This window comes from Extensimonas soli (genome assembly GCF_029211265.1).
In the GTDB taxonomy this organism is placed as follows: domain Bacteria; phylum Pseudomonadota; class Gammaproteobacteria; order Burkholderiales; family Burkholderiaceae_C; genus Extensimonas; species Extensimonas soli.
In genome coordinates, this window is sequence record NZ_JARGEL010000031.1 from 1 (window position 1) to 56,811 (window position 56,811).

54 protein-coding genes and 2 pseudogenes (1 of these 56 only partly in view) are annotated in these 56,811 nt (G+C 61.3%); 11 read left to right on the top strand and 45 right to left on the bottom strand.

Annotated elements, in window-relative coordinates; genetic code table 11:
- Positions 1–102: 102 nt before the first annotated feature.
- From PYV55_RS14135 to PYV55_RS14165, 7 genes and pseudogenes are all read right to left on the bottom strand, one after another.
- Positions 103–381: pseudogene (locus tag PYV55_RS14135) on the bottom strand (hypothetical protein); the annotation flags it as partial.
- A complete protein-coding gene (locus PYV55_RS14140; RefSeq protein ID WP_275852428.1) occupies positions 378–878 on the bottom strand; it encodes a DUF6511 domain-containing protein in 501 nt (166 codons plus the stop codon). The gene PYV55_RS14140 and the pseudogene PYV55_RS14135, both read right to left, overlap by 4 nt.
- On the bottom strand, positions 875–1,729 hold the full coding sequence (locus PYV55_RS14145) for a P63C domain-containing protein (RefSeq protein ID WP_039731085.1): 855 nt from the start codon (positions 1,727–1,729) through the stop codon (positions 875–877). The genes PYV55_RS14140 and PYV55_RS14145 overlap by 4 nt, the downstream gene beginning before the upstream one ends.
- An 11-nt stretch (positions 1,730–1,740) precedes the next feature.
- Positions 1,741–2,364, bottom strand: coding sequence for a hypothetical protein (locus PYV55_RS14150; RefSeq protein ID WP_275852433.1), 624 nt, complete (start codon positions 2,362–2,364; stop codon positions 1,741–1,743).
- A 5-nt stretch (positions 2,365–2,369) separates the two neighbouring features.
- Positions 2,370–3,215: an ATP-binding protein gene (locus PYV55_RS14155; RefSeq protein ID WP_275852436.1), complete on the bottom strand. Its 846-nt coding sequence runs from the start codon at positions 3,213–3,215 to the stop codon at positions 2,370–2,372.
- Positions 3,212–3,694, bottom strand: a complete 483-nt coding sequence (locus PYV55_RS14160) for a hypothetical protein (RefSeq protein ID WP_275852439.1) — start codon at positions 3,692–3,694, stop codon at positions 3,212–3,214. The genes PYV55_RS14155 and PYV55_RS14160 overlap by 4 nt, the downstream gene beginning before the upstream one ends.
- An 11-nt stretch (positions 3,695–3,705) precedes the next feature.
- On the bottom strand, positions 3,706–3,969 hold the full coding sequence (locus tag PYV55_RS14165) for a helix-turn-helix transcriptional regulator (RefSeq protein WP_275852440.1): 264 nt from the start codon (positions 3,967–3,969) through the stop codon (positions 3,706–3,708).
- Between the two features lie 228 nt (positions 3,970–4,197).
- Here PYV55_RS14165 and PYV55_RS14170 point away from each other — a divergent pair, with 228 nt between their 5' ends.
- The 8 genes from PYV55_RS14170 to PYV55_RS14205 all read left to right on the top strand — a co-directional run bounded on the left by PYV55_RS14170 (position 4,198) and on the right by PYV55_RS14205 (position 10,468).
- Positions 4,198–4,659, top strand: coding sequence for a helix-turn-helix domain-containing protein (locus PYV55_RS14170; protein WP_189354847.1), 462 nt, complete (start codon positions 4,198–4,200; stop codon positions 4,657–4,659).
- Between the two features lie 4 nt (positions 4,660–4,663).
- Positions 4,664–5,236: a PIN domain-containing protein gene (locus PYV55_RS14175; protein ID WP_275852449.1), complete on the top strand. Its 573-nt coding sequence runs from the start codon at positions 4,664–4,666 to the stop codon at positions 5,234–5,236.
- A 19-nt stretch (positions 5,237–5,255) separates the two neighbouring features.
- Entirely contained in the window at positions 5,256–7,505 is a 2,250-nt protein-coding gene (locus tag PYV55_RS14180) for a hypothetical protein (protein WP_275852451.1), read from the top strand.
- A gap of 87 nt (positions 7,506–7,592) precedes the next feature.
- The gene (locus PYV55_RS14185; RefSeq protein WP_275852453.1) at positions 7,593–7,784 is read left to right on the top strand and encodes a hypothetical protein; all 192 of its coding nucleotides are present in this window, start codon (positions 7,593–7,595) and stop codon (positions 7,782–7,784) included.
- Positions 7,784–8,236 (top strand): DUF2924 domain-containing protein, encoded by a 453-nt coding sequence (locus tag PYV55_RS14190; protein ID WP_275852455.1) that lies wholly within the window; start codon positions 7,784–7,786, stop codon positions 8,234–8,236. The genes PYV55_RS14185 and PYV55_RS14190 overlap by 1 nt, the downstream gene beginning before the upstream one ends.
- Complete coding sequence (locus tag PYV55_RS14195) at positions 8,233–9,621, top strand: recombinase family protein (RefSeq protein ID WP_275852457.1); 1,389 nt, start codon at positions 8,233–8,235, stop codon at positions 9,619–9,621. Before PYV55_RS14190 ends, PYV55_RS14195 begins: the two co-directional genes overlap by 4 nt.
- A complete protein-coding gene (locus tag PYV55_RS14200; RefSeq protein WP_275852460.1) occupies positions 9,621–9,992 on the top strand; it encodes a site-specific recombinase resolvase in 372 nt (123 codons plus the stop codon). The genes PYV55_RS14195 and PYV55_RS14200 overlap by 1 nt, the downstream gene beginning before the upstream one ends.
- On the top strand, positions 9,989–10,468 hold the full coding sequence (locus PYV55_RS14205; protein ID WP_275852463.1) for a LacI family transcriptional regulator: 480 nt from the start codon (positions 9,989–9,991) through the stop codon (positions 10,466–10,468). The genes PYV55_RS14200 and PYV55_RS14205 overlap by 4 nt, the downstream gene beginning before the upstream one ends.
- A 403-nt stretch (positions 10,469–10,871) precedes the next feature.
- Here the strand turns inward: PYV55_RS14205 and PYV55_RS14210 are convergent, their stop codons facing one another.
- The 7 genes from PYV55_RS14210 to PYV55_RS14240 all read right to left on the bottom strand — a co-directional run bounded on the left by PYV55_RS14210 (position 10,872) and on the right by PYV55_RS14240 (position 20,853).
- Positions 10,872–11,396, bottom strand: a complete 525-nt coding sequence (locus PYV55_RS14210) for a hypothetical protein (protein ID WP_275852465.1) — start codon at positions 11,394–11,396, stop codon at positions 10,872–10,874.
- Between the two features lie 58 nt (positions 11,397–11,454).
- Complete coding sequence (locus tag PYV55_RS14215; protein ID WP_275852469.1) at positions 11,455–11,838, bottom strand: hypothetical protein; 384 nt, start codon at positions 11,836–11,838, stop codon at positions 11,455–11,457.
- Positions 11,839–11,887: 49 nt separating this feature from the next.
- Complete coding sequence (locus PYV55_RS14220) at positions 11,888–15,082, bottom strand: CusA/CzcA family heavy metal efflux RND transporter (RefSeq protein ID WP_275852471.1); 3,195 nt, start codon at positions 15,080–15,082, stop codon at positions 11,888–11,890.
- A gap of 16 nt (positions 15,083–15,098) precedes the next feature.
- Positions 15,099–16,691, bottom strand: coding sequence for an efflux RND transporter periplasmic adaptor subunit (locus PYV55_RS14225; protein ID WP_275852472.1), 1,593 nt, complete (start codon positions 16,689–16,691; stop codon positions 15,099–15,101).
- A 2-nt stretch (positions 16,692–16,693) separates the two neighbouring features.
- Positions 16,694–18,052, bottom strand: coding sequence for a TolC family protein (locus PYV55_RS14230; protein WP_275852475.1), 1,359 nt, complete (start codon positions 18,050–18,052; stop codon positions 16,694–16,696).
- Positions 18,053–18,220: 168 nt separating this feature from the next.
- Positions 18,221–18,613: a hypothetical protein gene (locus PYV55_RS14235; RefSeq protein ID WP_275852478.1), complete on the bottom strand. Its 393-nt coding sequence runs from the start codon at positions 18,611–18,613 to the stop codon at positions 18,221–18,223.
- A gap of 5 nt (positions 18,614–18,618) precedes the next feature.
- Positions 18,619–20,853, bottom strand: coding sequence for a heavy metal translocating P-type ATPase (locus tag PYV55_RS14240; protein ID WP_275852480.1), 2,235 nt, complete (start codon positions 20,851–20,853; stop codon positions 18,619–18,621).
- Between the two features lie 105 nt (positions 20,854–20,958).
- Here PYV55_RS14240 and cadR point away from each other — a divergent pair, with 105 nt between their 5' ends.
- Complete coding sequence (gene cadR / locus PYV55_RS14245) at positions 20,959–21,423, top strand: Cd(II)/Pb(II)-responsive transcriptional regulator (protein WP_275852483.1); 465 nt, start codon at positions 20,959–20,961, stop codon at positions 21,421–21,423.
- Positions 21,424–21,572: 149 nt separating this feature from the next.
- Here the strand turns inward: cadR and PYV55_RS14250 are convergent.
- From PYV55_RS14250 to PYV55_RS14310, 13 genes and pseudogenes are all read right to left on the bottom strand, one after another.
- Positions 21,573–24,711, bottom strand: a pseudogene (locus PYV55_RS14250) (efflux RND transporter permease subunit).
- Positions 24,708–26,360: an efflux RND transporter periplasmic adaptor subunit gene (locus tag PYV55_RS14255; protein ID WP_275852485.1), complete on the bottom strand. Its 1,653-nt coding sequence runs from the start codon at positions 26,358–26,360 to the stop codon at positions 24,708–24,710. The pseudogene PYV55_RS14250 and the gene PYV55_RS14255 overlap by 4 nt, the downstream one beginning before the upstream one ends.
- A gap of 1 nt (position 26,361) precedes the next feature.
- Complete coding sequence (locus PYV55_RS14260) at positions 26,362–27,666, bottom strand: TolC family protein (protein WP_275852488.1); 1,305 nt, start codon at positions 27,664–27,666, stop codon at positions 26,362–26,364.
- A 462-nt stretch (positions 27,667–28,128) separates the two neighbouring features.
- Entirely contained in the window at positions 28,129–30,516 is a 2,388-nt protein-coding gene (locus PYV55_RS14265; RefSeq protein WP_407066813.1) for a heavy metal translocating P-type ATPase, read from the bottom strand.
- 71 nt (positions 30,517–30,587) lie between these two features.
- Positions 30,588–31,247, bottom strand: a complete 660-nt coding sequence (locus tag PYV55_RS14270; protein ID WP_275852491.1) for a methyltransferase family protein — start codon at positions 31,245–31,247, stop codon at positions 30,588–30,590.
- The gene (locus PYV55_RS14275) at positions 31,244–31,513 is read right to left on the bottom strand and encodes a DUF2933 domain-containing protein (RefSeq protein ID WP_275852494.1); all 270 of its coding nucleotides are present in this window, start codon (positions 31,511–31,513) and stop codon (positions 31,244–31,246) included. Before PYV55_RS14275 ends, PYV55_RS14270 begins: the two co-directional genes overlap by 4 nt.
- Before the next feature lie 25 nt (positions 31,514–31,538).
- A complete protein-coding gene (locus PYV55_RS14280; RefSeq protein WP_275852496.1) occupies positions 31,539–31,979 on the bottom strand; it encodes a hypothetical protein in 441 nt (146 codons plus the stop codon).
- A gap of 86 nt (positions 31,980–32,065) precedes the next feature.
- The gene (locus tag PYV55_RS14285) at positions 32,066–32,410 is read right to left on the bottom strand and encodes a copper-binding protein (RefSeq protein WP_275852498.1); all 345 of its coding nucleotides are present in this window, start codon (positions 32,408–32,410) and stop codon (positions 32,066–32,068) included.
- Positions 32,411–32,412: 2 nt separating this feature from the next.
- Complete coding sequence (locus PYV55_RS14290; RefSeq protein ID WP_407066814.1) at positions 32,413–32,901, bottom strand: DUF411 domain-containing protein; 489 nt, start codon at positions 32,899–32,901, stop codon at positions 32,413–32,415.
- A 26-nt stretch (positions 32,902–32,927) separates the two neighbouring features.
- A complete protein-coding gene (locus tag PYV55_RS14295) occupies positions 32,928–33,413 on the bottom strand; it encodes a cupredoxin domain-containing protein (RefSeq protein ID WP_275852821.1) in 486 nt (161 codons plus the stop codon).
- 40 nt (positions 33,414–33,453) lie between these two features.
- A complete protein-coding gene (locus PYV55_RS14300; protein WP_275852500.1) occupies positions 33,454–34,869 on the bottom strand; it encodes a multicopper oxidase family protein in 1,416 nt (471 codons plus the stop codon).
- 16 nt (positions 34,870–34,885) lie between these two features.
- Positions 34,886–36,319 carry a TolC family protein gene (locus tag PYV55_RS14305; protein WP_275852503.1) on the bottom strand — a complete coding sequence of 478 codons (1,434 nt, stop codon included), beginning with the start codon at positions 36,317–36,319 and terminating at the stop codon, positions 34,886–34,888.
- Positions 36,316–36,633, bottom strand: coding sequence for a hypothetical protein (locus PYV55_RS14310; RefSeq protein WP_275852823.1), 318 nt, complete (start codon positions 36,631–36,633; stop codon positions 36,316–36,318). The genes PYV55_RS14305 and PYV55_RS14310 overlap by 4 nt, the downstream gene beginning before the upstream one ends.
- Positions 36,634–36,787: 154 nt before the next feature.
- Here PYV55_RS14310 and PYV55_RS14315 point away from each other — a divergent pair, with 154 nt between their 5' ends.
- Entirely contained in the window at positions 36,788–37,474 is a 687-nt protein-coding gene (locus PYV55_RS14315; RefSeq protein ID WP_275852505.1) for a heavy metal response regulator transcription factor, read from the top strand.
- On the top strand, positions 37,475–38,875 hold the full coding sequence (locus tag PYV55_RS14320) for a heavy metal sensor histidine kinase (RefSeq protein WP_275852508.1): 1,401 nt from the start codon (positions 37,475–37,477) through the stop codon (positions 38,873–38,875).
- Positions 38,876–38,897: 22 nt separating this feature from the next.
- On the opposite strand, the gene PYV55_RS14325 is transcribed toward PYV55_RS14320, so the two are convergent.
- The 18 genes from PYV55_RS14325 to PYV55_RS14410 all read right to left on the bottom strand — a co-directional run.
- Positions 38,898–39,365, bottom strand: a complete 468-nt coding sequence (locus PYV55_RS14325; RefSeq protein ID WP_275852511.1) for a lysozyme — start codon at positions 39,363–39,365, stop codon at positions 38,898–38,900.
- A complete protein-coding gene (locus PYV55_RS14330; protein WP_275852514.1) occupies positions 39,362–39,838 on the bottom strand; it encodes a hypothetical protein in 477 nt (158 codons plus the stop codon). The genes PYV55_RS14325 and PYV55_RS14330 overlap by 4 nt, the downstream gene beginning before the upstream one ends.
- Complete coding sequence (locus PYV55_RS14335; RefSeq protein ID WP_275852516.1) at positions 39,835–40,125, bottom strand: DUF6127 family protein; 291 nt, start codon at positions 40,123–40,125, stop codon at positions 39,835–39,837. Before PYV55_RS14335 ends, PYV55_RS14330 begins: the two co-directional genes overlap by 4 nt.
- 76 nt (positions 40,126–40,201) lie before the next feature.
- Positions 40,202–40,423: a hypothetical protein gene (locus PYV55_RS14340; RefSeq protein ID WP_275852518.1), complete on the bottom strand. Its 222-nt coding sequence runs from the start codon at positions 40,421–40,423 to the stop codon at positions 40,202–40,204.
- Positions 40,416–42,434 (bottom strand): hypothetical protein, encoded by a 2,019-nt coding sequence (locus tag PYV55_RS14345; protein WP_275852520.1) that lies wholly within the window; start codon positions 42,432–42,434, stop codon positions 40,416–40,418. Before PYV55_RS14345 ends, PYV55_RS14340 begins: the two co-directional genes overlap by 8 nt.
- Positions 42,435–42,437: 3 nt before the next feature.
- A complete protein-coding gene (locus PYV55_RS14350) occupies positions 42,438–42,833 on the bottom strand; it encodes a hypothetical protein (protein WP_275852522.1) in 396 nt (131 codons plus the stop codon).
- On the bottom strand, positions 42,830–43,915 hold the full coding sequence (locus tag PYV55_RS14355; protein WP_275852524.1) for a hypothetical protein: 1,086 nt from the start codon (positions 43,913–43,915) through the stop codon (positions 42,830–42,832). The genes PYV55_RS14350 and PYV55_RS14355 overlap by 4 nt, the downstream gene beginning before the upstream one ends.
- Before the next feature lie 3 nt (positions 43,916–43,918).
- On the bottom strand, positions 43,919–45,184 hold the full coding sequence (locus tag PYV55_RS14360; protein ID WP_275852526.1) for a hypothetical protein: 1,266 nt from the start codon (positions 45,182–45,184) through the stop codon (positions 43,919–43,921).
- A gap of 23 nt (positions 45,185–45,207) precedes the next feature.
- Positions 45,208–48,771, bottom strand: a complete 3,564-nt coding sequence (locus PYV55_RS14365) for a hypothetical protein (RefSeq protein WP_275852528.1) — start codon at positions 48,769–48,771, stop codon at positions 45,208–45,210.
- 353 nt (positions 48,772–49,124) lie between these two features.
- Complete coding sequence (locus PYV55_RS14370; protein WP_275852533.1) at positions 49,125–53,168, bottom strand: tape measure protein; 4,044 nt, start codon at positions 53,166–53,168, stop codon at positions 49,125–49,127.
- Positions 53,169–53,185: 17 nt separating this feature from the next.
- Entirely contained in the window at positions 53,186–53,830 is a 645-nt protein-coding gene (locus PYV55_RS14375) for a DUF6441 family protein (protein WP_275852534.1), read from the bottom strand.
- Positions 53,831–53,835: 5 nt separating this feature from the next.
- Positions 53,836–53,985, bottom strand: coding sequence for a hypothetical protein (locus PYV55_RS14380; RefSeq protein WP_275852537.1), 150 nt, complete (start codon positions 53,983–53,985; stop codon positions 53,836–53,838).
- A gap of 50 nt (positions 53,986–54,035) precedes the next feature.
- A complete protein-coding gene (locus PYV55_RS14385) occupies positions 54,036–54,437 on the bottom strand; it encodes a hypothetical protein (protein WP_275852540.1) in 402 nt (133 codons plus the stop codon).
- Positions 54,438–54,449: 12 nt separating this feature from the next.
- A complete protein-coding gene (locus PYV55_RS14390; RefSeq protein WP_275852543.1) occupies positions 54,450–55,202 on the bottom strand; it encodes a phage tail tube protein in 753 nt (250 codons plus the stop codon).
- Entirely contained in the window at positions 55,199–55,393 is a 195-nt protein-coding gene (locus PYV55_RS14395) for a DUF7210 family protein (protein WP_275852546.1), read from the bottom strand. Before PYV55_RS14395 ends, PYV55_RS14390 begins: the two co-directional genes overlap by 4 nt.
- A 5-nt stretch (positions 55,394–55,398) precedes the next feature.
- Positions 55,399–55,845: a hypothetical protein gene (locus PYV55_RS14400; RefSeq protein ID WP_275852548.1), complete on the bottom strand. Its 447-nt coding sequence runs from the start codon at positions 55,843–55,845 to the stop codon at positions 55,399–55,401.
- Positions 55,846–55,849: 4 nt separating this feature from the next.
- On the bottom strand, positions 55,850–56,152 hold the full coding sequence (locus PYV55_RS14405; RefSeq protein WP_275852550.1) for a head-tail joining protein: 303 nt from the start codon (positions 56,150–56,152) through the stop codon (positions 55,850–55,852).
- Positions 56,149–56,811 carry the 3' portion of a major capsid protein gene (locus PYV55_RS14410; protein ID WP_058719286.1) on the bottom strand. 357 nt of this gene lie beyond the right edge of the window, so only the last 663 of its 1,020 coding nucleotides appear in the window; its start codon lies beyond the right edge, outside the window; the stop codon is at positions 56,149–56,151. Before PYV55_RS14410 ends, PYV55_RS14405 begins: the two co-directional genes overlap by 4 nt.

Consider the following 56,811-nt stretch of genomic DNA (forward strand, 5'->3'; position numbering starts at 1 on the left):
CTATGTCCCCTGCTCAAAAAATCAGCAGGATATGTGGATAACGTGGCTCAGTTTTGAAACGGAATCACCTCATAGGTGGCTCAGTTTTGGATTGGAATCAACACGCAGGTCGAAGCCCGCGTCGCGCAGCCACGCCACCATGCAGTCCTCCATGACGTGGCCGCGCTCGAAGATGCGCAACATCCTGCCCTGGGTGTCGCGCCCGTGATCGACCGGAGCCTTGGCGTACTCGAACTGCAAGGCACGCTCGCAGGCCGCGCCCAGACGCGACGCGCCGAGGTAGTCGCGTGCGGTCTGCTGCGCACGCACACGCTGCATGCCGATGTCGATCAACGCGGTGATCTGGCCGGAGACGCTGGCCGAGGAGTTGAAGTCCATCATGGCTTCCTCCCCTTCGGCTCGTCCCAAGGCAGGTCGTCCTCCAGATCGGCGAACGGATTGGCGGCGTCGGGTGCCAGCGGATCGGGCGTCGGCGGCAAGCCCCGCACGGGCGGGAACTTGGTGGCCTCGTGGTGCGCGACCATCGCGTCCGACCAGCAGGTGACGATGGCGTCGATCACCTGCAGGGCTTCCGCCTCGGAGTAGTCGCCCAGCGGCTTGGCAAACCCGATCTCGCCCGAAGCCTCGCCGAAGGCCTTGAGGCACTGGCGCATCGCGGCCAGTTCGACATCAGACGGATCGATCATGGCGACCTCCGTCTTGTCGATGCGGCCTTCCTTGGCGCGCTGCCAGTTGCCGTACAGCCCGTGAAACGCGTCCTGGCAGCGGCGCGAGCAGAACACCCAGTCGAGCACGTAGCGGCGCGGATCGGCGGTCTTGAAGCGACCGTCCGTGTGGCCGTAGCCGCGTGCTTGTCGTTTGCAGACCCAGCATTTCACGCCACCTCCGCGAGTTCTTCGGCCAGCAGGCCAAGTTGCAACGGCGTGCCCGCGAAAGCCGATTCGCAGCGGCGCTTGAAGTCGGCGTAGCTCATCGAGCTGCGCGCAATCGCCGTGACCGCGTGAATCTGCGATTCCAAATGCGCCAGCCCCTGCTCGGACAACCACTGGTGATGCTTCTGCGAGATGCCCTTGCGGTTGCGGATCTCGCCCAGCAAGTCCTCCGGCAGCACCGGCCCGTAGACCCAGCGCAAGGTGATCTGGCCGATGACGTGGGGCGGGTTCTGTTCGTGCCCCTGGTACCGCCAGTTGAAGAGGCGGTACAGCGCCCGGTAGTAGTCCGGGTGGAAACGCCGCTCCCACGACGCGCAGGACTGGCGCAGCAGCTTGGAGATCAGCTCCTGCAGCGCATCAGGCGCGCGGTGGTGCTGGTAGCCGGTGGCCTCGTCGATCAGCGCGACCTCGCCGGTGGTGGCGAGCGCGCGCATGATCTTCATGCAGTTGGGCACCAGCTTCCGGCGCGCACGGTGCAGCGTGTGGTCGAGCGCGGCATCAATCACGCCGGAGGCGATCTGGGTGATCACGCCCGCCGGGAAGAACTGCGCCCGCCGACCGCTGGGCAGCGAAATCGGTGATTCAAATTTGTCCAACTCCGACAATGACTTAGGCGAGAAGTCGGCCAGAATTTGGCGGAAACGGTGACCCGTGTTGTTCTCGTGGACGCCGAGCAGCTTGGCCACCTGCTTGCGGACGTAGCCGCGCTCGCCGGTGGTGAGCACGACCGCCTCGCAGTCGAGGTCGCCGAAATGCACGACGCCGCAGTGGCTGGCACTGAGGGTGGATGCGTTCATGGCAGCCTCCCTCACTGCGCCCACGACGGTTTGCCCGTCACGGGTGCGCGTTGTGGAGCCGATGTCTGATACGCGGGGGCTGCCTGCGCCGGAGCGCCGGACGTGCCGCCGCCCGAAGCCTTGGACGGCACGCCCATCAACTTGGCGTAGTCGGGGTGATCCGGTTCGACCGCCACCTTCACCACGTTGCGGTCTTGGCCCTTGCCGTCCTTCTCGATGTCGACGCGGGCCAGGAACTCCAGGCCATCCAGTTCGTGGAAGCCCTGGATGCGGCGCGCGGCGGCGGCCTGCGGGCCGTTGTCCTGCGGGTGGACGTTGCGGGCGCTGTTGAGCGCGGCGCGAATGAAGCTGCGCCCCATCTGGCCCCAGGTCGGGCCCTTCTTGGAGTGCAGGCCGATGTTCGACCACATCTTGCGTTTGGCATGGTCGCCAGCGGTGACCACGAATTCGGCGGCGAGGTAGATCGAGCCGGTTTCGAAGGACTCGGTGGCGTAGCCGCCGCCCCAGCCTTGCTCGGGATCGTCGTAGCCACCGGGCTTGATGGTCATGCGCACCGGGACAGTGGTGCCCTTGGGGATCAGATCGAAGCCGGATTGCTGGGCGTCAGCGTCGTTGAAGTCATTCCATGCGGTCATTGCGATTACTCCTGAGATTCGATGTGTGTGGGGGTGGCGGCGCTGGCGGGCGTGGCGGATGCGCCCGCGCACTTGGCGATCAGCGCGCCGAGATGCGGCGGCTCCAGCAGGTCGAGACGACCGCTGCGGTCTTTGGCCGGGAAGCCGTAGGGATTGACGGTGTGGGTGACGAAGGCGCGGTAGGCGCTGCCGTCCTCGGCCTTGATCTCGGCCAGCGTCACGACCTCGTCGACGATGCCGGGCAGCTCCAGGCTGGTCTTGCTGCCTTCGATCTGCGGCACGAACACCTTGCGGTTGTAGTCATCGAGGCGTTCGTCGAGGATGGCCACGAACACCACGTTCTTGCCGCGTGCGTGCTGCAGGTGGGTCAAGGCACTCACCATTTCCTGGCCCAGCAGGCCGTAGGCACCGCGCAGATCAGGCTTGCCGGAGCGGTCACTGGTTGCACCGGGCTGCGTCTTGCACCACGCGAAGCATTGGCGCGACAACTGCGTGATCGAGTCGAGGAAGAAGGTCTGGTAGCGGTCGAGCTGCGTCGCATCGCCGAACTTCTCGATGACGTGGTCGTAGTGCGCCTGCGAGAAGGCAGACTCCGGCGGCAGCGACTTATCCGCGCCCGCGAGGAACACGAAGAAGTCGCGGCTCTCGGGCCAGGACGCCGGGCGGATGGTGTCGCCCGGCCAGTCGGCCACCGCCAAGTCACCGGCCTCGATGTCGATGAACAGCGTGGTCTTCGGATCGAGGTCTTTGAGCCGGGTGGTCTTGCCGATGCCGGACTTGCCCAGCATCAGCAGCTTGACGCCCTTGCGCTCGGCCATGCGCTGCTTCGCGGAGATGATGGGAAGGCTCATGCCACACCCCCATCGAGCGTCAGGGTGATGGTCGGCTTGCCTTCCTCGACCGTGCGGGCGGCGGCGAACTGCTCCTGCAGCGCCGTGGGCCAGTTGGTGTAGCGGGACTCGGCCACCGACAACTTGATGTCGATGTAGTCCTCCACCTTGTCGCCCGAGGCGACGATGCGCTCGGCCATCTCCTTGAGGATGGTCTGGCTCCAGATCACCTTCTTGGGGAGTTCGTACTTGACGTGCAGCGCGCCGTCGTTGACGTGGGCGGTGCCGAAGTCGCGGCCGGAGTCACGCAGCGCGGCGCGCACCTGCACACCGAAACGCTGCACCTTGGCGGCTTCCAGCTTGATGCGAAGCTGCTTGAGGTAGGCGGACGCCTCGTCGACGTTGCGCTCGGCATCGACGAAGTCGGTGACCGGCAGCGCCGCCAGCTGGGCGATGCTCATGGCCGCGAGATCGGCGGGGAAGATGGTCAGATCGCTCATGGCCGTCCTCCTCACTGGTACACGCGAGTGAAGGTCGAGTGCCGCGAAACGCGACGCTCGAAGGCTTCAATCTCGGAGATCAGGTAGGTGACGCGGGCACCGAGCTTGCAGAAGACCGGGCCGAGCTGTTCCTGCCGCCAGCGGCGCAGGGTCTTGACGGAAAGCCCCCAGCGGATGGCCAGTTCGTTTTCGTCGAGGGCGATGCGCGTGGCACCGTCCGGGAGGTGCCGGGTGACGTTCCGGCCGGGTTGAACAGATGAGGCATGGTTTTGCATCGCAGGACTCCTTTCGTTTGGGAGTCCCTATTCAATTGCTCCATGCCTTGGGCGTGCGCGAGCACGTTTTGGGCGCTCACGAGCAGACCTTGATCACACGCCACCCCGCAAGACCGATCTAAGTTGTTGATCTGTATGGATGCGAGGCCGCCGTTTCGGTTATTGCGATTTCGCTTATTTCGTTTATAATGGCTTCAGATTGAACTTTGCCCCGACGAGGAGACCTCCATGAACGCTCCCGCTATCCCCAAGACACTGCCCTCCGAAGAGGACATCGCGCTTGCCCGTGAATCGGGCCGTGCGCTGTCGACCGTGCTCCAGACCCGTGCCGAAACCCAGCAGATCGACTTCCATGACGACAAGGGAGCGGTGCGTGCCGTGCGCATCCCGACCTCGGCGCTGCGTCTGCTGCTAGAAGTGCTGACCGAGATCGGCCAAGGCAACGCGGTCTCGATCATCCCGATTCACGCCGAACTGACGACCCAGGAGGCGGCCGACGTGCTCAACGTCTCCCGCCCCTTCCTTGTCCAGTTGCTGGAGAAAGGCGACATGCCGTTCCACAAGATCGGCACGCATCGTCGCGTGCGCTACCAGGACGTGATCGCCTACAAGAAGCGCATCGATGCCGAGCGTCGCAAAGCACTGGATGAGCTGGCCGCGCAGGCCCAGGAACTCGGTATGGGGTACTGACCGGATGAGTTCGCACTTCACCGTCGTCTATGACGCCTGCGTGCTCTATCCGGCACCGCTGCGCGACCTGCTGATGCATCTCGCGCTGTCGGATCTGTACAGGGCGCGATGGAGCGACATGATCCACGACGAGTGGACGCGCAATGTGTTGGCCAGCCGCCCCGACTTGACTCCAGACCAGCTGAACCGGACCCGCCAGCTGATGAACGCCCACGTCCGGGACAGTCTGGTCACAGGCTTCGAGTACCTGATTCCGTCGATCAATCTCCCCGACCCGGACGACCGCCACGTGGCGGCGGCCGCCATCCACTCCGGGGCCAGTTTGATCGTGACCTTCAACCTCAAGGACTTTCCGGCAGACGCGCTCAAGCCCTACAACCTCGCGGCCCAGCACCCGGACGACTTCATTGTCGATCTGCTGGATCTGCATCCCGCAGGCGTGCTGGAGGCCGCAGCCAGTCATCGGCGCTCACTGAAGAATCCCCCCAAGACGGCGGACGAATACCTCGACACCCTGCTGGCGCAGGGCCTCACTCAATCGGTGGCGGTCATGCGCCAATGGACTGTGGCCATGTGAACGGCCGAAGGGAGACTGCATGGGCAAAAAGACCCTGACCAACGCGCACTGCCTGCTTGATCTGATCGAGAAGGCCCCGGCTTCAGTCATCAAGGCCTTCAGCGGGCTGCCAGAGTGCCAGGCTCTTGCCCGTGGTTTCGACTGGTCACAGGATGCCGCTTCGCTCCCCTCCGCTCTGATTGAGCACGTCAGGCATCTCCGCAAGGATCAGCGTGACCCTGCCGAACGGGAGGCGCTACGCGTCCTGCGTCTGGCATCGCCGCGCGGCGCGCAAATCCTCACGACCGTCGCCGACCAGCTCAACGACAGTGCCCTGATCGCCACCTTCTTGGCCCAGGACGGCGGCGAGATCGGCCGCTCTGTTTGGATGCGCACCCATTCCGACGAGGCTGCACGTCTGTTCGATGTCGCCGAGTCGATCCTGAACACCGGCGACATCCGTGGCAACAAGCGCCTCTACGATGCCTTCGACGTGCCATGCGATGACGCGCCACCCTTCATCTGGAACGACTCCGTCAAGAAGGAGCTGGAAGCGCAACTCACCAGCGCGATGCGTCTGGGCGAGCCGTGCGAGGTGGTCTACGTACCGCTGGCCGACGAGAAGAAAAACGGTGACACGAAAACCACCCATTACCTCGTTGTCCGGTTTGCCGGGGATCAGGTGACGGCGGTGCAGGTCGTCAACCGCAATCGCAAGAGCTTCTGCTACTTCCCGGCGCGCGACGCCACGCTGGTCTACGCGCCGGACCGCAAGGTGGTCGAGGTCTATGCACATACCCTGTCGACGCGCGCTCCGCTGGCGAATGTGCTGTCCAAGCACGGCTTCAAGGCCCCGTTGTCGAATCGCCCACTGAACCGGTCACGATACGACCTGTCGCGGTTCGCACTGCCGTTGAAGGACGAAAAACCGCGTTTGGATGGCGCAAAGGTCGAGCGCCTTTACCTCACCGAAGCCAAGGCCCTGCTCGGACATTCGACGGATGCCGTTTCGCTGCACATCGACAGCGGCGTCGAACTGCATGACGTGATCAGCGGACGATGGGGTGATCATCCGTTCTCCCAACCGGGAGCCATCCTCGGCGTGACCTTGGTGGCCGATCTGGTGTTCGAGGATGAAACCACAGAAACGTCGCTGTCCATCGTGCTGGCGGAACCCGGTCGATGCAGCCTGCAAGGCGAGAAAGACCTCCGTCTGCGGCAGGCCGGAACGCAGTTGCTCGAAGCGTTGGGTGTGCTCAAGCCGCTGCACCCGGGCTCCGGGGTCGACGATCCCAATCTTGTCATTCAGGTGGCGCGGCTGCTCGAATGCGCAACCAGTCCGATGGACGGTTTCGCGCTGGCGCAACTGGGGATCGACATCGACCGCTTCGAGGATGAGGGCATCATCACTGAGGGCGACCGCATCACCGAGAAAGTGGTCGATCTGGCCGACGGCGAGCGGTTCAGCGTCCAATTGGAGCGCTGCGCCGATGCCAACCACGTGCGCTACCGCGACCCGCTGACGGGCACAGACGTGATCCTGCCCGCCAAGCATGCGCGGCGATGGAAGGTGCATCTGAACTGGCTGCGCGAGGAGATCATCACAGCACTGGGCACCGCACTGCAGGGTGTGCGTGGCAAGCACCTTGATGACGAGCCCGTTTTCCTGGGCGAAATCGACATCGATGGGCATGCCGTCGCGCTGTACTTCGCCGCGAAGCTGTCCAGCGAGCGCCAATACGCTCGCGTCGACACAGCCTTGCGACTACATCCTCGATCCACTCCCGGCATCGTCCTGACAACTGCATCCATTCCGTTCCCCTTCGCCGGGACGAATGTGGTGATCCCCATCGAGGACGTGGTGTCGGCCACCGGCGCGAAAACGGCCATCGACGCGGCCCGCCTCAAGGTCGCGTATCGGCATGGACAGTTGGCTGCCATGGGCGGTACTTCGGTGAACTTGCAGGTGTCCTCCGACGGGTATGCCGCCGTGTTGAACATTCCAGGCAAAGCTCCTTGGCGGGTCACCGGCAAAGGCAAGATCACCGTGCTGCAGCGTTTGGTCGATGCCTACTCGGCAGGCACACACGTGAACACCAAGAAGCTGATGGAGGACACGGGATGCCTTTCGCCTGCCAATCTGTTTTCCAAGACATCGCCCTGGAAAAACTACTTGGCCAAAGTCAAGGGCGCTCACGCTTGGCAGCTGAATCTGCCGATCCTGGACACCCCGGTCGACGATGACGATGAGGAAAAGGTCGTGGCGGAAGAGGCCATCCTGACGAACTGAAATTCGGGCGGCCATTACCCTGCGTTGCCATCCACTTCGGAGGATTGCGCACATCATCCATGACGGTTGCTATTCCTCGGAGCCGTCATGAAGAACCTCAAACTTGCATCTCCAGCAGAGATGTCTGCCAGCGCCCGTGCTGGCGAAATCGCCGCCATCCTTGCGGCAGCCATCGTCCGCACGCTCGTCGCGGACGAGCCAAAACAGAGAGAAGTTGGCCTTGGCTTCCTGCCCGACCAGCGCGTTCATCCAACCCCCTATCCACAGGAGAAGTTGTGATGAACGAGAAACAAGCCTCCGTCGCCGCGCAGATCGCGGCGCTGTCCAGTCTGCCCATCGCCGAGTTGTGGCCGGTGTGGGATCGGTATTTCAACAGCCGCCCCATCAACCCCAACCGCGCCTTCATCGAGTCGCGGATCGCCTACAAGATGCAGGAGGAGGTCTTCGGCGGTCTGGCGCACAACACCCGCCAGCGCCTGGAGGCCATCGGTGCCAAGCACTCCAAGATCAAGCTGCGGGCCCGTCCGCGCGACATCAACTTCGCGCCCGGCACCGTGCTGCTGCGCGAATGGGGCGACCGCGAGCACAAGGTGGCGGTCACCGCCGATGGCCTGTTCGAGTACGAAGGCAGCACCTTCAAGAGCCTGACGGCCGTGGCCCGGCAGATCACTGGCACGCACTGGTCGGGGCCGCTGTTCTTCGGCCTGAACGGCAAGGCAGGTGCGCAATGAGCGATGCCGCCCAAATCGCATCTCCCAAGGCGCGCAAGCGCTGCGCCGTCTACTGCCGGGTGTCGTCGGACGAACGCCTTGACCAGGAGTTCAACTCCATCGACGCGCAGAAGGAGGCTGGCCACGCCTACGTCGCCAGCCAGCGGGCCGAGGGCTGGATTCCGGTGGCCGACGACTACGACGACCCCGGGTTTTCCGGCGGCAACACGGATCGGCCCGGGCTGAAACGCCTGATGGCGGACATCGAGCGCGGCCAGATCGACATCGTGGTGGTCTACAAGATCGACCGCCTGACACGCAGCCTTGCCGACTTCTCCAAGATGGTCGAGGTGTTCGAACGCCACGGCGTCTCGTTCGTGTCGGTCACGCAGCAGTTCAACACCACCACCTCGATGGGGCGGCTGATGCTCAACGTGCTGCTGTCCTTCGCCCAGTTCGAGCGCGAGGTCACCGGCGAACGCATCCGCGACAAGATCGCCGCCAGCAAGCGCAAAGGCATGTGGATGGGCGGCGTCCCGCCGCTGGGCTACGACGTCGAGAACCGCCTGCTGGTCATCAACGAAACCGAGGCGGCGGCGGTGCGACGCATCTTCGAGGAGATGCTGACCATCGGCTCGCCCACCAAGATTGCCGCCAACCTGACACTGGATGGCATCACGACCAAGGCGTGGACGACACAGGACGGCCAGACGCGGGCGGGCACGCGCATCGACAAGAAGTACCTGCACAAGCTGCTGCGCAACCGCATCTACCTCGGGGAGTTGTCGCACAAGGGCAGTTGGTACCCGGGCGTGCATCAAGCCATCATCGATCCCGGGCTGTGGGGGCGGGTTCACGAGGTGCTGGCCAGGGACGGTCACACCCGGTCGGTGGAAACCAAGATCAGGTCGCGGACCGACGCCTTGCTGCGCGGCCTGCTGTACGCGCCCTCGGGCGAGCGGATGTACCCGACGTACTCGCGCAAGAACGGGCGCAAGTACCACTACTACGTGTCCAAGTCCGAAGCGCGGTTCGGCGCGCCGGGCAAGGGCTACGAGCGCCTGCCCGCACCGGAGATCGAAGGAGCGGTGGTCGCCCAGATCCGAACGGTGCTGACCAGCCCCGAGACCGTGGCGTCGGTGGTGCGGCACATCCAACGCAACGGGGCACAGATCGACGAGGCCACCACAGTGATGGCGATGGGACGCCTCAACAACGTGTGGGATCAACTGTTCCCGGTCGAGCGCCACCGCATCGCCAATCTGATGATCGAGCGCATCGACCTCGTCCACGCGGGCGAGGTGCAGGGCATCAAGGTGAAGTGGCGTGAGGTGGGCTGGAATGCGCTGATCGCGGAGTTCGCCCCGGACAGCATCGGTGCCGAACTGTTGGAGACCGAAGCCTGATGGACGAATCGATGGAAACCTTTGTGCCCCTGACATTCCGACGCCGGGGCGTCCAGCGCGTGGCCACCGATGAGCGCAGCGTCCACGATGTGACCCTGCTTGACGGTGTGGCACGCGCCTTCTACTGGCAGCACCTGCTGGACACCGGCGCAATGCAGAGTGGTTCCGCCATCGCCCGCGCCGAGAAACTGCATCACTCGGTGGTCAACGAACTGCTGCGCCTGACCCTGCTGGCCCCCGACATCATTGAGCAGTTCATGGCGGGCAAGCAGCCACGGCGACTGACGCTGATGTGGTTTCAGCGAAACCGCCTGATGGTCGACTGGCACGCCCAGCGCCAGCTCATGGCCAGTTTTGAGGAGGAGGCATGAGCAAGAAGCATCGCGGCCACGCCAAGGGCGACCCGGTGACCTACCAGACGCCGCTGCCCGCTGGCGGCGTGCAGATGGAAACCTTCCTGCCCTGGACGCTGGTGCGCCGTGGGTTCAAGAAGCAGGTCATCACGCCGCTCGACGCGCCGCAGGAGTTCCTGGACGAGGCCCGCCGCGAACGGCAGGTGCGCGAGATGGCGCAGGACACCCCTTTGATGCGGGCGCTCGGCCTCGCGCACCACTGGCAGCGACTGCTGGACGAAGGACGGTTCAGTTCGATGACCGAGATCGCGGCGGCCGAAGGCATCGACCTCGGCCAAGCCAGCAAGATGAGCCGACTGGCCCAGCTCGCCCCCGACCTGATCGAAGCCATCGCCCTGGGACGCCTCGATGTGGGCGTCAGCCAGTTGCTGCGCGGCAAGTTGTCGGCGTCCTGGCTGGCGCAACGTGAGACGCTGGTGGCAGGCTCGCGCTGACGTCCGTGCCGCACCGACACGCCGCCGCAAGGCGGCTTTTTTGTGTCTTTCGTTGTCTCGGTCGCGCCCGCTAGAGCAAGCGAAGAAGCAAACCGATGGCCCGCAAACCCGCGTCAACACACGACTTCAGGCCTTGAATGCTCAAGAGGGCAGCAGAGAACAGAGAGAGAAAAACGGCGGAAAGCGCGCCGGGAACGGCGACTTCCGGAGGGGCGTGCTCAAGAGGCAAGGACCGGAAACCGCGCCAACACAGGGGGAACGGGCAAAAAAAATCCCAACCGAATAAGGGTTGGGATTTCACATTATGGTGGTGGAACACGGAACCGAACCCGCGTCCGCTTTCAGAACCAAATGATAACATTTTGGCCTTGAGGGCGTGGATTTGACGATTTGGCCGAACTGGTCACAGAAGCGAAACGTCTTTGATCAAGCGAGATCGGCGTGCTTGCCGCTTGACTTGGTCATCAGAATCGTCAGCCCACGCATGGGAAGAACTTCCCCAAGACCAATCAGTACCAGTGACACCGAGAAGTTTTACGTCCCCCGCAGCCCCATTGATTATTCGGTCATAGGATTTCCCGGCCACCGCAAAGGAAATTCGATGGCTTCCCGGCTTTAGTCGCAACCGAATCATGGAATTTGGGACGGTTTCCATCAACGTCGCACCATCGATTAATACGTCCAAGGGATGGTGTCCGTCACCCCAGTAGCGAACAACATATACGGTGAGTGCGCTAGGATAAGAGGGAAACTGCTTTGCCTCCTCGTCTTTGCTAAGACTCGGTGCATTGTCCTTGGTGCAGTAAGCGTTTCTGCCACGGTCTGTGTGACAGTAGGGCTTCTCAGCATAGCGATCAACCGGCGTCGCACAGCCAGCCAAAGCAAGTATTGCTGCTGATAGAAAAATGCCTTTGATAAACGTTTTCATGGTCGCCTTTCAAGAGCGCAGCGAAGAAAGGCCGAGAAGACGGTTCTCGGCCCTAAATTCATTTCAGAACAAATCGTGCCGTCGTTGCCTTGCTTGCAAGGTTCACCTGCGCGACAACCTTCGTTCCAGGCGTGACCTTAAAACTGCCCTTGGCTTCAAGCCTGTCAGCCGATGGCTTCAGTTCCACCTCTTGTTTGTCGCTGCCTGAGAGCAATGTAATTTTTGCTGTTGCCTTGCTGACATCAACTGGTTTCCCGTGATCGCGCACGTACAACTGAAGCACATCGGGTTTAGCTACGAGTTCGTAATCGACATCCTTGATCTCCGTGACCAAGCCACCATGGAGAGGCTTGTCTTCATGACCATGGTCATGTTTGTCTGCGGCAAATACGCTGCCCGATGCCATAAACATCAAAGCGAAGGTGGTCGAAATCAATTTCATGAGTTTTCCTTTCAAAAGTACAGGTTAAGAATCAAATCAAATAAATGGTTTATGAATTCTGCGAAGCGGACGTAGCCTGTGGATGCAACGGTTCGGCGGTGACATCCTCCAATTCCTCATCTGGGCGATGGGCTAGTCGATACAAAATCGGGAGCACGAGCAGCGTGAGCAATGTGGAAGACAAGATGCCGCCAATCACCACGGTGGCCAAAGGACGCTGCACCTCCGCGCCGGTTCCCGTGGCGATGGCCATTGGAATGAAGCCCAATGACGCCACCAAGGCTGTCATCAATACAGGACGCAAACGAGTCAACGCACCCTCGCGGATGGCTGCGTCCAATTGGGTTCCCTCTTCTCGCAAACTGCGGATGTAGGAAATCATCACGAGTCCGTTGAGCACGGCCACACCTGATAAGGCGATGAAACCTACTGCTGCGGAAATCGACATCGGGATGTCGCGCAGCCACAAAGCCAGAATGCCGCCAGTCAAGGCAAACGGAATACCGGTAAAGACCAGCAAGCCGTCCTTGACATTGCCGAACATCGCAAACAGCAATACGAAGACCAAGAGCAGCGACACCGGGACGACGATTTGCAAACGCTGAGTGGCAGACTGCAGGTTCTCAAAAGTACCGCCCCAGCTCGTCCAGTAGCCTGCGGGAATTTTGACCTGCGCCAAAGCAGCTTCCGCGTCGGCCACAAAGGAACCGACATCACGGCCACGCACGTTTGCACTCACCACAATGCGACGCTTGCCGTTCTCGCGGCTAACCTGATTGGGCCCCGGTGCCAGCTCGAAGCTAGCCACTTCGGCCAGTTGGATGAAATTGGTTCGTCCTTCGACGCCGCCCGAACCGCGTGGCAAAGGAATCGGCAAACGCTTCATGCTCTCAAGGTCGTTGCGCAAGGATTCTGGCAAGCGCACCAAGATGTCGAATCGACGGTCACCTTCAAACAGCGTACCGGCCTCACGCCCGCCGATGGCCGTGGCCACAGTATCCTGAATATCAGCCACGTTTAATCCGTAGCGTGCGGCCTTCTGACGATCAATGTTGACCGTGAGCATTGGCAATCCTGTGGTTTGCTCCACCTTCACTTCTGACGCACCAGGGATTTTCTGCAACTTGGACGAGACTTCTTCGGCTGTCTTGTTCAAGACGTCCATGTCGTCCCCGAAGATCTTCACCGCCACGTCGCTTCGCACCCCCGAGATGAGTTCGTTGAATCGAAGTTGGATCGGCTGGGAGAACTCGTAGTTGTTACCCGGTATCTTGCCCACGACTTCCTGCACGGCGGCCAGCAACTCGTCGCGGGACTTGCGCGGCTCTGGCCATTCCGACATTGGCTTGAGCATGATGTAGCCGTCAGAAATGTTCGGTGGCATGGGGTCGGAGGCAATTTCCGCAGTTCCTGTGCGCGCGAAGACGCGGTCTATCTCGGGGAACTTGGCCTTCAGCGTTGCTTCAAGTTGCTGCTGCATCGCCACCGATTGCGACAAACTGGTGCCAGGAATGCGCAAGGCTTGAATGGCGAAGTCGCCTTCGTTCAAGCTGGGCACGAACTCACTGCCCATGCGGGTTGCGATCAACCCGCACAACACCACCGCCACTGCGGCGGTAGCCAACACCACAGCCTTGGCCGCCATCACGCGATCCAGCAAAGGGCCGTACCAGCGCTTGGCTTGCACCATCAAGAAGTTTTCCTTCTCGCTGACACGGTTGCCAATGAATAGCGCAACTGCGGCCGGAATGAAGGTCACTGAGAGGATCATGGCCCCCACGAGCGCTGCCACCACCGTGAACGCCATCGGATGAAACATCTTCCCTTCGACGCCGGTCAGGGCAAAGATTGGCAAGTACACCACCATGATGATCAACTGACCAAACAGCAGCGGGCGACGTGATTCCTTGGATGCAAGGAACACCTCGTGAAAACGTTCCGCCCGAGTCAATGGCCTGCCGTAGTGAGCTTGCGCATGGGCAAGACGGCGAACACAGTTTTCTACGATCACCACCGCGCCATCAATGATGATGCCGAAGTCCAGTGCCCCGAGGCTCATCAAATTGGCGCTGACCTTGTAGCTCACCATTCCTGTGAAGGTGAACAGCATCGATAAGGGAATCACTGTGGCCGTGATGATGGCGGCGCGGATGTTACCGAGGAACAGGAACAGGATCACGATCACCAGGATCGCGCCTTCCAACAAGTTCTTCTTGACCGTGTTGATGGCCTTATCCACCAGGACGGTGCGGTCGTAGACGGTCACCGCGTGTACGCCCTCGGGCAGGCTGCGGTTAATCTCGATCATCTTCTTGTCGACAGCTTGCGAAACCGTTCGACTGTTTTGGCCGATGAGCATGAAGACGGTGCCCAGCACCACTTCACGGCCATTGTCCGTAGCAGCACCGGTGCGAAGCTCACGTCCGATGCCGACCTCGGCCACATCACGAACCCGAATCGGCACACCACCCGCGCTGCTGAGGATGACATTGCCGATGTCCTCAAGTGTCTTGACCTGCCCGGGGGCTCGAATCAGGTACTGCTCACCGCGCTTTTCGATATAACCCGCGCCCACGTTGCCGTTGTTGCGATCCAGGGCCGTCACAATGTCCTGCAGGGTGACGCCCAGCGAGGCCAGTCGCTCGGGTATCGGTGAGATTTGGTATTCCTTGGCAAAACCACCAATCGAGTTGATTTCCGTCACGCCGGGCACATTGCGCAACTGCGGCTTGATGATCCAGTCCTGAATCTCGCGCAGATCGGTGGCCGTGTAGGGCTGGCCATCAGGTTTTTTCGCACCATCCTTGGCCTCGACTGTCCAGAGGTAAATCTCGCCTAGGCCTGTAGATATGGGGCCCATCGCAGGAGTGATTCCGGGAGGCAGTTTGTCGCGTGCCTCCTGGATGCGTTCATTGACCAACTGGCGCGCGAAGTAAATGTCGGTGCCATCCTTGAATATCACAGTCACTTGCGACAGCCCGTAGCGTGACAAGGAACGGGTCTGCTCCAGATTGGGAAGACCCGCCATCACGGTTTCAATCGGGTAAGTCACCCGCTGCTCGGTTTCCAGAGGGGAATATCCCGGCGCTTGGGTGTTAATCTGCACTTGGACATTGGTGATGTCCGGGACGGCATCGATAGGTAGCTTTTGGTAGTTGAACACGCCGATGGCAGCCATACCAAAGACCGCCAGCAACACCAACCATCGGTGCTCGATGGCTGCGCGAATGAGTTTTTCAAACATGTGCATCGCTCCGGTATCAATGGGTGTGTTCGGCAGAGGCTTTGCCAAGCTCTGACTTCACAACAAAGCTGCCCGTCGACGCATACGGTGCCCCGGCTTTGAGCCCTTGCAAAACCTCGACGCGCTTGCCATCGCTGCGGCCCAACTGCACGGGCTGAGCAATGAATCCCCCATTCACCTTTAGGAACACCACTGGCTTACCGCCGACGGTCTGAATGGCATCACTGGCCACTGTCACGGGCACGTCAGCCTCAGAGGAGGTCACTTCCACGTTGACGAACAGCCCAGGACGCCAAGCACCTTTCGGGTTGGCCAAGACCACTCGGGCTTTGGCCATACGGGTTTGTTCGCCAATCAGCGACCCAACAAAGGTGATGACACCTGTAGCGCTGGCATCAAATGCAGTTGCCTTGATGGTCACTTTTTCTCCGATTCTGACCAACGGCAAGTCCTTGGCTGGTACGTTGATTTCAGCCCAAACTTGCCCCAGGTCCGATACGGTGAACACGGCAGCGTCTTCCTTGACGGCTTCACCGAGGCTGAGATGTTTTTCAATCACCAAGCCATCGAAGGGCGCACGCAATTCAAAGCGGTTAAGGCCCCCCTGCGAACCCGGGGCCAGCCCCAAAGCGGATAGCTTCTGTTGAGCGTTGGCCACAGCGACTTCCGCCTCGTGCAGCGCTTGCCCTGCTTGCAGATAGTCTTGCTCTGCGGAAATTTTCTGCTCCCAGAGTCGTTTTTCACGCTCGAACGTGGTCTTGGCCAAGGTCAGACGCTTTTGTGCGGTTTGCAGTTCACTGCGTTGCTCGGACGCGGCCGGGCTCGCAATGACAGCCAGAACCTGGCCTCGTCTGACCGCTTGCCCCAAGCTGGCCTGCACGCTCTCGACCACCCCCGCAATGCGTGGCACAACGTGCGACGTCCGGTCTTCGTTCAGGCGAATTTCCCCTGGCAATTGCAGGGCGGACTTGATTCGTGCCGCACCAGCCGTATCGATACCGATGGATGCCGCTTTGATTTGCGCATCACTGAGTTCGACCTTCCCCTCTTCTTGGTTGAGCACGAACATGAAGGGTTCGTTGTCGGTCTGGGCAACGATGCTTATCTCAAACGCGTGCGGCTCCGGCACGACCTCGCGGCTCAACAGGCTGTCCTTGTCACGTGCGAAATTTAGAGTCTGCTTCTCTCCGGTCAAGCGCGTGATGGTGGCGCTGACCTTGGCTGCACCGCTGGGTAGAGGCTTGTCCTTATCGAATAGCCAGATGCGCAAACGGGGTTCACCACTGTCCTCAGACAGCAAAGCCTCCAGCCCGAAATCCCCCTCCTTGAACAGCTTGCCGCCATGTGGGCCCTTGCTCGGGGCCTCGTGGTGCTCGCCGTCCGCATGACCCTTGTCGTGATCGTGTTTGTCTCCACTGGCCTTACCGTGATGCTCACCATCACTGTGTGCCTTGCCTTCGACGTGGCTGCCGTGACCGTCATCTTCGGCTGTCTTGGTTGCTGTGACGCCGAGAATGGCGCTGCCCAGTACAACGCCCGTCGCAACGATCACGGCGATGGCGATCAGATGCTTCTTGCTGACATTCAGTTTGTTGGTATCAATTTTCATGTTTATTCCTTATTCGCTGGCTGGGTAGCATTTGCGCCAGGTTCGCCGAGCACGCGGTCAATGTCCGCAGCCGTGCGATGCGCCTCAGCCAATGCTTTGAGGTATTGGGACTTGGCGGCAAAGTAGGTGCGCTGTGCGTCCAGCACTTCCAAGAAGTTGAACTTGCCGTTTTCAAATCCGACGGTGGCCGCGTCGTAGGCACTTTTGGCCCCAGGTAAAACATCCCGTTGCAAGACGTCGACTTCCCCACGAATGGATTCCAGCCGCTCGCGGGCTTGCAATACGTCCGTGCTGACTCGCATGTTCAAAGCTTGGAGTTCGTCCCGCGCCTTGTCTTCGCGCTTCAGCGCTTCCAACAAGTTCCCCTGATTGCGATCAAACAGCGGCAAGGGGACGGAAACACCGAACAGCAGTTGATCGCGCTGCAGTTCGTTGGGGCGTTTCACCCCTAGGCTGAAAGTGACGTCGGGTATCCGTTTGCTGCGCTCTACATCGACCAACGACCTGCGGCGCTCAACCTCCAGCTGCATACGGCGCAGCGTTGGCGAAGCGGACAGGCGCTGCTGGACGTTGTCGAACGAAGGGACAGCCGGAAGCTCTTCCACGTTGCCCGACACGAGAGTAAATCGCGGTGGGTTGGCCCCTAGCAAACTGGCCAAGCGTGCCCGAGCATTACGTTGCTCGCTCTGGGCCTGTGCCAATTCGACTCGCACACCTGCTTCGGCCACCCGTGCCTTGGTTTCTTCGACCGGAGAAACCTTGCCCGCTGCCACGCGTTTGGCAACAGCATCGGTAGCGCGTTTTGCCAGATCGACACTGGCTTGAGCCAATGCTGCGCGTTCCTGTGCCGCCAAAGTCTCGAAGAAGGCAGCGACCACGGCGGCACGAATTTCGACGCGGCGCAAGTTCAGTTCTTCGACCGCAATGTCGCGTCCTCGCTCTGCCGCCGTGATACGGGCCGCGCGCTTGCCACCCATTTCGACGGGCAGGTTGATCTGCACACTTTGTGTGCGGGTCGCTGCCCGCTGGTCTTCCAGCGAGTACGCCAGTTCGGGATTGGGGCGAGCTTGCCCCTGGATCACCTGACCTTGCGTTGCCTCGATTTCCCGCCTTGCGACAGCCAGGTCTAGATTGCTGTCCAGGGCTAAATCGATGGCCTTTTGCAGCGTCAGGATCGTTGCCGCTTCGCTCTGCAAGCCGCTTCTGACGGCTGAATGATTGTCTTGTGCTGCTGGCAACGCCTGGGCGAAAGCTGCCCCTGCAGTGAGCGCTACGAGCAAGCTCATAGCAGCCGCAACTCTTGATGTGCGGAGGACGGAGACTGACTTCCGTCTTTTGTGATTGTGATGACTTTTCAACATCCGATTCTCCAGTGATATTCAAATACACGAGGGAATCGGCGGAGAGCGATCCAAATGATCGCCTGCTCGTCGTCACGTCAGCCGAGCGAGGTCGGCTTGATACGGTCACGCGCTAGGCGTATCCGTGCATTGGTGATGACGAAGGGGAAGGAACGCGCTCCCCGCCGATCAGGCGAGGACACGCCACTGAGGGCGTTCAAGGCGTTCAAAAGGGGGCGACGTGAGACGAGCCCAGTAATCTGCTGTATCCAGAGATGAGTCGGCCAGCGATGCAATCGTGACTGCCCCAGGCAAGGCCGACAAACATCCCGCGTGACAGGATGCGCAATCGGGATCACCACCGATGGTCTTGGCTGGATCGGAAGATGCGTCTTTGCCATCCGCAGTCTTGTGCTGATGGTCATGGTGACCAAAGTGCTTGGCTGCGGCACCGGTTTCGTGTTGGCAATAGCTGGCTGCAGCCGCCCAGCCAAGCTGTAGCGGCATAAACACCAACAAAAGGATTGCCAACCATTTACGCATATGGGCAACAGTGTAGCAGCTATAGACTTCCCTGTACATCTTTTCTACTTGCTCTGTTGCCTTCCAAGCAACCGTAGCCCATTGAAAACCACCAGCAAGCTTGCCCCCATATCCGCAAACACTGCCATCCACATGGAGGCATTGTCGAAGATGGCCAGAAGTAAGAAGACCAGCTTGATGCCTAGCGCAAGACTGATGTTCTGCCAAAGCACGGCGTGGGTGCGCTTCGAGAGTCGTATCGTTTCTGGCAGACGCCGCAGGTCGTCGTTCATGACCACAACATCGGCGGCCTCCATCGCCGTATGGGTTCCAGCAGCACCCATGGCGAAGCCGATGTCGGCCTTGGCAAGTGCTGGCGCGTCATTGATGCCATCGCCTGTCATCGCCGTCATGCCCAGGCGCTGTTGAAGTTCCCAGATGGCCTGCAACTTGTCTTCGGGTAGCAGGTTGCCCCGCACCTCGGCAATGCCCGCCTGAGATCCGACGGTGCGCGCGGTCGCGATGTTATCTCCTGTCAGCATGACCGGTGTCACGCCGAGCGACTTCAGGTCGGCCACCGCTTGGGCAGAGGATGGCTTGATGGTGTCCGCCACCGCACAGATCGCCATCACACGTTCGCTGTTAGCGAGGAGTGTGACCGTGCGACCTGCCTCTTCATGAACTGCGAGGCGGGCTTCGAGTTCAGCCGAACATTGCCCACGCTCCTCGATCCAGCGGTGGTTGGCCAGCGCGTAGGAATGATTGCCGATGACGCCTTGCACTCCACGCCCTGCAACGGCTTGAAACTCTCCCACCTGTAGATCGGCGGTTGACAGCCCCTCTGCGATGGCTTTGGAAACCGGGTGATCCGACCGACCCGCGAGACTCTTTGCAAGTCCCTCCAGCACACGTTGATCAAGACCTGTGTCCACGGGCTCGAAGGCCACCAGTTTGGGCTTACCTTCCGTGATCGTGCCTGTCTTGTCCAGGGCCACAGCTTTGATCTTTCGCGCATCCTCCAAGTAAACGCCGCCTTTGATCAAAATTCCCCGTCTTGCCCCGGCCGCCAAGCCGCTGACGACTGTGACCGGCGTGGAAATAACCAAGGCACAAGGGCAAGCGATGACCAACAACACCAAGGCTTTATAGACAGCCTGTATCCAGGTTAAGTCCGCAAGCCACGGCGCTAACAACGCGACGGCGACAGCCAGGATGAAAACTGCAGGGGTGTAGATCGCGGCAAACCGATCTACAAAGCGCTGTGTTGGCGCACGCGACGACTGTGCTTGCTCGACTGCGTGGATGATGCGCGCCAAGGTACTGTCCGAAGCGGGCGCGGTGACACGGAATTCCAAGGCTGCAGATTGGTTAATGGTGCCTGCGTAGACTTCGTCGCCAGGAGCCTTGTCTATAGGCAGGCTTTCCCCAGTCACAGGGGACTGGTCGATGGCGCTCTGGCCCAGCGTCACGACGCCATCGAGCGGAACGCGCTCTCCTGGACGGATGCGCACTATCGCATCGACAACGACCGCTTTGACGCCAACGCGTGTCCAACTGCCGTCACTTTGACGCACCTCGGCTTGCTCCGGTGCAAGAGCCAGCAAGCTCTTGATGGCGCTGCGCGCCCGATCCACCGCTCGAGCCTCGATGGCCTCTGCTATCGCATACAAGGCCATCACCATGGCAGCTTCGGGCCACTGGCCTATCAAGAAGGCGCCCGTAACGGCCACCGTCATCAATGCGTTGATGTTCAAGCGGCCTTGCCGCAGTGCGGAAAGCCCTTTTCCGTAGACGGAGAAACCCGCCAGGGCGATGGCCACTCCGGCCAGCGCCATTCCAAGAGCTCTTGTTGGCCAACCGTCTGGAAAAGCGAATGCCAAGCCTTCAGCCGCCACGGCCAGCCCCAATGCAGCAATCAATTTGCCCCATGAGGCCCAGAAACCGATTGGCTGGGTCGCAGCAGCACCCTCAGATTTATCCTTTGTCCTGATAGGTTCCGGTTTGAAGCCCGCTTTGCGAATTGCATCCAGTGCCACCCGCAGAGCATGTTCCTCGGCAGCAATGGCCAATTCGCGGTCGCCCAAGTTGAACTGCAAACCACGAATGCCTGCCACGCCGTCCAGCGCTCGGCGAATTTCTGACTCTTCCGATGCGCAGTCCATGTTCGCGATCCGGAATCGCTGCGGCTCAACAGCCGTTGCATTAGACGCCATCGGCCCGCCCACAGCAGGCGATGTCGCGCAGCCACTCCCACAACCGCAGGCAGTGTCAACTTGTTGGCGTTGGTGAGTAGGGTTCATGATCTTCTCCTTGTTGGATGGATTAAAAACCCTGTAGCCACTACAATGTCAAGTGCTTACAATAAAACTGTGTGCAACCTTCCTGCCACCGCTCAAGGTGAAGATATGAAAATCGGTGAACTGGCCAAGGCCGCTCACACCCAGGTTGAGACGATCCGGTATTACGAACGCGAAGGATTGTTGCCAGAAACGCCTCGCACAGAAGGTAACTACCGGGTGTACGGCAGCGAACACGTTGACCGACTGTCCTTCATTCGGCACTGCCGAGGGTTGGACATGACGTTGGACGAAATCCGAGTGCTGCTGCGCTTCAAGGATTCGCCTCACGAGAACTGCGCACAAGTGAACGACCTGCTCGACGAGCACATAGGCCATGTAGCTGCCCGCATCAAAGAGTTGAAGGCGCAGGAACGACAGCTCAAGACTTTGCGGGAAAACTGTCGTGAATCTCAGCAGGCCAGCCAATGCGGCATTCTGACCGGATTGTCCACGGCATCGCTCCAAGATCACGGCTCAACGACCAGCATGGGCCATGTCCATGGGGCACACAGCCTCAAAGGAAAGCATTGAACGAACGGTGTCAGCCAAGTAGCCGTGCCTCAGCATCGCGTTGGGTTGAAATGGTGTGAGAGAAATAACGCTCGGTGGTATGGAGACATGCGTGCCCCTCACACGGAAGAATTCCAGCCGCATGAGGGGGATAAAAAGGAAGTTGCGATCTAAGGGTACCCCCGTGTCCTTTGGCGACGACGCATCAAGAAGTAAACCGCAGGCACCACAAACATCGACAGCAATGGCGCGGTAATCATTCCACCGACCATGGGCGCAGCAATGCGCTGCATCACCTCAGAGCCAGTTCCACTGCCCCACATGATCGGAAACAAGCCCGCCAAGATGACTGCCACCGTCATGGCCTTGGGACGCACGCGCAGCACCGCCCCTTCGCGGATCGCGTCCAGCAGGTCTTCTGTGCTGGCTTTACCCTGCGCGAGGCGCTCATCCCACGCATGTTTGAGGTACAGCAGCATGATGACCCCGAACTCTGCCGACACCCCGGCCAGCGCAATGAAGCCCACGGCCCCAGCCACCGACAGGTTGTAGCCCAGCAGATACAGTAGCCAGATGCCCCCCACCAGGGCGAAGGGCAGCGTTGCCATGATGAGCAGGGCTTCATCAAACCGCTTGAAGGTCAGGTACAGCAGCACAAAGATGATGAGCAGCGTGAACGGCACCACCACCTTGAGCTTGGCCGTGGCACGTTCCAGAAACTCGAACTGCCCCGACCAAGACACCGAATACCCGGCAGGCAGAGCCACCTTCTCGGCCACCGCCTTTTGCATGTCCTGCACCGCCGAACGCAAGTCACGCCCGCGAATGTCCACATACACCCAGCCTGAGAGTCGGGCGTTCTCGCTTCGCAGCATGGGTGGGCCGTCGGTGATGCGGATGTCGGCCACATCGGACAGCACCAGCCGTTGGCCGCTCTCCGAGACGATGGGCAGGACGCGCAGCTTCTCCAGCGAGTCACGGATTTCACGGGGATAGCGCATGTTGATGGGGAAGCGTTGCAGCCCCTCCACCGTCTCGCCGATGTTGTCGCCCCCCACGGCGGAGGTGATGACGGACTGCACATCCGCGATGTTCATCCCAAAGCGGGAGGCCGCATCGCGGTTGATGTTCACGTCCACATAACGCCCCCCCCGTCAGGCGTTCAGCCAAGGCGCTGCTGACGCCGGGCACGTCCTTCAGCGCTTTTTCGATCTCGCCGGTCAGGCGGTCGATGGTGGCCAGGTCGGTTCCGGCCACTTTGACCCCCACCGGGCTTTTGATGCCGGTGGCCAGCATGTCGATGCGGTTGCGGATCGGCGGCACCCAGATGTTGGCCAGGCCTGGCACTTTCACAATGCGGTCCAGCTCGTCCACCAACTTGTCCTGCGTCATGCCGGGCCGCCATTGGTCTTTAGGCTTGAACTGGATGGTGGTCTCGAACATTTCCATGGGGGCGGGGTCGGTGGCGGTTTCGGCACGGCCGGCCTTTCCGTATACGCTCAGCACCTCGGGCACCGTCTTGATAAGCCGGTCTGTCTGCTGCAGCAGCTCGCTGGCCTTGCCTGCGGACAAGCCCGGCAGCGCGGACGGCATGTAGAGCAAATCGCCTTCGTCCAGGCGCGGCATGAATTCACCGCCAATGTGCTGCAAAGGCCAGAAGCTCAGGCCCAGCAACAGCGCAGCCACTGCCAGCGTGGCCTTGGGCCAGTCCAGCACCGCGTTCAGCAGTGGGCGGTAGATCGCAATCAGGAAGCGATTCAGTGGGTTGGACTTCTCATCCGGGATACGGCCCCGAATCAGGTAGCCCATCAGCACCGGAATCAGCGTAACCGACAGTGCCGCTGCCGCTGCCATGGCGTAGGTCTTGGTGAATGCCAGCGGTGAGAACAAGCGGCCTTCCTGCGCTTCCAGCGTGAACACCGGAATGAAGGACAGCGTGATGATGAGCAGCGAGAAGAACAGCGCAGGGCCTACTTCAGCTGCCGACTCGCCAATCACCCGCCAGCGGGCATCCCCTACGAGCTTTTGGTCCGGGTGATTGTGGCTCCAGTGCTCCAGATGCTTGTGGGCGTTCTCGATCATCACCACCGCCGCATCGACCATGGCCCCGATGGCAATGGCAATACCCCCCAGCGACATGATGTTGGCGTTCACGCCCTGGTAGTGCATGACAATGAACGCAGCCAGGATGCCTAGCGGCAGTGACACGATGGCGACCAAGGCCGAACGCAGGTGGAACAGGAATATGAAGCAGACCACTGCCACCACCGCAAACTCTTCCAGCAGCTTGTAGCCCAGGTTCTCCACTGCCCGCTCGATCAGTCCGGAGCGGTCGTAAACGGGCACGATCTCCACCCCCTTGGGCAGGCTGGATTGCAGGCTCTTGAGCTTGGCCTTGACGGCGGCAATGGTCTCCAGCGCGTTCTTACCGGAACGCATCACGATCACGCCGCCTGCGGCCTCACCTTCGCCATCAAGTTCACCAATGCCCCGGCGCATCTCTGGCCCGAGCTGGATACGCGCCACGTCGCCCAAACGGACTGACACGCCAGTCGCCGTAGTCATCAGCGGCACCTTGCGGAAGTCGTCCAGTGATTGCAGGTAGCCGCTGGCGCGCACCATGTATTCGGCTTCGCCCAGTTCCAGCACCGAGCCTCCGGCCTCCTGGTTGCCCTTCTGAATGGCCTCCACCACCTTGCTGTGCGGGATGCCGTAGGCAGCCAGTTTGTCGGGCTGCAGCACGATCTGGTACTGGCGCACCATGCCACCGATGGAGGCCACCTCAGCCACATTAGGCACGGTCTTGAGTTCGTACTTGAGGAACCAGTCTTGCAGGGCACGAAGTTGCGAGGCGTCCTGCGTGCCGCTGCGGTCCACCAGGGAATACTGGTAGATCCAGCCCACCCCGGTAGCATCCGGGCCGAGTGTGGCCTTGGCTCCGGGTGGCAGGCGGGATTGCACCTGGTTCAGGTACTCCAGCACACGAGAGCGTGCCCAGTACAAGTCTGTGCCATCCTCAAACAGCACGTAGACAAACGAATCACCAAAAAACGAGTAGCCGCGCACCGTCTTGGCCCCCGGCACCGACAGCATGGTGGTCGTCAGCGGGTAGGTGATCTGGTTCTCGACAATGCGCGGCGCCTGCCCCGGATAGGTCGTGCGGATAATGACCTGTACGTCCGACAGGTCCGGCAAGGCATCGAGGGGTGTGCGGATCACGGAATAGACGCCCCAGGCCGCAACGATCAAGGTCGCCAGCAGTACCAGAAAGCGGTTGCCTATAGACCAGCGGATGAGCTTGGCAATCATGGTTTGCTCCCAGCTGGTTTGGCGGTGGCCGCTTTGGGCTCCGGTGCCATGGCGCTCACGCGGGTGAGCTGTGGCAAGCCTTCCGCATCCATGTAGAACTCGAAGCTCACCTTGTCGCCAGGCTCCAGATTGCGCGGCTTACCACTGGCAGGCAGCTTGAAATCCATGGTCATCGCACCCCATTTGAGGGACGGGATGGGGCCATGCGCGAGCGTGATGCTGTCTTGGCCAATGGCCTCAATCTTGGCTTCGCCATCATGGCGCGGTGCCGTGTTGGCCGTGCTTGGCTTGGGGGCATCGTTCAAACGTGCTTCCACACCTTTGAGGCTGGCTTCCGAGTCGACCAGGAACTGGGACGATACCACCACGCGCTGCCCCATTTGCAGGCCGCGTTTGATCTCGGTCTGGCCATTGCTTTCGATGCCGGTTTCCACCTCAACCGGACGGAACTTGCCTTTGTCCTCGGCTAGCATGACCACCACACGCTTGCCGGTCTGGATCACGGCTTCCGTGGGAATCAGCAAGGACTTCTCTGCCCGCATGTCCATGAACTGCATGTTGACGAACATGCCGGGCACCAGCAGGTTGCCGGGGTTGGCCAGTTCCACGCGGGCCTTGAGCGTGCGGGTGACCGCGTTCACCTCGGGCAATATCGCTTGCACCGTGCCGCGCAGGGCCGTGCCGGGGGCAGCGGCGCTGCTGGCCTGCACCTTGGTACCGGGGCGAATCAGGGCCGCCTGGCTTTCTGGTACTTCGGCATTGGCCCACACGCTGCCCAGACCGTTGATACGGAACAGCGTCGCGCCCGGCATCACCGTCATGCCTTCGCGGGCCATCAGTTCCACCACCACACCACCTATTGGTGCGGTCAGAGTGATGCGGGCCTGGGTTTTGCCGCTGCTTTCCACCAGGCGAATCTGTTCATTGCTCATGCCCACCTGGCGCATGCGCTGGCGGGCGCCATCGACCAACGGTGCCAGGTCTGTGCCATGCATGCGCCGCACCGACAGAAATTCCTCTTGTGCCGCAATCCAGTCGGGCACGTAGAGTTCGGCCAAAGGCTGCCCTTTGCTCACGCGGTCCAGCGTTGCGCGCACATGCAGGCGCTCGATGTAGCCGGTGGCACGGGCTTGCACAAAGGCCTGGTCGCGTTCATTGAAGGCGATGTTTCCTACCGCAGAGACCTGCGGCGACAGCAGGCCATCAGTGACTTCGGCAGTCCGCACCCCGAGGTTCTGCTGGATGCGCGGACTGACCGTGACTTTGCTGCCGTCGCTGCCAGCGTCCCCGTCTGCGTAGACCGGCACCATCATCATGTCCATAAAGGGGGACTTGCCGGGCTTATCGAACTTGTTGCCCGGCACCATGGGGTCGTGGTAGTACAGCACTTTGCGGCCGGTGGCTGGGTCCACATCACCGGCCTTGATGCCTTTTTCGATATGGCGGCGAGTGGCGTCTTCGCCTTCGGCAACGCTTTGGGGGACTGCGCCGGGCGCAACGCTTCCCGTTGCGGCTGCTCCTGCTGACGGGGCGGAGGAAGTAGCCATGCCCATGCCGCGCTGCATGCCAATGGTGTAGAAACCGTAACCGCTTGCGGCGAGTACGCTCGCACCGACCAGGCCCACCAGCAGTGGTTTAAGTTTTGTCATGTTATTTCTCCGTTGCTGTTGTTGTGGGGAGTGAGGGCAGGCGTGGCTCCGTAGTCGTTTGGTGCTCCGCAGGAATCAGGTACTCCAGTTGCGCCCACAGAGCGGCGGCTTCCATCTCCAGACGCAGGCGATCCATCTGGGTGTCGATGGCCATGCGCCGTGCTTCCAGCACCACCGTGAGCGGGCCACTGCCTCCCCGGTAGGCGGCTATCGCGGCACGGGTGCGTTCAGCCGCCAGCGGAATCAGAGCGCTGTCGTATTGCGCCAAACGCTCACGGTTGCTTTGCCACTCCTGCAACCACATGCGGGTATCTGCAACATGTTCCCGTGTGGCCTCCTCACGCTGGGCACGCATCTGCTCAGCGATGGCCAGCTTGGCGGAGAGCTCCCGGTCTTGTCGGTTCTTTTGATCCCACTGCAACGGGACGGAGACATTGACCGACACCATGTTTGAGTAAGCCGGGCCGCGTTGGCTGTACATCAACTCCACGCTCCAATCAGCGCGCTTGTTGCTCTGTGCGATATCCGCATCGGCGCGTGCCACCTGTTCCTGCTTGGTCATCAAGGCAATTTCAGGATGGTGTGCCAACTGGCTGTCCAGGCTGGACAGGTCAAGGTGGACGGACTGCAAGCTGGGGGGAGTGTCCAGTGCCTGGGCGGCATCGTCCCCAACCCATCGTGCCAGCCTGATCTTGGCCGTGCCGATCTGCTTCTCTGTCTGGCGGATGCGGTCATCTATCTGCGCCACCATCGAGCGTGCGGCGAACACATCCGCTTGGGTTCCACGCCCGCCACGGTAAGCTGCATCGGCGGCTTCGATCTGCAAGCCCGCCTCGGTCCGCTGGGTGCGCAACACGTCGAGCATGCGCTCCTGGTAGTAGCGGTCCAGCCATGCCATCGCGGTGTCGCGCCGCAAGTTGGCAAGGGCTACGGCACGGCTGGCCTCCGCAGCCTCTGCTTCACGGTTGAAACGTGCAGAGCGGACCTTGAGCTTGTCGCTCCGCGTGATCTCCTGCATCACGCCGACCGAGCGCATGGTCATGAAGTCCTGCGTCAGGCTGAAACGGTCTTCGCCGTTGATCGGCAAGTTGTTGACGCCAAATTTGAGCGTGGGGTCAGGCAGTTGCCCGGCAGCAAGGCCCATTTCGCGTGATGCGGTGGCGGCGGCATCTTGGGCGGTGAGCTGGCGCGACCGACTTTCGGCAAGCTGCAAAGCCCGGTCGAGGGACAGAACCGGCCCTGCATGCGCAGCATGGCCGATCCAAAGAATGGCATTGATAAAAATGCCGAGTAGGATTTTTTTCACTCTAAATCTCCAGCAAAACACAAAGCGTCCGCAAAATGCGGACGGACTTAGGCTAGGGAGATCAGAGGATGGGCGGTTTTACAGGCTGTCCGGGATGTGTGCTGGCTAAAAATGCCTGCAATCCAACGTAGTGCGCTGCGGATGTAGCGGGAACGTGCGGCGTGATCTCGCCAGAAAAGATCGCAACGGATAGAGCGCACACCAACTCACATGATGCCGTGCTCTTACAACATCCACCTTGGTCTGAGGCGGTACTGTTCGCATCTTCATGGCAAGGCATTGCACCTTGCTCTGTTGCCATGGCCATGTTGTCCATCCGGAGGCGTGCGTAGCTCGCCGCAAAACTTTGCAGTGGCAACAAGCAAACCAAGAGAATCAACAGAAGTCGACGCATGTTTCACATGGTAGTGCAATCACAAGCCACCAGCAATCTTCTGGCTAAAGCAGGATAGTGTGCCAAATTCAATCTCCACGGCGCAGGCGAAGAGCATTGCCGATCACCGAAGCTGAACTGAAGCTCATGGCAAGCGCAGCGATCAGCGGGGACAGCAGCCAGCCAGTCAAGGGATACAGCACTCCGGCCGCCACAGGAATCCCCAGTGCGTTGTACAGAAAAGCAAACAGCAGGTTCTGCTTCATGTTGCTTACAGTATCCTGCGAGAGCGTGCGAGCTACCGCTATCCCGCGCAAATCACCTTTCACGAGAGTCACTTGGGCGCTGTTCATGGCTACGTCGGTGCCAGTTCCCATGGCAATACCGACATCGGCCTTGGCTAGTGCTGGTGCGTCATTAATGCCATCACCCGCCATTGCCACGATACGTCCTTGCTTTTGCAGCTGATCCACGAATGCTAATTTGTCTGCAGGCTTGACTTCACCGTGGACCTCGTCGATTCCAAGTCGTTCACCAACGGCGCGGGCAGTGGTCAAACCGTCACCGGTCGCCATGACGATACGCAGACCGGCAGCTTTGAGTGTGGCCAGAGCCTCGGGCGTGCTTGCCTTGATCGGATCAGATACGGCCAACAGACCTGCCAGCTGCCCGTCAACGGCCAGGTGCATCACGCTTGCTCCCTCTGATCGCAAAGACTCCGCCTGTGATACGAGTGCCTTGACAGCCACGCCAAGTTGCTCCATCAATGCCGTGTTGCCGAGGGCCAGTTGTCGTCCTCCGACCTGACCTCGCACGCCAATTCCTGAGCTCGACTCAAAGTTCTCCGGCTTGTCCAAAGACAGATGACGATCACGGGCCGCGCGAACGATGGCATCAGCCAGTGGGTGTTCGCTGCCCTGGTCCAGGCTGGCAGCGAGGCGTAGCACCTCTGTTTCTTCAAAACCCGGCGCGGCCACTGCGCGATCAAAAGCCGGTTTTCCCTCTGTCAGCGTGCCAGTTTTATCAATGATCAAGGTATCAATTTTTCTCAGATTCTCGATTGCCGCCGCATCACGGAAAAGAACGCCATGAGTGGCACCGCGCCCCGTAGCGACCATGATCGACATCGGTGTTGCCAGGCCAAGTGCGCATGGGCAAGCAATGATCAAAACCGCCACTGCGTTAATCAGGGCGTAAACCCAGCTGGGCTCGGGCCCAAACAGACCCCAAGCAAAAAAAGTGAGCAAGGCAACGCTGACAACGGCCATCACGAACCAGCCCGCCACGGTGTCAGCCATTCGTTGCATCGGCGCTTTGGAGCGTTGCGCTTGGGCCACCATTTGAACGATTTGCGACAGCATGGTGGCTGAGCCGACTTTTTCAGACCGCATCACGAGAGCACCGTTGGTGTTGAGCGTTGCTCCGATCACCTTGTCGCCAACTCGCTTAGACACTGGTACAGGTTCACCGGTCAGCATGGATTCATCGACTGCACTACTGCCCTCTGTCACTTCCCCATCAACTGGAACCTTTTCACCGGGGCGAATGCGCAGCAAGTCGCCCACATGCACATGCGTCAAAGGGACATCTTCCTCAGAGCCATCAGGGTACAGGCGACGTGCCGTCTTGGGGGCCAGCCCGAGAAGTGATTTGATGGCCGCAGAAGTCTGAGAACGAGCCTTAAGTTCAAGAACTTGCCCCAACAGGGTCAGTGAAATGATGACAGCCGTTGCTTCGAAATACACGGCGACTCGGCCCATCGAGATAAAGGAGTCTGGAAATACATGCGGTGCCACAGTGGCAACCACGCTGTATACAAAGGCGGCACCAGTGCCCAGGCCAATCAGTGTCCACATGTTTGGACTACGGTTCACAACAGATTGCCAGCCTCGTGAGAAAAATGGCCAGCCTGCCCACATGACAATTGGCAGGGATAGCGCAAATTCGATCCAGCTTTGCACAGCCATGTCGAACCAGTTCAACCGGTGGCCGGCCATTGCCAAAAAAGTCACCACGATGGTGAGTGGGAGCGTCCACCAAAAGCGTCGCTGGAAGTCATGCAACTCGGGGTTTTCGTCTTCCTCCAACTCTGGCAAAAGCGGCTCGAGTGTCATGCCGCACTTGGGACAATTGCCTGGATGGTCCTGACGGATTTCAGGATGCATAGGACAGGTATAGGCTGTTCCTGATGCCGCAGGTGAAGTGGGCGACTTGTCGGTGCGTTCTTCCATGTACTGCATGGGGTCGGCATCAAACTTCGCTTTGCACTTAGTCCCGCAAAAGAAAAACATCCTTCCCATGTGGACAGACCGGCATTCAGACTGGTCGGTTACCGTCATTCCACAAACTGGATCCTTCAGGTTTGAAGGATTGGAATTACCCGTGCCCAAAGGCAAAGCAGATTCGCCATGACTATTCGGCCTATGACGAATGTGCCCATGGTCATGCGTGTGATGATTGCTTTGATGTACGTTCATAGTATGCCCATAGTCGTAGCCACATCCTTTACCCAATCGATGCCATGCCCTTTTATTACGTCGATTCAGACTTAACTATTTTTGGATAGATCTGTGGGTGAACTGATCCTCGGGAAAAAGCGCGGAGTCTTTTCAGCGTAGCGCTTGTACGTATCACCAAAATGCGATTGCATCTCTACTTCCTCAGCAACTGACAGCCGTCCGTACATGATCAGAAGAATCGGAAACATGACTAAAGTCAGCAAAGTGGGCCACTGCAAGAGGAAGCCGAAAAGAATCATCACAAAGGCCACGTATTGCGGGTGCCGAACTCGTGCGTAAGGACCGCTGGTTGCCAAAGAGTTGTGCCGCTGAGCGTGGTACAGCACATTCCAAGCTGTTGAAAGCAAATAAAAGCCATAGCCTAGGAAGATGTAACTGGCGATATGCAGAACCCCAAAATGTGGATCTCCTTTCTCTCCAAGCAGCGTCGACCACAGATGCCCCGAGTTGTGGGAGAGCAAATCAAGTCCTGGGAAACGAGTTTGGAGCCAACCCGACAACAGGTAAATGGTCAGCGGAAAACCATACATTTCCACAAATAAAGCCACGACAAACGCCGCGAAGGCACTGAAGGTTCTCCAATCTCGCGCCGTATTTGGTTTGAAAAAGCTGAATGCGAACATGATGAATATCGCTGAGTTCAAGATAACCAGCGACCACAAGCCGTAAGCTGATTCACTGTGGTTCATGACGACTCTCCCGGCTTTCCTGACTCGGAATTACTCTTCGACTCCGAATGGCTGCGTCCCCGGTGATGTCCATGACCACCGTGCATGAATACATGCATCAGCGGACAAGCCAGAAGAAGCAGAAATGGTAAAGCGCCGACGACATGCGCCAAGTGCTCAGTTAATAGAAAGTAGGCCGCTATGCCACCAATGACCAATAGTCCAATGGCGTAGCGTGAAGACCAAAAGCTTCTGGGCGTTTCGTGTCCCTCACGTTGGTGGTTCATAGCAGTTCTCCAAGAATTCGACAGGTTATTTGTTTTGTACAGGCATCCGGTCCATCATCATTTGCATCATGGACTCCATCATGTCCATTCGTTCTTCCATCATCTGTTGGCGATCAGTCATCTTGGAGTTTTTGGCCATTCCTGCAGACATACCGCCCATCTGCTTCATCATGGCCATTCCGTCCTGCATCAATTTCATGTGCTCCGCCATCAACGCTTGACGTTCTTCCGGAGTCTTTGCTGCCAAAAATTTTTCGTGCATGGTCTGCATGATTTTCATATGCTGATCCACTGCCACCATCTTGTCCGCCCCCACGGGACCAGAGGAAGGTTTCTGGACTGCAGTTGCAACGGGTTTGGTGCCAGCGGGGTGGTGATCTTTGTGCTCGTCAGCGTTTTGAGCCAGCGCGCCGAGCGACAGGGTGGCGACGCACAGTCCGATCAAATATTTGCGATTGCTGTTCATGAATTTCTCCTTCTGTGAGTTGTAAACGACTAATGTCGCCGATGTTTTACGCGACATTCAGCCACGGTACGCCAATACAGGGGTTTTTATCGCGCAGCTTGAATCTCGGTAACAACCATCTTTCCGCCTTCATTTACCACCATGAATTGAATCTTGTCGCCTGGCTTCACATTGGCGAGCAGCCCTTTGTCCTTGGCAGTGAAAACCATGGTCATACCAGGCATGTCCATGTGTTTGATGGGGCCGTGTTTGATGGTGACTTTGCCGACATCAAGGTCTACTTTCTTGACCTCACCTTCGGTCATCGACACAGCAGTCTGCGACATGTCCATCTTGCTATGATCCATGGTGGTCTGCGCCATGCTGCTCACAGGCAGAGCAATGCCCATGGCCAGGGCAGTAGCAGTGGTGATTTTTTGGATGATGTGCATGGTTATCCTCGTGGGTAGGTGTTGAAAACAGTGGTGCTGCCATCGCGCTGGATCAGCAGCACCTGATACGCATCGCGCCAGTTGTCGTAAGCGGGCCCATCCATGCCTGGCGACCCAATCGGCATGCCTGGCACTGACAGTCCCAAGGCTTTGGGCTTTGCTTTGAGCAAGCGTTGGATGTCTGCAGCGGGCACGTGACCCTCAATCACGTAGCCCTGGATCAAGGCCGTGTGACAAGAGCCGAATTTCTGCGGCATACCGAGACGTGCGCGTGCAGCGCTGTTACCTTGTTCAATGACTGTGGCTGCAAATTCGCTTTTTTCGAGGTGCGCAATCCAGTCTTTGCAGCAGCCGCAGTTGGGATCTTTCCAGACCTGCAAAGTTGCCGGTGCGGCGTAGGCGACCATGGTCGAAGGTGCCAGTACCATCACGGCGATACCGGCAAGCCAAGCGCGTCGGGTGGTCCGCGCGATTGAGTGCAGTCGGGACATAGGGCGCTCCTTGTTGATTGCTCAAACTATTTTTTGCTGACCTTGACTTGACCCTTCATACCGGCCTCGTAGTGCCCCGGCATCAGGCAAGCAAAGTTCACGGTGCCCGCTTTGGTGAACTGCCAGACGATTTCTCCCTGCTTTCCGGGAGCCAACGTGACCTTGCTTGGCTCATCGTGTTCCATGTCCGGGAACTTGCGCATCTGTTCCAAGTGTTCCAACAGCTCCTGCTGAGTGCCCAAACTCAGCTCGTGTTTGACCTGGCCCTTGTTTTTGACGATGAAACGAACCGTCTCACCTTGCTTGACCTGAATATCGGCGGGCGTATAGCGCATGTTGTCCGTCATCTCAACGGTGACGGTTCGGCTGGCCTTGCTGGCCACGCCGGGTTTCCCAATCGCGGTCTCGTCGCTGTCGTGGCCGTGGCCACCCGCATGGGTGCCACCGGCAAAGGCAGCACTGGACAAGGCCAACGCGGCGATCAATGTCAAAGGGCGAAGGGTGCGGGTCATCTGAATCATTACAAGGTCTCCTGGGTTAAATGAAAGCGGGTCAGTGGTTGTCATGGCCACCGCTGGGTTTGCGCACCTTCACTTCCGTTGGGGTGAGCGGCTTCTGAGAGCGTGGCATGGATTGCCCGCCTTCCGACTTGAAACGGGCCGGTTCGGCGAGCGGCCCGGTGTATTCGTGCGCCACCGTGCCCTCCGGGTGCTTGAACCACCCCGGATTGCTGTAGTCACCAGACTTTTGGTCACGACGTACCTTGAGCACGCTGAACATGCCGCCCATCTCGACCGAGCCGAACGGGCCCTCGCCGGTCATCATGGGCGCGGTGTTGTCAGGAATGGGCATTTCCATCTCGGTCATGTCGGCCATGCCACGCTCGCCCATCACCATGTAGTCGGGAATCAAGGAATTAATCTTCTTGGCGATCCCACGATGATCGACTCCGATGAGCGTGGGCACGTTGTGGCCCATGGCATTCATAGTGTGGTGGCTCTTGTGGCAATGGAAGGCCCAGTCGCCTTCCTCGTCGGCGAGAAATTCGATCTGCCGCATTTGGCCGACCGCGACATCGGTGGTGACCTCGTACCAGCGAGTGCTCTTGGGAGTTGGCCCGCCATCTGTGCCAGTGACGAGAAACTCGTGCCCGTGCAGGTGGATCGGGTGGTTGGTCATCGTCAGGTTGCCGATACGAATGCGAACCTTGTCGTTCAACCGCACATTTAATGAATCGATGCCGGGGAAGATTCGGCTGTTCCAGCTCCACAGGTTGAAGTCCAGCATCGTCATGATCTTGGGCGTGTAGCTCCCAGGGTCGATGTCGTAGGCGTTGAGCAGAAAACAAAAATCCCGGTTCACATCATCGATCAACGGGTGCTTGGCTTTGGGGTGAGTGACCCAGAAGCCCATCATGCCCATGGCCATCTGCGTCATTTCATCCGCATGCGGGTGGTACATGAAGGTACCGGGGCGGCGCGCCACGAATTCATAGACGAACGTCTTGCCCGGCTGGATGGCAGGTTGGGTCAAACCGGCCACACCATCCATGCCACTGGGCAAGCGTTGACCATGCCAGTGGATACTGGTGTGCTCGGGGAGCTTGTTGGTGACGAAAATCCGCACGCGGTCGCCCTCGACCACTTCGATGGTGGGGCCGGGGCTTTGCCCGTTGTAGCCCCACAGGTGGGCCTTGAAGCCGGGGGCCATCTCGCGCACCACCGGTTCGGCCACCAAGTGAAACTCTTTTACGCCGTTGTTCATACGCCAGGGCAAAGTCCAACCGTTGAGTGTCACCACCGGGTTGTATGAGCGCCCAGTATTGGGCACCAGTGGCGGCATGGTGTCAGGGCTGGTTTGAATGACGGGCTCTGGCAAGGCTGCAAGTGCCACGCGGCTCACAGCACTGGCTGCAACTGCACCACCAGCGATACTGGCCAATCGGAAAAAATCTCTTCTGGATGTCATGACATTACTCTTGTGTTCAATGTCCAGCCGCGCCAGCGCTAGGCGCACTGGACATCACGGACAGGGAGGTCATAGTGGGGCGGCCGATCAACGACGCCTGCAAGGCTGCGTCCGCCAGCCAGAACTGTTGCTGCGCATTGATGGCGGCTGTCACGGTTCCAACCTGATCACGAGCGTCGGCCAGCAACTCGAAGACACCAATCAGCATGCCGTTGTAACGAAGTTGGTTTTCATCGGAGATCACACGGCGCACGGGCAGCACTTCATCCCGGTAATGCTTGGCCACATCAAATGATGTGCGATAGGCCGAATAACTCTCGCGCAAGTGCGAGCCCGACGCGCGCACCGTGGCCTCCAGTTGATTGGCCGCCGCGAGCGTGCGGGCATTCCACGCATCGCGCTGCATGCCGCCCCAGTCGAAAATTGGTAAGCGAACCGCCACCTCGAATCCGCGCGGTTCGGTTCGGGTTCCTGCGGCGTTGTCAAATACCGTATTGCGCCGCGCGGTCAACTCGATGTCGGTGAAACTGGTGATGATGTTCAAGCCTTGTGCCTTGCCCGCGCCAGCCAGTGCGCTTTGCGCCAAACGAATGTCCAGACGACCATTCGTCGCCAATGCGCCTACCGTATTTGGTTCGAGCGGCGCTTTGGGCAAATCGGGCAGACGTTCGGACAGTTGGAGTTGTTGCGCCTGCGCCTCATCAAGCCCCAGCAAACGAATCAGTTCCTCCCGGCTCGCGGTCGCTTGGTGTTGGGCAGTCGCCAGGCGGGTAGCGGCATCGGCATAGAAAGATTGCTCACGGGCACGACTGATGCGATTGAAGTTGCCTACCGACTGCATGCGCCGCGCGAGTTCGGCACCGGCCTCGGCGCTTTCAAACACCTGTCGCGCGTAGCTCAGGGCCTGCTGAGCCGCCACGGCACGCACCCAGGCTTGGCGTACCTGTGTCACGCGATCCACCACCTCAGCAGAAAGACGCAATTGCGCCTGCTCGATGCGGCGCTCGGCGATGCCCGTGCGGGCAGGCAAGGTCAAGAGATCCAGCAGACCAAACGAGAGCGAGCGTGCCAACTCCAGCTCATCACCAACCACCATGCGCTCAAAACTGAAGATGGGGTTGGCAATGCGGCCGACCTGTGCGGCGTCGGCGGACTCCGCCCAACCTTGCGCCAGCAGGGCTTGCAAGGCGTGGCTGTTGGTCAATGCGAGCTGCACAGCTTCTTTCTGCCCAAGGGGTTTTGCCAGCAATTGGGCAGCGAGCTGTGCGCGTTGCTCACGTTCCTGATTGCTTTGGGCCAAGCTCAATTGCCCGTCAGTGAAGCCGGTGGTCTCGGTATTGACGCGGTTCACGTTCTGCTCAAGGCTGACGCTGGCACAGCCAGACAAAACCCCGATAGCAACCACGGACACCGCCAGCTTGGCGCGATGAGATGAGAGCAAGCGCTTCATTGCTTGCCTCCCTCATGGTGACCGGCGTGCGGATTGGCCGCCGGTGGCGTATCGGGCGCTGACTGTCCAGTTGCGGCTTCCTTGGCGTAGGCGCGCCAGCCGCCAATCCGACCAACCCGGTCATTGGCCTCACGCCAGGACTGCACCGCCTGATCGGTGTAGCCCTGATAACTCGCCAATGCAGAGGTGTACTGCAGCTTGGTCGGCGATGGATTGACCTGATTTTTCTCCGCAGGAGCAGCCAATACCACACCGGTAGCCAGCAAGCTGAGCCACGGCACCAGGCTTCTGAACAGGGACGAAGGGTTGAGCATCACCGCAGGCTCCTTTCAATGTATGGGTAATTGAAGGGAGTTTGGACCTTCGCCCCTGTCGGGAAGGTGAGTCGAAGATGACATTTCTGTCATCTTGCTGCCATAAAGTCGAATTGCTGTCAGACTAGCGGGGAGCAATAGATGGAGCAGGCCCGTGAAAATACTGATCGTTGAAGACGAACCGAAAACCGGCGAATACCTGCGTCAAGGCTTGAATGAAGCCGGTTTTGTGGCGGACTTGGCGGCCAATGGCAGCGATGGGCTGCACTTGGCTTTGCATGGCGAATACGACTTGGTGATCCTGGACGTGATGTTGCCGGAGCTGGATGGCTGGCAGGTGCTGGCATCACTGCGGCGGCGTGGGCTGGAAATGCCGGTGCTGTTTCTGACCGCCCGAGATCAGGTGGAAGACCGTGTGAAGGGGCTGGAGTTGGGAGCCGACGATTACCTGGTCAAGCCGTTTTCTTTTGCCGAGCTATTGGCCCGCGTGCGCACCATCCTGCGGCGTGGACGAGGCGGTGGATTGGACAGCAACGTAATGCGTGTGGCCGATCTGGAGCTAGACCTGCTGCGCCGCCGCGTCACGCGAGGCGGAAAGCGCATTGACCTGACGGCCAAGGAGTTCGGTTTGCTGGAATTGCTGATGCGCCGTCAAGGCGAAGTGCTGCCGCGCTCATTGATCGCCTCGCAGGTGTGGGACATGAATTTCGACTCCGACACCAATGTCATCGAAGTGGCCATGCGCCGACTGCGGTTGAAGGTTGACGATGGACAGTCAGTCAAACTGATCCAGACCGTGCGGGGCATGGGCTATGTGCTGGAAGCAGCGCAGGAACCTTGAATGTTGAGCCGCTTATTGCTTTCCCGTTTATCACTGACCCGCCGTCTGAGCCTGTTCTTCACCCTGGTGGCCACCAGTGTGGTGCTGGGATTGGGCGGGCTGTTCATGACGGCGGCGGACCGTCATTTCATCGAGCTAGATCGCAGCGTACTGCAAGACAAGCGACACCTCATCGACGACATTCTGGCCAGCGCCAATTCTGCCGAGGACCTGCGTTGGCGGCTCTCCGAAGCGCTCAACCATCATCACGGGCTGTTCGCACGAGTGACCACTCCGACAGGCCAGACCCTGTTTCAGACCGAGGGCTTTCCGGAACCGGATCGCTGGCTGTTGCCCGAGCACGAAACGCTCCTTCATGCCTTGACGAGGGAGCAGCACGGACAGCGGCAATACCGCACCCAGCAGTTCCGTGCCCAGGCGCAGTACGCGCCCGAGGCCCCACTGGTGATCACCCTGGCCATGGATACGATTCACCATCGGCATTTTCTGGATGATCTGCTGCGCACCTTTGCGGTGTATGCCCTGGCCGCCATTCTGGTCAGCGGGCTGCTCGGATGGGCCGCCGTCTACTACGGTCTGGCCCCCCTGCGCGCGATCAAGGCGCATGCGGCTGCAGTGACCGCGCAACGCTTGCAGGCGTGCATGCCGGTGCAGGCCGTCCCTGCGGAAATGGCCGATCTGGCTCAGACACTCAATCAGATGCTGGAGCGTCTGCAGGACGACTTTCGTCGCTTGTCGGAGTTTGCTTCGGATTTGGCCCATGAGTTGCGCACCCCGATCAGCAACATGCTGACGCAGACCCAGGTGACCCTGGCGACCCCGCGCGCGAACGCCGCCTACCGTGACATCCTGGCCTCCAATGCTGAGGAGTTGCAGCGCCTGGCCCGCATGGTGGCTGACATGCTGTTTCTGGCTAAAACCGAACGGGGTGTGGATCTGCCGCACAAGGAACGCTTCATGGCGGCCGATGAAGCCCAGGCTTTGCTCGACTTCTACGAGGCGGTGGCGGACGACAAAGGCATCCGCCTCACGGTGCAGGGCAACGGCAGCATCGAGGGGGACCGCCTGATGTTCCGCCGCGCGTTGAGCAACCTGCTTTCGAATGCGCTACGCCATGCCCCGGCAGGTAGCCACGTCCGGATCATGGTGGCTGAGCGGCCAGTCGGCACCGAGGTTTCTGTGGAGAACACTGGTGAAGACATTGATCCCGAGGTGCTACCGCGACTGTTTGACCGCTTCTACCGCGCCGACCCCGCGCGCGCGCATCCCATCTCCGATGGCGCTGGGCTGGGCTTGGCCATCACCAAGGCGATTGTCGAGGCTCATGGTGGTCGAGCCAGTGTGAAGTCTGCGCAAGGCGTCACGTGCTTTTCCCTGGTTTTTCCACACTCGGGCGAATGATGTTTTTCACACACTTTTTGGATTAAACGTTGAGAAGCAGCCAAGCAGCCTCGGTCTCTCTGCGAGTGACAAGCCCCGGCAGTACTTTCCCACCGCCATAGACCCAGCGCCGCAGCTCCCTTGCGGCGGCAGCCCAGTCCCGCTGGTTGACGCGCCGTCGCAGCGTCGACGTCTGTAATCGCCCGACGCCGAGGTTGAATGTGAAATCCACGATGGCAGCGAGCCTGCTTTCGGGCTCGGTGGCCAGCACCGGGCAGAAGCGCAGCGTGGCGGCGAGCGCCGATTGCAGGTCGCGCGCCAGATAGACCTCGGCTTCGGCTTCGGTGATTGGCGAGTGCTTCGGATCGCAAAGATGGCCGTATCCAATTGTCCAGAAACCGGCGGGGCACACGTAGGCGATGGCGGTGATTTCAGCGCCGCGCTTCACTTTGCGCTCGAACCCTTCGAAATGTTTGGCCAGCTCGATAGCCGTTTTCGGCACCCCGGTCACGAACGCACCCGGTCAAACACGCGCCCGAGGAACCAGAAGTTCAACACCCCGGCCCACAGCGCCTGATCGGCTTCCGTCCAGGCATGCAGGATGGCTGTGCCCCAGCCAGCGCCAGCGGTCACGGCAGCCACAAATGCCGCCGTCTTGGCAGCGCAGTACAGGGCCATGAACCAGTAGGTGATCACTGGACGCACGCTGGTTGAGAGCGCGTCGGCCCAGCGCACGCCGGTCTTCTCACCCTGGGTGCGGACGGCGTCGCGCAGCGCATCGATGGCCCCGACGTTCCACGCCGCATCGGCGCTCGCGCCGATTTCGGCCATCCGCTGCGCGCCACGCAACCTTTCAAACTCCAGCGCCTTGTCCTGCATCGCCAGTTCGTGACCACGCTCGCCTTGGCGGTCCAGCCACTTGAGCAGTTCGGGCGCGAGACGGAAGGCCCCTCCAAGGAGACCACCGAGCAGGGTTTCGATCATTGGCCACCTCCGAACACCTTGAGCTTGATGACTGCCCCTGCGACCAGCGCCAACAGGAAGCCGGTGGTGATCACCTTGACCACCGTCTGCCACGCGGTGTGCTTGGCCGTGTTGAAGGCCTCCAGCAGGCCCCGCAGCTCGCGGATGTCGCTGGCAGCGTCTTCGCCATCGAGGCCCACGTCAGCCAGCGCGTGGCGAGCGCCGCGTTCGGCGACGCGCTCCAGCAGTTCTTCGAATTCGTCCTTGGGCATGGTCACCATGCCCTCGGTCACAGTCGGTGCGTTCATTTGCGTGCTCCAGAAATGCGAAACCCGCCCGATGCGCGAGCATCAGGGCGGGTCTCAGGGTTGAATCAGTTGGGTTTCAGATCTCGATGATTTCCAGCGTCAGGCTGGGGGCGATGCCTTCGATGGCGTCGTCGCGGACGAACACCTTCTGGCCAAGGGCCGCAGAGCCCCTCGCCTTTATTCGGCCACCACCGGGTAATGCGACCGTGACCAGGGCGGAGCCGACGTCGATCACGGTGCCCGCCTGCAGCGGCGGGGCGGGGATCAGCTGGCGAAACTGCTCGTAGAGGTTATGCATAGGCCTGCACTCCCAGCGTCTGCCAGACCTCGGGCATCCCGGCTTCCACTTGGGTCGCGCGGACGATGCCAAGCCGAGTGACGCTGCCATCCTGGTACTCCACGAACGCGCCGGGCTCGATGATTCCGGTCTCAGCGAGCACCGGCAGGCGCAGGCTGACCTCGAGCTGGTGGCCGGTGTCGGCCAGCACGGCGATGCCACGCTGACGCGCGGCGGCGGCTTCGGTGATGAGCGAATCAACGACCATCGGTGCCAGCACATCTCCGGCAGTCCCGGCCCGGGTCACTTGCCCGAGCACGCCGACGTCCTGCCCGGAAACGAACACGCGGTTGTACGCAGGCTTTTCCAGCCAACGCAGCGACTCGCGGGCGACGGCATCGACCGGCAACACGAAGTCGGGCGTGACCGTGCTCCATTCCCAAGGGGCTACCGGGTAGCGATGGCGCACACGGATGCTCTGGGCCGATGGGTGCGGAATCAGGTATCCACCGACAGCGCCAGCGATGGCGGTCAACGCCTCGATCCACGTTCCCTGCTGCGCGAACGCACCGGCGGGGACGTTCCAGTCCGTCAGGCCCCAATCGACGGCCCAGCCGAGCGGGATGCCATTGACCGTGAGCACGTCGTCCATCAACTGCCGAGCAGTGCGGCCCTCGGTATTCGAGAACGTCATCACCGGCGCGTAGGGCGCGGCCAGAACGGCGTTGCGCCCCCGTCCGGAGATGCGGATGCTGGCGTCACCAAAGATGCGCTCGCGGCTGATGCTCTCGGCCAGCACGCGAAACGGGGTGCCGTTGATGCTGGCCACGAGTTCGACGGGCCCGGATGCGCTGCCGGGCGCGACCAGGGCCTCGGCCCTGGCAGGCAGAACCGCATCGAAGCCCCACGCCCAAGACGAGGCATCGAGTGACAGCGAGAGATTGAACACCGGTATCGGCGCGCCATCGGACACGCGGAACAGGGTCACGTTGTTGATCACGAAATAGACCCTCCGAACAGGAATGACCACCGGCTCACCATCCGGAGGAGGTGGGGTGACGTGGCTTTCACAAAGGAACAGCAGATGCCCATCGGTCGCGGCCAGCGCGGCAAACAGCAGGTGCGGACTGGGCGTGTAGCAAGGCTGCGGAACGGGCGGCTCGGGCACCACCCACCGGCTGATGCCCGGTGGCGGCGGCACCGCCTCCTGATACCTGCCCTGCCAGCCCTTTAGTTGCGGCCGTGCGGTCTGAAAATCGCTCCCCTGGCCACGCACCACCAACACAGCGCTTTGCCACCGGGACAACCTCCCCGCGCGCTTGGTGCGGTCACCGTCCTGATGCCGGAACCGCGTGGCATCCCGCAGAGGGCCTGCGTTCTGGAACAGACCGCGTCGGGCCGCTTCAAACCGCGTGGCGTCCTGGTGCGCGAACCACGTCGAATCCTGCAGCCGGGTCGCATCCTGGTAGCGAGCGCCTCGTTGCTCTGGCGCTGCTGCCAGCACCGGTGGCAACCTGTGCTCGATGCCTTGAGGAACACCCAAGGTGCGTCGCCAGAACGTGTCCCAGCCTGCGGGTGTAGCGGCAGCGTCCTGCTGGCCCTGCGTGGCACCGTCCTCGGTCTGTCTCGCCAATTGCCAAGGGTGAGCGGTCTGGCCAACCGTCGGTCGCTGCGTGCGCGAGTAGTACCGGACCTCGCCGGAGAACACGACACCGGGAAGACTTGCGCCCGCCACGTCCAAGGGCACGCTCGGGCGCAGCAGCAACGTTCTGACCGTCAAGGCAGGTAGCTCGGCCAGCAGTTCGGCCCGCGCTGGCGGGATGAACTTGATCGCCACGACCGGCAACGGCAAGTTGGCCAGCACCACGACGTCGTCGCGCGGCGCGATGAAGCTCGCCCCGAACACCAATTCGGCGTCGGTTGCTGCGGGTTGGTCGAACAGCAGGTCGACCAGTGGTGGCTCGATCTGAATGCTGACTCCGGGCACTGGCAAAGTGGCGGCCAGCGTCAGTTCGCTGGGTGCGCTTGGCACGGCCTACCCCAGGATCGCAGACACCATCCGGGCATCGCCTCCCAGATAGAGGTTGGTGCTGGCCAGCTTTACGTCACCGCTGCCGTCGGTACCGCTGCAGTCCAGATCCAGGGCTGTGACTTCGTTGCCGTTGACCAGCCGCGCCCAGGTGGCGATGCCGGTCGCCGCGATCAGTCCGTCTTCTTGCTGGGTCAGCGTCAGGAGTCCACCTGCAATCGTGCCTGCGGGTTTGGTCAGCCTGATCTCGACCAGCATCGCGCTGGTCGGCGTCGTGGCCGGGGTGGCGGGTCGCGTCCCGCCATAGATGCGCAGACGCGCCGGGTTACTGCCTGCATCCAGGAATGCCAGGGTGCCTGCCAGCCGCGCCTCGTTGTGTTCGACAGTGATGGCGACGGTCACGGCATCATCTCCGGGCGTAGGTTGTCCGCGATCACCGCGCGGTACATCTGCTTGTAGTCGTAGCTGACCACGGTGTATCGCTGGGACGGGTCGATCTGGTCGAACCGGTACGCGCCAGTGGCGTCGCTCCAGGTTTCGGCCACCAGGACGCGGGCGTTCTCGCTGACCAGTTGCACTCGCCGCACCAGGGGCTGGTCGGACTGACCCTTCTCCTTGACGGTTCCGGCGATGAAACCGTGGCCACTGAAGTGGATGTTCTTGCGGCCATTCGGAATCGCGTGGAAGTGCCAGTCGTAGCCACCACCCCGGTTCCACAGCTCAGAGTTGGGGCTGTTCAAGCGCATCAGGTCGCAATCGGCGTTGACGCCGATGTCGGCGGCAGGATCAGGAAGCACCGACGTCGACCCACCCGCCAGCGGTAGCAGGTCATCGGCGGCGTTCACGGCAACCGTTGCGGGAAACGCGGGCAAGCCAGACGGAACGTCACCGGCAATGGCGTGGACACGAGCTGTCGCTCCGTAGAGGAACACGCCCGGAATCAGCTTGCCCCGGTAGGTAGCATCGCCGATCTGGAACATCAGCACGCCACCAGCCTTGAACTGAATCAGTCGCGCCCACGGCACACCATTTGCGTCGAAGGCTCCGACGATCACCTCGCAGCGCAAGATCAATCGCTGGCTGACGTTGAAGGTCGGAGCCACGTCGGCAACACCAGCGACGGGCTTGGCTCCCTCGTTGATGCTGCCCGATACCGCCGCGCCGTCACCGAAGCCGCTGTTCCAGCGCGACACGCTCCACGAACCGTCCAGATGGGCAAACCTGTAGCCTTCGGAGCCATTGCCGGTGGTCATCCACAAACCGAGATGCTTACGGGCGCTCGGGTCGGTCAGCAATTCGACATCGGCCTCGAACCAGAAATCGCCGTGGGCGGTTTCGTTGAAGCGCAGGATGGACTGACTGTTGGGGGCCGAGATGTCGATGGACTGCTGCACGCTGTTGTGCGTTGCGGACATTCCACCGAGGACTGCGGTGTAGCCGGTGGCAGGAGCCGTGGCGAAGGTTTCGCTCAGCGGGTAGCTCATGGCTTACCTCCACGGCCCGGTGATGTCGAACGCGATCTGCGCGCCTTCGGTTTCCGAGCTGTACTGCGTCCTGACCAACAGGAAGCGCTTGCCCGCCTGACCGACGACGTTGTCCACGATGGTCTGATCGCTGTAGGGGCGGTCTTGCGGCATCCACAGCATCCCGGGCAGGATTCCGCGCATATGGCCGTCCTCCTGCCGCACGTAAGTAGGCAGCAGCCACAGGCTGTAGTCGGCTCCGTTCGGAAACGGCATCGGGCCCCGACCGCAGATCTGCTGGCCGTTGTTCGTGTTCAGGGACGTCAGGCCGAAGCGAACCGGGTTGCCGAGTTGGGTGTGGTTGCGCAGCAGCACCTTGCCCGTGAAGTCCAGGGACGAGACCAACCCGTAGCCGCTGAACTGGCCGGGATAGCTCCAGTAGTTGCTCATCCCCGAGTAGTTGTCATCGGCAGCCAGCACCGTGGCGTAGTTGTCACCCGGCTTGAAGCTGATGAGGTCGCCGAAGCAGTAGCTGTTGCGGCCATACCAGCCGTAGCCCGCTGCGTTGGTGCAGAAGAGGAAGAACAGTCGGTCGTCACCGATCAGCACCCAGTTGCGCCCACCGCCGCCGCTGTCGCCATTGCTTTCGTACTGGGGGCCACGCGCATGGAACCACTTGTACCAACCCCACTGGCTGGCAGTGACCTGTTTCCAGTTCTGCGTCGGGTTGTTCGGGTCATAGGGAGCCTGCGCGCCGACGATGGTGTCGATGTCTGACAGGTCTTCGACGATGCCGACGTTGGCCCACTTGGCCCAGCCCGTCGTGTAGTTGGGCGTTTTGAGGCTGTTGTCGATCAGCAGCAGGTTCTGCGGTGACTGCGGGTTCTTGCTGCGGTAGGCAGCCTTGCCCGTCCCCGCGAATGGTTTCTCCCACCCAAGCGGAGCCACCTTGGCGCTCAGGTTCGTGGTGGTCGTCGCGGGAGACACCGGCGTGCCCGTCACCGCGTAGGTGAACGTGGTCATGGTCGTCGTCAGCACGCGGAACGAGCCGTTGTACTCGGGCTGCTCGGCTCCAGCGACAAACACCACCTGATGTGGCTGGTAGGCGTGTCCCGCCGTGATGGTGGCGGTGGCTACGCCATTGGCGAAGGTCAAGGTGTCGATGGCCTTCAGCGCGAAGCCGTTGACGAGGCAGGCATCGAGCATCGTCACCAGATCGCCCCAGTTGTTGGAGATCTGTGGCGCGCCGGTCATGCCGCTGTTGAAGTATTTGACGGTCAGGTCTGTCATTTCATGGGTTCCTGTCTACGAATTCAGGGTGTGTCCACGTCGCCGCGAATCAGCAACGTGAAGTTGTCGTCGGGCACGGACTCCGGCCCCTGCTGGACGGTGCGCACCACCCAAACCGGGAACTGCGCGCCGATGGTGTTGAAGCGCAGCACGTTGCCGGTGGCCCAGCCATTGCCCCAGCCGAGCGCGGGCAGATGGAAGTACGGCACGCCGGTCGCCGGGTTGTTGGGCGCGCAGTCGGCGCTGGTGTTGCCGGTGGCAATCACACCGACGTTCTCGCCGATGACCTCGAACGAGGTGCTGTTGGTCAGGCGCACGATCCAGCGCTCGGTCAGTGCGCCGCGATTGGTCACGCGGATCGGGTACTGTGTGTTGTTGAAGGTTGCCGTCGCCGAGCTTCCCGACAGCGCATCCGACCACGCGCCGTTCCAAGTGGACTGGTCGAACACCAGATTTACGCGGGCGAACAGGTCACCGGCCACCAGGGCGCTGGAGACGTGACTCCCCAAGGGATATTCGTGCGTCAGTGCCCGCGTGAAACTGATCTCGCCGCTGATCTGCACATCCCGCACCACGGCCATGTCCTCGATGCGGTGCTCGATGGTCACGGGCTGGCTGTAGCCCGACACGTTGATGAAGGTGACGGTGCCCGCTTCCAGATCAGCGGTGTAGCCGGTATTGATCACCACCCCGTCTTGACCGACCACACGCACTCGAGAGAGGCGCACCCGCGCGCAATTGATGGTCTGGCCATTGCTGACCGACGTGGTGGTCTTGCCGGTGTGGCCCACCACGGCGAAGCCACCCGGGCGAAAGATAGGCACGCGCCCATCGCTGGGCAGGCGCACCGGATCGATGCCAAGCAAATCAGCGTCCAGCGGCAGATAGCTGTAGGCCACCGCGCTGTAGCGCACGCTGGATGCAGCCACTGGCTCGGGTCGGAAGATCTTGCCGTCCGTGCCCACCCGGTCGGCGGCGTACCAAGGCTGGCTCTCGTTCCCTGCCGCCGTGACCATCGTTCCGAAGCGAACGCGCACCAGACCGGTCTCGTAGTCGACGCTGCCGCTGATGCCGGTTGCCTCGATCTTGCCGTCAATTCCGGCCGTCACGTTTTGCGTGCCACCAACCGCGCGGGCATACTGGATCGACAGCGACCCAGGACGAAGCGGTGCCGCGCCAGTTCGGAACACGAACTCGCTGGAGATGTTCTCGCCGACCGTGGTCACGCAACTGGCTCGCGTGATCGCGTTGTTCGTGCCCGCCGTCCAGGACGTCAGCGCCACGTCCCCGGACAGGTAGTTGATCGTGCCGCGCGTGACCCAGCCACTGGTGGTGAACTCCCGCAGGGTGCCCTGGCCGTTGTCGCCCCAAGGCTGCGCGCCACTGATGGAGAGAAGCACCGTGCCCGTCACCACCTGGGCATTCACCCCCGGCACCAGCTTGAAGGCCGGTAGGAACGGATGAGTCTCTGTCTGGTTGCTGGTCGAGCCCGCGCTGTTGTAGCGCAGCTTGACGTAGCCGGACTCGTCGTTGGGGTACAGCGATGGCGCATCCACGTAGGCAATGCCGCCGTAGTTCAATCGCCACCGACCGGTGCCGTTGATGGCGACTGCGGTGTAGACCGGGCGTGGGATACGGATCGAGACATCTGGATTGAAGGTCACCTGACCGGTTGCGTAGTTGACGGTGCCAATCGAGATTCCGTTCAGCACTACACCGCCGTTCCCGTCATCTCGGGCGATCTGGGTGGGGTCGCGCCAGATCGAGACGGCGATGCCCATCTCCTGCAATTGAGCGAAGGTGTACGCCCCGAGAACCGCCTCGTCGGTGAACGTGTTCCACTCGACTTCGAGCGAGCCCGGTTCAATGGCCCCCAAGGTCGCGGTGACTGGCAGCGTCCCCACACCATTGCGGGAGGGGTGAGCGAACGAGTCCTCCTGCTTCGGGCCTGCGACGTAGCTCACAGTGAGTTGCGTGCCCACCGCTGGCAGCACATTGGGCGCGAAGTCCACGCGGTTCTGCGCGACGCTCAAGTTGCCGGTGGCCGCCCCGGACAGCGCGCCCGAGGTGGCCGCCGTTGCCGTCTTGGTGCCGCCGTACTCCCAAGACACCGTGAGCGACCCGGGTTGCACCGAAGTCCCTGCAGGCGGGTTCAATGCGAGGCTCTGGGCGGCCTTCAGGTTGGTGGACGGCTGCTGCGTCTCCTGCGTCGGCACGTTCCAGGTCAGCACGAGCGAACTGCTCACGTCGGGCAATGCGCCCAAGGTGACGACGAACGCGCCGGTGTTCCGGTTGAATGTGCCAGCGCCGTAGCTGGCGTCCAGGCCCTTGAGGGAGCCGTTTCCGGCATCGGACAACACGTACCAGCGGCCCTGGGCCATGTAGCTGATCGACAGCGTGCCGGGCTGCGGCACCGGATTGACCGTGCCCACGTAGGACTGGCTGCGGGATTCGGGCGTGACCGGGATTTCCGAGCTTTGCGGCGCACGCAGAATCTGCGCGGCGGGCGTGTAGGTGACGGACTTCGCGTTCGACATCGACCCTGAATTCAGGGTCAGGATGCCGTTGGCGTAGTCGATGGTGCCCATCGTGCCGCTGGCGGTCTTGAGCAGACCGGCGTCGTCGAAGATCGTGATGCCGTCCGTTCCAATGGTCAGTGACCCCGGCAAGCAACCGCCCGGCAGGTTGAATTTGATGCTCGTCGTCCAAGCGTGACTGGCCGTGTAGCTGACCGGCACCGCGCCGGGCACAGGCAACCCTGCGGCTGCATACGGCGGCACGAAGGAAATCGGCGTCTCAGTCTGGGCGCTCGGCACCAGTTGGGTGTAGATCGAAGTGCCCTTGATCGTGAAGTCGCCAACAGCGGCGGCCTGCGTCAGCGGTACCACTCCGACGTAGGTTCCAGCGTCGGCCACAACCGTGTCCCGCACCTTGGTGCTGTTCGTGGCGCGGGTGAACGTCCGCGTCGCGGGCGAGCCTGTGAAGTCGTAGCGCAGTGCGTCGCTGATATCGACGGTGACGACGCTGGCTTTGTAGTCCTGGTCGTTGTTGTAGGTGAAAGTGCGCTCGACCACCGAGACTGAGGTGGCTCGGATGTACTGCTCTTTCTGCGTGCCCAAGCCCTCGTTCTCGATCAAGACCAAGGTCTGGCCAACGTTGGGAACGGTGTCAGTCGTGCGCTGGAAAAGCTGGATCACCCGCTGACCGGCGATGTGGTTCTCGAACAGGTAGCCCGCCCACTCCGGGCCCTTGTTGAGGTAGGCCTCGATGCGGACTTGCGCCTGTTCGCGGGTGTCGAAGGTCTTCTCGGTGCTGAACAGCGTGACGCTGACGCGGGGGTCCTGCGGCGGCTCGGCCACGATCACGTTGGCACCAAAGTAGGTGTCGGTGTCGTCGGTCTGCACCGAGACGAAGGACTTGCGCAGGTTGACCCGGCCACCGGCGCGGTCCAGTTCCGAGATGTCAGGAAAGATGGCGTTCGAGACGCCGTCGGCGATGGTGTTGCCCGTGGGCGCGCCACCACCCTCGGGCACGTCCGCCATCACGGCGGACTTCAGTAGTTTCACGTCGCCGGATTGGATCGGCATTTCAGATCTCCAGGAATCGAAGGGTCAGGCGATAGAAATCGGAGTCGGCCCGCGCCGGGATACCCAGCACGGGTTCGGCTTCGATGGNTGTGGCATTGCCGACGGGAATTGCCGCCCACGCACGCAACTGCTCGACCGTGGCGCGCGTGACCCAGGCCATATCGGGTGCGCCCACCAGCGTGATGGGACGACCGGCTTGCCGGGTGGCAGACTGGATCAGCAAGGCTCCGGTGATGAGGTAGGACGTGGACGCCACGGCGGGCGACCACGCGTGCTCATCACTCCACAGCAAATCGTCAGGCAATGGCAAAGCCACCCCGGCATCGAGGTTCGTCAGTTGCATCGGGAATCCTTCAGGCAGTGCGGGCGCGGGCAGCGTCCAGCAGTTGCAGCAGACGAGACTCGTCTCGTGCGTCGACGGTGGCGTTCACCTTCTGCTGCCCCGAGGACAGTTCCACGCGCACCGTGCGGCTGGGCCCGGCATCGGCCGCCAACACCGGTCGGGCCAACCGCGAGCCACTTGGCTGCACCAGCCCACCCGTGGCGAAGCCCTGGACGCCCGCGAGCGCCCGACCAGCCAGGGCTTGCGCCGGGGCGGACAAGTTGTTGATCGCCTCGAAGAAGCCAGCGCCGTAGCGGGAAACGGCATCCTTGTTCACGACAAACTCGCCCGGCGTGAGCATCGCCGGGACGGTGTCGGACTTGGCCATTCCGCCGCGCCGGTAGAACTCGCCCTGGTTCTGCTCCATGTAGTCGATCAGCTCGCGCTCCAGGTCTTTGCCCCAGAGCAGCGGCTGGGCCATCGCCTGCCGCCACGTCTGCTTGATGCGCTCCAGGTTCTGGCGCTCGTTGCCGGTGAGCGTCTTGCGGCTGATGAAGCTCTCCAGCGCCCGCCGATCCTGCTGGGCCTGCTTGCCGTAGTTCTCCATCGTCTTGCTGCGCATATCCAGACTGACCGATGCACCGTAGTTCCACTGGAGCCAGTTGGTGTACTCGTTCATCCCCTGCAGGCCGAGATCGATCATCTTCATCGCCTCGACTGCTTCGCGGTTCTTTTTCGGGGTGCTGGGCTGGCCATCGGCGTTGCCAGACCCGGAACTGCCGCTGCCAGAAGTCAGCACGCGCCCGCCGACGGCGAATCGGGCGACACCGTTGGCCAGCCGCGAGAGCGCACCGCTGCCGTACTTCTGCACAGCAGCCTTGCGAATCACGAAGGCACCGGCATCCAAGGTGCGCGGCACGGTGTCGTGGTGGCCGGAGCCGGGAACCGAGCCGCCGCTCATTCGGGGAAAGGCCAGAGCCACCGCGCCACCGTCGGCGAAATGGCGCACGCCACCCCCGACCAGACCACCAGTGGCATTCGTTTCCACCTTGGTCACGTAGATCGTGTGCGTGCTCGAGGTATTGGCCCCGTTCAGGCTCAAGATCTCGGCACGTGCCGCTTCGGCATTGGTGCTGACCTGATGGCGGGACTCTGTCTGGATGCGATCCAGCGCCTTGATCATCCCTTCGACGTTGGTGATCGCGGCCTGCGCCTTCTCGGTCGCCACCTTCAGTTCGAACTGTGAGTTCTGGTCGGCGTAGGTCTTGAGCTTGTCCAGCGCCTCCTTGGCCTTGGACACGTCGGCATCGACCGGCAGCGTCTTGCCCTCTTTGAGCAGCTGCTCGTACTGCTGCAGCTTCTTCTCGGCCTCCTGCAAGTCGGCCTGAATCTTGAGCAGGTACTCTTTTTCTGCCAGGGCCTTGTCGAGATCGGCGATGGCTTTGTCGAAGCGGGTCGTGTCGGCATCCAGTGTGACCTTCAGACCGTCTTTCAGCTTGGCGGTGATCTGGTCGATCTGGGTTTCGGTCTGCGTGAGGGTCTGTTGGATCTGGTCGCGAGCGGTCAATGCCGACTGCGCGGCGGTCTGGTGCGCCTTGGCTTCTGCATCCAGGGTCTTGTTGAGAATCTCTTCTGATTCCCGGATGCGCTGAATGGCTTGATTGACGCCATCCTTGCCCTGGGCGATCTGGGTGTCTGCGTCTTTGGTCTTCTGGGCCAGCTCGGCGCGCAACGCGTCTGCTTGGCGCATCAGGGCTTCGGCTTGCGCATATTCCTGCTTGCGGTAGGCATCGCGGGACTGCGATTCCAGTTGGGTGACCTGCGAAACCGCCTGCTCGGACTGCTTGCGGGCATCCTCGCCGCGCTTGGCCTCGCTGGTTTGCGAGCTGGCCACCTGCGAGGCCAGATCCATCGCTTTCTGGGCGAGTTGCCGGGCCTGCTCGAACTCGCCATTGGCCAGCGCCTCGCGGGCCTTACCTTGGTACTCAGCGATCTGACGCTTGCGGTCTTCGGTCGCCTCGAAGTCGGTCATGCCCTGACGACGGATGTCGCGGACACGTTCCTCCGTCGTCATCGAGAGCTGGCGCTTCTCCTCCTCGATGCGTTTGATCTCGGCCAGATGCCGGTTGGCCTCGGCGTTGAGCGCGTCGATGTGCTGCCGGTACTCGGCCAGCGCCTGCGTCATCGTCTGGCGCTTGGTGGCCAGGATTTCGTTCTCGACACGGGTGACGTTGGCCGCACGTTCAGCCTCGGTCTGACCGTCACGGCGCGCCGCTTCAATCTTGCCCCGGGACTCGTCGTCGATCAGCTTCAATGCATCCGTCGTGGCCTGCCGCCGCAGCGTGGTCTGCTGGGTCAGCGCATCGGTCAGCAGCTGCGTCGACTTGGTGATCAGCGCGGCTTCGGACTGCTTCGAGAGTTCCAGCGCAGACTGCTCCTGCTGGTAGCGTGCCTTCACGGCCTCGATCTGGCGCTGGAGGTTGGCCTCAACGATGGACGTCAGGCCCTTGTAGGCCTCGGCCATTTTGGCGGTTGCATCGTTGACCGTCTGATTGGCCTTGCCGACAGCCTGCTCGACCTCACCGAGGCGGGATTTCAGCTTCTCCAGGGCGCTGTGGACGGCCTCGATGCCGCGACCGACGGCTTCCTGCGTGCCCTGGCGCACAGCCTCCAGACGCTTGGCGATCTCCTCGGCAGCCGTCGCGGCGGTGTTCATCGCGCCCTTGGCAGCATCCGCCCCCTTGGTCGCGTCGGCATACATCTGCGCGAAGATCTGGTTCATCTCCGCAAGCCGTGCCTCGTGGCGCTTGGTCGCCTCGGCAATCGTGTCCGAGGTGAAGATGGCGGCGAAGGCTTCCCAGCGGTAGCGCAGCTGCTCAACCGCCTTGACCAGCATCTCGACCATGAAGATGCCCGCCTTGCGGACGATCTCGAATTTCTCGGACAGCCAAGTCCCGATCTCCCAGCCGACCAGGAACGCGCCCAGCACAGCGAACGCCGTCTTGAGCACGCCGACGCTGGCCACGGCGGCCGACACCGACAGATTCGCCGTCGTCCAGGCGGCAGCGGTGGCGCTGGCGGCGGTGACGGCCGCCGCACCGGCGGTCTGCCACGCCGTAATCAGCGCCGGGATCAGGCGGTAGATCAGCACGGCCAGCCCGACTTCGGCGATGCGCTTGAGCCACTGCATCACCGTGTCGAGGTTGTTGGCGAGGAAGGTCAGCGCCTCGGCCAGCTTCTTGGTCAGGCCCGTCGATTCGTCGACCCGGTTGATCCACTGCCCGAAGGCATTGCGCAGGCGCTCGAAGGCCTGGCTCACCGTCTGCGGCAGTTGGGCGTATTCGCTGGCCAGCTTGTCCTTCTGGCTCATCAGCGCGTTGACCACCACGTCAGCAGTCAGCCGGCCTTCTTCGGCCAGCTTGCGCAGTCGCCCGATGGGCACGTTCAAGCCATCGGCCAGAGCCTGCGCCAGACGGGGACTGTTCTCGACGACGGAGTTGAATTCCTCGCCCCGCAGCACCCCTGAGGCGAGCGCCTGCCCGAACTGCAGCAGAGACGACTGCGCCTCGGTGGCCGATGCGCCTGACAGGCGCAGTGCCTGCGAAATGCTCTCGGTGATCGTGAGCGCATCCTTCTGCTCGCCACCCAGCATCCGCACGGCCTGCTGGAGCTTGCCGTACAGCGTGGCCGTTTCCTGAATCGGCACGCCAATGCGCTGGGCGATGTCGAACAGGGCCGCTTGCGCCGTGGTGAACTCACGCTGGCCCGCTGTCGCCAGCTTCAGGCGTGCCGACATCATGTTCCAGGCGTCGGCGATCTGGACGATTTCCTGCACCTTTCCTGCCGCCCAGTTGATCGACAGGAAGGCCAACAACTGCGTCTTGGCCGTTGCCACCTGATCGCCGAAGGCTGACATACCGGCCTTAACCTCGGCCATTCCGGCGGCGGCCTTGGCCCCGGCGGTCTTGGCGGTGGTCGACAGCTCACCGAGACTGCGCTCGGCAGACGTGATGGCGCGTTTGAGCCCCTCGTCGGCCCCTTCGAGCGCGACGAGGATGGAAATTCGCTTGGCCATAAGTTTTTCTCAGCCCTTCAATCCACCGTGCTGATCTGCTTCTCGACCGCCGCCGCCAGACGCGGGATGCGACCCGCGACCAAGCGCTCGACATCGAGGCGCTTCTTGAGCGCAACCTTCGGCACCAGAACGGCAATCGGGATGTCCACGCCACGTTTGAGGCGCTTGATACCCTCCGCCTTGCGGTAGCGGCGCTTGAAACCCGCCAGTGGCCGGTCGTGCTCTTTGATGTTCTCGGCCATCAAGACGATGTTTCCCTTCGCGTTCTTGATGAAATAGGCATTGCCTCCGCGCATCAGCTCGGCCACCTGCGCCTTGAAGCGCTTGCGGCCCACCCGACCGTTGAGCGGAATCAACATCCGCCCGGCAATCTGGCCGCCGGTCTCGTGCATCCCCGACCACGGAATACGCGAGCCCACGTAGAGCGCGGGCAGACGGTTCGGGTCTTTGTCCAGCACCTTGGCGGTGAAGCCCTTGAGGAAAGACTTCTTGACCACGGCCATCTGGCTCGCGACGTGACCGCGCACGTCTTGCTTAATTTCGACCGCCTCGCTGGCGATGGCGCGTGCGACCGCCTTCTTGACCTTGTCGCGGAACTCACCGCCCCAGCGGCGCAACTGCGCCTGGGCTGCGGCGCTATTGATCTGGATGGAAATGCGCATGGTCGTCAGGCACGGTCGGCGGCTTTGTCGGTGAGTCGGTCGAGGGTCTGGTCGAGGTGGCGGGCATCGCCGCGCGTACCGATGGCAATCACAGACAGCAACCGCGCATCGCGGGCCGCATCGGTGCGCGCCGTCGCTGCGACGAAGCCGCGCACCTGCGCCAGGGTGTAGTCGAGGATGTCTGGCAGGCGGTGGCCGTGCTCGATCAGGTGCTGGACGGCGTCGAACCAGCCGCCGCTTTCACGATGGGCGGCGGCTTCACTTGGCCGAACAGACCGTCGAGTTTCGGGATCACCGTCCGGGTAAAAAAATCGGCGTTCACCTCGATCACTTTGGCCGCCAGCAGGATGGCCTCGTCGGCAGCCAGCTCATCGACCCAAGCCCGAGGTTTGCCGACGGCAATGGCAATGGCCGACAGCAGATCGTCGCCGCGCTCGCCGAACAGCGCCAGCCAGTCGATGTCGGAGGCAGTGAGCTGCTGCATCACCGGCGAGATCGCCCGCAAGAAACCGGGCATCTGCCCGACCTTCAGCGGTTTGATGGCCAGCGGCTCACCGTCGATCACCAATTCGACCGCCTGCGGAATCAGGGTGTCCAAGTCACTCATGGCTCACTCCGATCAGAGTTGCACGATGCGGCCGAACTGGCCGAGCACCGCGTCGAATGGCTTGGTGGTGTCGGCCAGCAACGAGCCTTCCAGCTCGAACTTGTTGTACTCGTCCGAGATGAAAGAGATTTCCTTCAGCGGATCGAAGGCCACGCGGTAGAGCTCGACCAGCACCTTGGCATTGCCCTGGGCCGTGTTGATGCCTTCGAGCCGCAGGAAGCGCTCGGGCAGCGCCTGCGTGAAGATGCCGATCTCGGTGGCCACGCCGTAGGCGTAACTGGCCTTGAACGGCGCAGTGAAGCCGGTGGTATCCAGAAACTGGAGGGCACCGAAGTCAGGGTCAGCCGTGTAGTTCGTGCCCAAGGCCAGGGTCGCGGGTGTGCCCGCCGAATCCGTCACCACCAAGGACGACACCTTCGGGTGGGCCAGGAAGTAGCGGTCGCCCGCAATCGGCGCGGCACCGCCCACCGGCTCGCCGGTAACCGTGCCCGGCGTGCCGACGACGTGGTTGCCGTACAGGGCCAGCGCAAGGTTCTCCTTGGTGAATTCCTCGATGGTGAGGTTCACGGTGGCGGACTTCTGCTTGACCATTCGGTGATCGAGCGAGCGCTGGCCGGTCTGGCTCTCGTAGTGCTCCAGGACGTCGGTCTTGAGGGAGAGCTTCAGCTCGGCGACGTTGCCGGGCGAGCGCACTTCGATGGGAAGGCCGTCGGTGTCGCGCTTGCCGAGGAAGACGCGGCCTTGAAAACTGGCATAGGTGCTCATTGCTTGGGTTCCTTGCGTTGGATGGGTTTGGGTTCGGGGAAGGGTTCAGCAGTTGGGGCGGTCGGCTCCGGGGTGGCGATGTCGTGCGCGATCAACCAGTCGGCTGATTTCGCGTCGATCTCGATCCGGTCACCGACGCCATACTTCTTGCCAGCGTGGGTGTGCGGGCGCGTCAGGACAAGTTGGGTCATAGGTGTCATCCAAGGGTTGAAAGGTCATTGGCCAGCGTCCGGTACGTGATGCGGTAACGCGCAGGGAGGGCCACGGCCACCGCATCGGCGTCCTCAACCTCCCACTCGCTTTCTTGCTCACGGATGCCCAGCGCCAACCCACCAAACGTGCCGTCCGCGAACAAGGCGGCGTGCGCGGCGGTAAGCAGGCGATCGGCCTCGGTTTCGGGAGAAGCAGGTGGTACCGCCCGCGCGAGCGCGACGACGCGGACAGTGAGTTCGCGCGTGACGCGGTCATTCGCGCGTTCGGTGACGGACTCCGACTCGGGAAACACCGCCAGCGCCGGACAAAGATCGCGGCTGATCGCCACCGTGGGCGAACGGTGCAAAGTGGCCCCGAGACCTTCGACTGCCGGACGGACAGCCGCCATCACCGCCAGCAGAATCTGCTCGCGGATCGAGTTATCTGCCATGGGTTTACAGCCGGGTGAGCTTGGCGCGGATCTCAGAGCCGTCGCCCACGGCACGGATGTCTCGCACCTGGAAGGACGTGCCACCGATTTCGACAACTTCGCGGACTGCAAGACCCCCGAATGCCGTGACCGGGTAGGTCATCTCGTAATCGGTGCTCAAAGTCAGACCATCGAGGAGGGATTCATCCGGCGCGGTAAAGCCGACCTGATGCCGTTGCGATGGCGCACCGTTCGACGGATACCAAAGGCACTCCTTCAGCAGCCCAGCGTTCGCGGCCGACTCATAGATCTGGGCGACCAAACTCATACGCCGCCGCCCATAACGAGCCTGACCAGAACCCCGGGACGATGGCACATCGGTAGCGGGTTGGCCTGCGTATGCAGATCAGTGCCCCGATCGAATTTGCGCGGTTCCTGCTTCGCATAAAGCGGCTGGCCCATCGTGTTGACAGTCTCGTTGAAGTCGGCCGGAGCGAAGTAAGTTCCGAAGGTATCGATGGTGCCCAGAGGGAACGCATGTGCTTCGCCAGCTGCGATGAAGCGCCGGACCGTCTTGTTGACATCTGTCGCCTTGCCTCGGTACTCCTCAAAAGTGATGCCGCCAAAGGTGAAGCCACGGCGAACATCATTGATAAGGACGGCGCCTTGCTGCCAGTTCGTGAAGGCAGTCTTGACATCCTTGTGGCCGGTCAATGCCTTGAAGAACTCTGGAGAGCACAAGCAGTGGACTCCCGTCATGAACTCGCCGAGTAGGGCTTCTTCGATGATGCCCAGGACATCAGTGCATTTGCCCTTGACGTCAGTGCCAGTAGTTGGGCTGCTGATTTCGAAGTCCACGCTCTGTTGATCGATGCCAAACTCGTCAAACAGGTTGTAGATCCGGCTGCCGTCGGCGTCGAGGATCTCACCTTTCAATGCCCCCATACGCAAGTGCTCTAGGGTGATGGCGTGCTTGTTGCGCATCGT

Excerpts from the sequence above, each read along its gene's own strand:
- PYV55_RS14360 (WP_275852526.1), bottom strand. The coding sequence starts at position 45,184 with ATGACAGACCTGACCGTCAAATACTTCAACAGCGGCATGACCGGCGCG.
- PYV55_RS14175 (WP_275852449.1), top strand. The coding sequence starts at position 4,664 with ATGAGTTCGCACTTCACCGTCGTCTATGACGCCTGCGTGCTCTATCCG.
- PYV55_RS14170 (WP_189354847.1), top strand. The coding sequence starts at position 4,198 with ATGAACGCTCCCGCTATCCCCAAGACACTGCCCTCCGAAGAGGACATC.
- PYV55_RS14340 (WP_275852518.1), bottom strand. The coding sequence starts at position 40,423 with ATGCATAACCTCTACGAGCAGTTTCGCCAGCTGATCCCCGCCCCGCCG.
- PYV55_RS14225 (WP_275852472.1), bottom strand. The coding sequence starts at position 16,691 with ATGAAAATTGATACCAACAAACTGAATGTCAGCAAGAAGCATCTGATC.
- PYV55_RS14275 (WP_275852494.1), bottom strand. The coding sequence starts at position 31,513 with ATGAACCACCAACGTGAGGGACACGAAACGCCCAGAAGCTTTTGGTCT.
- PYV55_RS14285 (WP_275852498.1), bottom strand. The coding sequence starts at position 32,410 with ATGCACATCATCCAAAAAATCACCACTGCTACTGCCCTGGCCATGGGC.
- PYV55_RS14155 (WP_275852436.1), bottom strand. The coding sequence starts at position 3,215 with ATGAGCCTTCCCATCATCTCCGCGAAGCAGCGCATGGCCGAGCGCAAG.
- PYV55_RS14220 (WP_275852471.1), bottom strand. The coding sequence starts at position 15,082 with ATGTTTGAAAAACTCATTCGCGCAGCCATCGAGCACCGATGGTTGGTG.
- PYV55_RS14385 (WP_275852540.1), bottom strand. The coding sequence starts at position 54,437 with ATGAGTGACTTGGACACCCTGATTCCGCAGGCGGTCGAATTGGTGATC.
- PYV55_RS14200 (WP_275852460.1), top strand. The coding sequence starts at position 9,621 with ATGGACGAATCGATGGAAACCTTTGTGCCCCTGACATTCCGACGCCGG.
- PYV55_RS14400 (WP_275852548.1), bottom strand. The coding sequence starts at position 55,845 with ATGGCAGATAACTCGATCCGCGAGCAGATTCTGCTGGCGGTGATGGCG.
- PYV55_RS14270 (WP_275852491.1), bottom strand. The coding sequence starts at position 31,247 with ATGAACCACAGTGAATCAGCTTACGGCTTGTGGTCGCTGGTTATCTTG.
- PYV55_RS14255 (WP_275852485.1), bottom strand. The coding sequence starts at position 26,360 with ATGACAAAACTTAAACCACTGCTGGTGGGCCTGGTCGGTGCGAGCGTA.
- PYV55_RS14395 (WP_275852546.1), bottom strand. The coding sequence starts at position 55,393 with ATGACCCAACTTGTCCTGACGCGCCCGCACACCCACGCTGGCAAGAAG.
- PYV55_RS14405 (WP_275852550.1), bottom strand. The coding sequence starts at position 56,152 with ATGAGTTTGGTCGCCCAGATCTATGAGTCGGCCGCGAACGCTGGGCTG.
- PYV55_RS14235 (WP_275852478.1), bottom strand. The coding sequence starts at position 18,613 with ATGTACAGGGAAGTCTATAGCTGCTACACTGTTGCCCATATGCGTAAA.
- PYV55_RS14310 (WP_275852823.1), bottom strand. The coding sequence starts at position 36,633 with ATGCTCAACCCTTCGTCCCTGTTCAGAAGCCTGGTGCCGTGGCTCAGC.
- PYV55_RS14290 (WP_407066814.1), bottom strand. The coding sequence starts at position 32,901 with ATGTCCCGACTGCACTCAATCGCGCGGACCACCCGACGCGCTTGGCTT.
- PYV55_RS14145 (WP_039731085.1), bottom strand. The coding sequence starts at position 1,729 with ATGAACGCATCCACCCTCAGTGCCAGCCACTGCGGCGTCGTGCATTTC.
- PYV55_RS14205 (WP_275852463.1), top strand. The coding sequence starts at position 9,989 with ATGAGCAAGAAGCATCGCGGCCACGCCAAGGGCGACCCGGTGACCTAC.
- PYV55_RS14335 (WP_275852516.1), bottom strand. The coding sequence starts at position 40,125 with ATGAACGCACCGACTGTGACCGAGGGCATGGTGACCATGCCCAAGGAC.
- PYV55_RS14265 (WP_407066813.1), bottom strand. The coding sequence starts at position 30,516 with ATGAACGTACATCAAAGCAATCATCACACGCATGACCATGGGCACATT.
- PYV55_RS14195 (WP_275852457.1), top strand. The coding sequence starts at position 8,233 with ATGAGCGATGCCGCCCAAATCGCATCTCCCAAGGCGCGCAAGCGCTGC.
- PYV55_RS14390 (WP_275852543.1), bottom strand. The coding sequence starts at position 55,202 with ATGAGCACCTATGCCAGTTTTCAAGGCCGCGTCTTCCTCGGCAAGCGC.
- PYV55_RS14240 (WP_275852480.1), bottom strand. The coding sequence starts at position 20,853 with ATGAACCCTACTCACCAACGCCAACAAGTTGACACTGCCTGCGGTTGT.
- PYV55_RS14185 (WP_275852453.1), top strand. The coding sequence starts at position 7,593 with ATGAAGAACCTCAAACTTGCATCTCCAGCAGAGATGTCTGCCAGCGCC.
- PYV55_RS14215 (WP_275852469.1), bottom strand. The coding sequence starts at position 11,838 with ATGAAATTGATTTCGACCACCTTCGCTTTGATGTTTATGGCATCGGGC.
- PYV55_RS14320 (WP_275852508.1), top strand. The coding sequence starts at position 37,475 with ATGTTGAGCCGCTTATTGCTTTCCCGTTTATCACTGACCCGCCGTCTG.
- PYV55_RS14165 (WP_275852440.1), bottom strand. The coding sequence starts at position 3,969 with ATGCAAAACCATGCCTCATCTGTTCAACCCGGCCGGAACGTCACCCGG.
- PYV55_RS14150 (WP_275852433.1), bottom strand. The coding sequence starts at position 2,364 with ATGACCGCATGGAATGACTTCAACGACGCTGACGCCCAGCAATCCGGC.
- PYV55_RS14210 (WP_275852465.1), bottom strand. The coding sequence starts at position 11,396 with ATGAAAACGTTTATCAAAGGCATTTTTCTATCAGCAGCAATACTTGCT.
- PYV55_RS14190 (WP_275852455.1), top strand. The coding sequence starts at position 7,784 with ATGAACGAGAAACAAGCCTCCGTCGCCGCGCAGATCGCGGCGCTGTCC.
- PYV55_RS14305 (WP_275852503.1), bottom strand. The coding sequence starts at position 36,319 with ATGAAGCGCTTGCTCTCATCTCATCGCGCCAAGCTGGCGGTGTCCGTG.
- PYV55_RS14375 (WP_275852534.1), bottom strand. The coding sequence starts at position 53,830 with ATGCGCATTTCCATCCAGATCAATAGCGCCGCAGCCCAGGCGCAGTTG.
- cadR (WP_275852483.1), top strand. The coding sequence starts at position 20,959 with ATGAAAATCGGTGAACTGGCCAAGGCCGCTCACACCCAGGTTGAGACG.
- PYV55_RS14230 (WP_275852475.1), bottom strand. The coding sequence starts at position 18,052 with ATGTTGAAAAGTCATCACAATCACAAAAGACGGAAGTCAGTCTCCGTC.
- PYV55_RS14280 (WP_275852496.1), bottom strand. The coding sequence starts at position 31,979 with ATGAACAGCAATCGCAAATATTTGATCGGACTGTGCGTCGCCACCCTG.
- PYV55_RS14355 (WP_275852524.1), bottom strand. The coding sequence starts at position 43,915 with ATGAGCTACCCGCTGAGCGAAACCTTCGCCACGGCTCCTGCCACCGGC.
- PYV55_RS14365 (WP_275852528.1), bottom strand. The coding sequence starts at position 48,771 with ATGCCGATCCAATCCGGCGACGTGAAACTACTGAAGTCCGCCGTGATG.
- PYV55_RS14370 (WP_275852533.1), bottom strand. The coding sequence starts at position 53,168 with ATGGCCAAGCGAATTTCCATCCTCGTCGCGCTCGAAGGGGCCGACGAG.
- PYV55_RS14330 (WP_275852514.1), bottom strand. The coding sequence starts at position 39,838 with ATGATCGAAACCCTGCTCGGTGGTCTCCTTGGAGGGGCCTTCCGTCTC.
- PYV55_RS14295 (WP_275852821.1), bottom strand. The coding sequence starts at position 33,413 with ATGACCCGCACCCTTCGCCCTTTGACATTGATCGCCGCGTTGGCCTTG.
- PYV55_RS14180 (WP_275852451.1), top strand. The coding sequence starts at position 5,256 with ATGGGCAAAAAGACCCTGACCAACGCGCACTGCCTGCTTGATCTGATC.
- PYV55_RS14160 (WP_275852439.1), bottom strand. The coding sequence starts at position 3,694 with ATGAGCGATCTGACCATCTTCCCCGCCGATCTCGCGGCCATGAGCATC.
- PYV55_RS14300 (WP_275852500.1), bottom strand. The coding sequence starts at position 34,869 with ATGACATCCAGAAGAGATTTTTTCCGATTGGCCAGTATCGCTGGTGGT.